The organism is Amycolatopsis albispora (assembly GCF_003312875.1).
In the GTDB taxonomy this organism is placed as follows: domain Bacteria; phylum Actinomycetota; class Actinomycetes; order Mycobacteriales; family Pseudonocardiaceae; genus Amycolatopsis; species Amycolatopsis albispora.
This window is the reverse complement of sequence record NZ_CP015163.1, coordinates 8,819,987-8,875,590: the sequence shown is the minus strand read 5'-3', so window position 1 is coordinate 8,875,590 and position 55,604 is coordinate 8,819,987. Positions and strand designations below refer to the sequence as shown.

Here is a 55,604-nt window from a genome sequence, read left to right as displayed (position 1 = left end):
TACCCAACTCTGCCGGGAGATGCTCTCCCGCATCAAGCATCGAGGCCCGGACGACACCGGGGAGATCCACCGGGGCCGCGTCTGGCTCGGCCACCAGCGTCTGTCCATTATGGACGTCGATGGCGGCGCGCAGCCGATGAGCGACCCCGGCGGCACCACCCACCTGGTGGCCAACGGCGAGATCTACAACCACCGCAACATCCGCGAGGACCTCGGGCACGAGCTGTTCGAGACCGGCTCGGACAGCGAAGCCGCGCTGCACGCGCTGATCGTGGACGGCCCGGCCGGACTGGCCAGGCTGCGCGGCATGTTCACCCTCGCCTTCATGACCGACGACGGGCAGTTCCTCGTCGCCCGTGACGCGGTGGGCGTGAAGCCGCTGTACTGGGCGCGCAAGCCGGAGGTGACGCTGTTCGCCAGCGAGCTGCGTGCCTTCGACGAGGCCGACCGCCCGCTGGTGGAGAGCTTCCCGCCGGGCTGCTGCTGGAGCCCGGAGTCCGGGCTGGTCCGCTTCGCCGACGCGGTGCCGGCGGTGCTGCGCCCGGCGCACCGCCTCCCGAGCGACACCGAGCCCGGCGTCTGGGGCGACGACCTGCTGAAATCGGTGCGCGAGACGATCGTGGCCGCGGTCGAGAACCGGATGATGAGCGACGTCGGCATCGGCGTGTTCCTCTCCGGCGGGCTCGACTCGGCCATCGTGGCCGCGGTCGCCGCCGAGTACGCGCTGCGCCACCGCCAGCCGCTGCCCACCTTCGCCATCGGCGCCCCCGGCAGCTCCGACCTGGCCGCGGCCAGGGTGGTCGCCGACCACCTCGGCACCGAGCACCACGAGATCGTGATGACCGCCGAGGACGCGATGACCGCGCTGCCGAAGGCGGTGCGCGCGATCGAGCACTTCGACCCGTCGCTGGTGCGCAGCGCGGTGCCGAACCTGCTGCTCGCCGAGTACGCCTCGAAGCGGGTGCACGCCGTGCTCACCGGGGAGGGCGCCGACGAGCTGTTCGCCGGTTACGACTACTACCACCAGGAACCGTTCACCAATCCCGACGCGCTGCAGGCCGAGCTGGTGCGCACGGTCAACGAACTGCACCACCTGAACCTGCAGCGCTGCGACCGCACCACGATGGCCTTCGGCATGGAGGCGCGGGTGCCGTTCCTGGACCGCGACGTGATCGGGCTGGCGCTGTCGATCCCGCCGGAGCACAAGATGATCGGCCCCGGGCGCGAGGCCAAGAAGCTGCTGCGCGACGCCTTCGACGGCTGGCTGCCGGAGGAGATCCTGCGCCGCGGCAAGGAACAGTTCGGCGACGGCTCGGGCGCGAAGGACGTGCTGGAGCAGGCCGTGCTCGCCGCGCCGGAGGTCGCCGAAGCCGAGGGCGTCGAGCTCCGGTCCAAAGAGGAGGCTGCCTTCTACGCCATTTGGCGCAGTGAGCTCAATGGCATTCGTCCCGGGTCCACGCTGGGTTTGTTCGCGACCACCTGAGCGATCGGTGATCTGAACCACTCCACCGGGGTTTTTCCGCGTTGCCGTGGGTGGCCGGTGCTTTCATGCACGCCATGATCGGATTCGAGACGGACCTGGACGACCTCCGGGCGTCCAGTGCCCACCTGGCGGCGGCGGCCGACGCGGCCGCGGCGGCCAGGGACAGCGAGCACCAGCAGGACGTCCCGGTAGCCCCGCCCCGGGAGAGCATCTTCGACATTTCCGGGATCATCCCGGTGGACAACGCCTTCGGGCAGTCGCTGGGCATGCAGGCGGTGGCCCGCGCCTACGAGAACCACCGCGCCAAGGTGGAGAAGATGCTCGCCGAACTGCACCAGAGCACGCTGGACTCGAGCCGCGCGCTGAACACCGTCGCCGAGCTGTACGAGAAGGCCGACGAGGACTCGCGCTCCCGGCTGCGGCGCGCGGCCGCCGAGCTGGACGAAAGCTGAGGCCGGGCATGGACGAGTACTTCGGCGCGGTCGAGACGACCTCGTACGACAACAACCGCGAGGCCCATCTCGAAGGCATCAGCGAGGACCTGCTCGACGGCGCCAACGCCGCGCTCGACGCGCTCGACATCCTGCGCTGGACCGAGTTCTGGATGCCGGAGGACGAGGTCGAGAAGTGGCGCAAGCAGACCGCGGACATCTACCGCGAGTTCTCCGCCGCCGACATCGACCGCGACTCCGACAGCGGGCTGCAGGCGCTGATCAACGAGCAGGACAAGATCTGGAAGGCGCTGATCGACAACTCCAAGTCGGAGCTGGACCAGGCAGAGAAGCGGCTGGAGCACTGGCGCGGGGACGCGGCCAACGACGTCAAGGCCTACATCAACAACCTGGCGCACATCTACGACCGCGTCGGCACGAAGATCACCGTGCTGGAGAGCGACGTGGTGGCCGCGCGCGAGGCGATCGCCTCGGCCAGGGGTGACCTGGTCAACCTCGGCGAATCGTTCAAGGCCGTCGCCGAGAAGTACCAGGAAGACAAGTCGAAGAAGAGCGAATCGGCCATGCTCAAGGTGCTCGGCGCGGCCTTCGCCGGCGCGGTGGCCGGGTTGCTCACCGTGGCCACCGCCGGTGCGGGCGCGGCCGCGGGCGCGGCGGTGCTCTCGGCCACCGCGAAGGGCGCGATCATCGCGGGCAACGTGGCGGGTTCCGCGATCAGCGCGAGCATCGCGAACGCCGCCGAGATCACCGGTGACAACATCTTCGAGCTGGTGTCGAGCTTCTTCGAGCAGACCGACAAGCTGCGCGATGCCATGGTCACCTCGATGGAGGACCTGGCCAAGCAGATCGACATCGAGGCGGAGGACCTGCCGGCGATCCCGCCGCCGCCGGACGTCAGCCCCGGCTCGTCGTTCGACCCGGACTCGTTCGAGACCGAGCGGCTGGACAAGGACCGCGAGCGGCGGGTCCGTGAATCGGGCGTCGACATCGCGCCCGACGGCCAGGTGGACAGCGCCGGGGGCGCCCCGGCTCCGCTAACCTGAGCGGGGAGGTGGTTCAGCGATGACCGGCAAGCCACCACCGCGGTCGCCGAAGAAGCCACCGGCGAAGAAGCCGCCCGCCAAGGCGGACCGGGAGGCGATCGTCAAGGCGCTGCAGGAGCTGTCGGTGAGCGCCGGTTCCCCGGACGGCACGGTCAGCCTTTCGGTCAACACCGACGGGGTGATGACCGGGCTGCGGCTGTCGCCGGGTGCCTCGAAGCTGTCGCCCAGCGAACTCGCCGACCTGGTGCTGCGGACCTACGCGCAGGCCCAGCGCGAGTCGGCCCAGCGCAGCGCGGAACTGCTCAGCCCGATGGGCAACGCCGGTTACGTCACCGACCGGCTGCGCTGGCGGCTCAAGTTCGACCCGGCCACGGCCGCACCGGACGCCGGGGCGGCCGGGTCTGGCTCTGGGCCGGGTTCTGGCGGGAAGCCGGAGACCGGCATTCTCCGTGACCGGTCCGGTTCGTGGCGTGAGCCGGAGAAGCGCGCCGAGCCCGAATCGGATGACGAGTTCTACGAGAAGGGCGTCCGGTTCGACCCGTCGTGGTGATCGGCGCGTTAGCGTGGTCGCATGAGCAAGTCACCCGCGGTGGAGATCGAGGTCGGCCCGCGCACGGTCCGGGTGTCGAACCCGGATCGGGTGTACTTCCCCGCCCGGGGTGAGACCAAGCTCGACCTGGTCAACTACTACCTTTCGGTGGGTGACGGCATCGTGCGCGCGCTGCGTGAGCGGCCGTGCATGCTGCACCGGTTCCCGTCCGGGGTGGCCGGGGAGAAGGTGCACCAGAAGCGCGTGCCCGGTGGCGCGCCGCCGTGGCTGGAGACCGTCCGGGTGCACTTCCCGCGGTACGGCAGGCACGCCGACGAACTGTGCGTGACCGAGCTGGCCAGCGTCATCTGGGCGGTGCAGATGTCCACTGTGGAGTTCCACCCGTGGAACTCGCGGCGCGCGGACACCGAGCACCCGGACGAGTGGCGGATCGACCTGGATCCGATGCCGGAGTGCGACTTCGACCGCGTGCGCCGGGTCGCGCACGTCGCGCACGAGGTGCTCGACGAGCTCGGCATCACCGGCTGGCCGAAGACCTCCGGCGGCGACGGCCTGCACGTCTACGTTCGCATCAAGCCGGACCGGGGTTTCCAGGAGGTCCGGCGCGCGGCGCTCGCCTTCGCCAAGGAGGTCGAGCGCCGCGCCCCGGACGACGTGACCACCGCGTGGTGGCGCAAGGACCGCGAGCCGGACAAGGTTTTTGTCGACTACAACCAGAACACCCGCGACCACACCATCGCCAGCGCGTACTCGGTGCGCGGGGTGCCGGAGGCGGTGGTGTCCACGCCGATCACCTGGGCCGAGGTCGACGAGGTCGAGCCGCGGGAGTGCACCATCGGAGTGGTCTCCCGCAGGTTCGCCGAACTGGGTGACCCGCACGAGAAGATCGACGACGTGGCGTACACAGTGGACACCCTGCTGGAGTGGGCCGACCGGGACGGCCTGGACAAGGGTGACTAGTGTCCTGAGTCGTTAATTTTTGGTCACCGTAGTCTGGGTTGATGCCGAGTGCGAAGTTGGTGCCGCTGACCCTGACCGACGAGGAACGTCGCATCCTGGAAGGCTGGACGCGGCGCCGGACCACCGCTCAGGGACTGGCCATGCGAGCACGGATCGTGCTCACCTGCGCCGAAGGTGGTTCCAACACCGACATCGCCGAACGACTACGGCTCAACCGGGGCACGGTGGCGACCTGGCGGGCACGGTTCGTCCGTGACAGGCTCGACGGCCTGTCCGACGAACCGCGCCCCGGCCGACCGCGCACCATCACCGACGAGCAAGTCGAACATGTCGTGGTCACCACGCTGGAAACGAAGCCGGCCAACGCCACCCACTGGTCGACCCGAGCACTGGCCGCGCAGACCGGAATGACACAGTCCGCGGTCTCGCGGATCTGACGGGCCTTCGGCCTCACACCGCACAAGATCGACACATTCACGATCAGCAAGGATCCGCTGTTCGTGGACAAGGTCCGCGACGTCGTCGGCCTCTACCTCGATCCCCCCGCCAAAGCCGTGGTGCTGTGCGTGGACGAGAAGACCCAGATCCAAGCACTGGACCGGTCCGCGCCCGTGTTGCCGATGCTGCCCGGCGTGCCCGAACGACAGAGTTTCGATTACGTCCGGCACGGCACCACCAGCCTGTTCGCCGCTCTCGAAATCGCCACCGGTCAGGTGATCAGCGCGGTGAAACGCCGCCACCGGCACCAGGAATTCCTCGCGTTCCTGCGCACCATCGACAAGACCGTGCCTGCCGAGTTGGACGTGCACCTCATCCTGGACAACCTGTCAACACACAAAACCCCGGCTGTGAAAACGTGGCTGCTCAAACATCCGCGCTTCCACCCGCACTTCACCCCGACCGGTTCGAGCTGGCTCAACCTGGTCGAACGCTTCTTCGCCGAGATCACCGTCAAACTGCTCCGCCGGGGCGTCCACCGCTCGGTCTCAGCCCTGGAAAAAGACATCCAAAACTGGATCAAACAGTGGAACACCAACCCCCAGCCCTACGTCTGGACCCGCACCGCAGACCAGATCCTCGAATCCCTCGCCGCCTACTGCCAACGAATTAACGACTCAGGACACTAGAGCACCGCGGTCACCCTGATTTCCACGCGCATGCCGGGCGCGCCGAGGGCGGCCACGCCGAGTTCGGTCCAGATGGGCCGGCGCTCCCCCATGCGCTTGCGGAACTGCGCCACCATCACCGGGTTGTGCTCGTCGCGGATCTCCTCGGCGCCGGCGACGTGGTAGGAGTCGACCGAGATCACGTCGTGCCAGGTGGCGCCCGCCGTGGCCAGGGTCCGCTCGATGTTGTCGAAGGCCCGGACGATCTCGTCCTCGAGTTTCTCCGGGAAGTTCCATTCGTTGTCCCAGCCACCCTGGCCGGAGATCTCGACGCGGTCCCCGACGCGGACGGCCTGGCTGTAGTGCAGGTTGACCAGCTGCTCGTCGCCGTATCCCGGGGTGGCGAAGAACTCGGGCCGGGTGCGCTCAATTGACTTCATGCTTGAAGTAAACCACAGAATCGCTTCAAGCGTGAAGTCATCCACCGCTCGCTAGGCTGCCCCCATGGAGGAGACGCGGTGGCTGAACGCGGCCGAGAAGGAGGCCTGGACCGGGCTGGTCTCCCTGGTCCTGCTGCTGCCGGGGCGGCTGGAGGCGCCGCTGCAGCACGAGGCCGGGCTGACCCTGTTCGAATACCTCGCGCTCAGCCAGGTCTCGGAGGCGCCGGGGCGCCGGCTGCGGATGAGCGAGCTGGCCTACCTGGCCAACGGCTCGCTTTCGCGGCTGTCGAACGTGGTCAAGCGGTTCGAGCAGCGCGGCTGGGTCGAGCGCTACCCCGACCCCGACGACGGCCGGTACACCATCGCCGCGCTCACCGACGCCGGTTACGAGGTGGTGGTCGCCGCCGCGCCGGTGCACGTCCGCTCGGTGCGCGAGTGCGTGCTCGACCCCCTCACCGACGAGGACCAGCAGGCGCTGGCGCGGATCGCCGCCAAGCTCCGCATCCGCCCGGCCGACCTTTCATGAGTATTCGTCGCGCAGGCGGAGCCACTGCATGGTCGGGGTCTGCGGCCAGCCCTCCGGCGAGTCCTCCCAGGTCTCCTGGCGGCCGAACGGGGTCAGGTCGAGCAGGTTGAAGTCCATCCGCAGCCGGTCGACGCCACGCGAGGTGGTGAAGTAGGTGCGGAAGAACTCGCCGTTGTCGTGCAGGAGCACGCTGAGCCCGAAGCCGCCGGTCAGGCCGAGGTCGTCCTCGAAGCCGCTGCCGTGGCTGGAGTACCAGGGCACGGTCCAGCCCATGCGCTTGCGAACCGGCTCGATCTCGGCCTGGGGTGCGCGGCAGAGCAGGATCAGGCGGGTGTCGCGGGCGTTGAGGTGGGTCTGGTCGGCGAGGTTGTCGGTGAACGAACAGCAGCCCTCGCACAGGTGGTCCTGCCCCGGCTGGAGCATGAAGTGGTAGATGACCAGCTGCCGCTTGCCGCCGAACAGCTGCGCCATGCCGACTTCCTCGCCGTCCGGCGCGGTGAACCGGTAGCCCGGGTCGAGCCGGACCATCGGCAGCCGGCGTCGCTCGGCGGCCAGGGCGTCCAGCGCGCGGGTGTGTTCCTTCTCTTTGACCAGCAGCGCGTCCCTAGCCACCTGCCATTCCTCCGGGGAGACCACCCGTGGCCGGTTCATGGTGCGCTCCTTCCCTGATGAGTTCCCTGACGGAACCGACTGTAGCCCAGTTAGTTCCTTGAAGGAACCCCCTCGGCTAGGCTGGTCGCATGCAGCGCACCCGCTTCGGTGAGATGGCGTGTTCGATCGCCAGGACGTTGGACGTGATCGGCGAGCCGTGGTCGCCGCTGATCCTGCGGAACGTCTACGTGGGTATCAACCGGTTCGACCAGTTGCAGGAGTCGCTGGGCATCTCGCGCAAGGTGCTCACCGAACGCCTGAAGTGGCTGACCGAGCAGGAGGTGCTCGAGCGGCGGCCGTACTCGGAGCGCCCGCCGCGGCACGAGTACGTGCTCACCGAGCGGGGCACCGAGCTGTGCGACCTGCTGCTGGTGATGGTGCGCTGGGGCGACCGGTGGCTCGCCGGCGAGGCGGGGCCGCCGGTGCTCTACCGGCACCACGCGTGCGGCCGGATCAGCCACGTCGAGCTGCGGTGCTCGGAATGCGGCGAGCCGATGCGGGCCACCGACCTGGACGTGCTGCCGGGACCAGGCGCGTGCTGACCCGCGCGAGCCCGCACGAGGGCTAGCCGGGTTCGCACCGCTGCGCCTCCTCGTCCCAGACACCACCGGAGTCGAGGCAGTTGGTGAACTCGACCTGCCCATCGACCCACCGCTTGTGCTCGGCACACACTTCGTGGCGTTCCTCGTCCCCGTCCCGGCACTGGTAACCGGCCGTCGGCGCCGGGCGGGGCGGCGGCTTGGCCTTCGTGGTGGTCCGGCCGGTTTCGGCGGTCCTCAGCTCGGCCGTGACCGGTGGCGCGACGGCCACTTCCCTCGACGGCGGCGCCGTCGTGCTGACCGGCGGCGTCGGCGTGGGCGACGGCTCGGGGGTGGCGGGCGGGGCGGCCGTGCACCCGGTGGCCACCAGCGCGATCACCGCACCGCGCAGGGCCACCCGCCGCACCCCGGTGCTTACTGTCCTTTTTGGACCTGATGCGATCATGCGAGTCCTCCGGGCGGTGGCGGTCACCATGAACTCGTTCCCGCCACCGCCGGTGTTACTCGCTCACCTGATCAGCTGAACGGGTCCAGGGTGATGCTCGCCTGGGCCGGGTTGCCGTCGTGCACCAGTGATTCGTGGTGGCCGACGTCGTCGAAGGCGAAGCCGTAGGCCTTGCCGTCGACCATGCGCTCGTGGATCAGGCGCGAATAGTGGTTGGTCACCGGGTCCTGGTAGAAGCCGCTCGAGCCGGCGTCCGGCTGGTTCGGGTTGCTCACCAGGGTCGACCGGTTGTACCCGGCGCACAGCGTGCGCGAAATCGGCCCGCGCACCAGGTCGTTCGGCGCGTCGAGCAGCTTGTAGCAGCCGAACACGCTGTCGGAGTCCGGTTTCTGGAACGAGGTGACCACCGCGCCCGCCGAGTTGGTGAAGTTCATCGTGTTCCCGGAGACCCGGCCGAAGTACTTGGTACCGGGTTGATCCGCGAACGGCGTGACGGTCAAAGTGGACGATGCGTACTTCGCCCACACGCGGTTGATGTAGTCGTCCATGATGGCGGCGTTGAGCAGCCCGGCACCCACGCCGTGGCCCGGCGAGAGCGCGCGCAGCACACTGCCGTCCGGCTTGGTCTGGACCAGATTGCCCCAGCCGCCCGGCTGCGCCTTCAACGCGGAGAAGAAACCGTGGTACCCGCCCGCCGTCAACCGGCCCGCGGTTTTCTCCGCACCACCGGACATTCGCACGCCGACCGAGTACGGCGCGGAGAACATGTCGACCTGGGTGCTGTTGATCCAGATTCCGCCGTCGTTGAGCGTGTATTCGGTCCAGTTGAACAAAATATTCCGGTTGGGATCACTCGGGTTCTGCACGGCGGGTTGCACGAGCCCGCCGGTGGTCAGTTTGAACACCAGTTTCTGGCCGTAGGAGAAATAGACGCGGCCGGAGAACTTCGGCAGCCGGATGGTGATCGAACCGCCGTTCGCCGGGCCCTGGATCGACGCGTCGGGCGCCGGGGTCGGCGGGTTGCCGCCGGCCGGCCACGGGTGGAAGGTGCCGTTCGCGTCGGCCCAGCCCTGGCGCCCGGTGCTCAGCTCGGTACCCAGGTTGTAGACGTAGATCGGTTCGGTGCGGCCGGAGTTGTTCTGGATGGTCAGCGGGATGGTGGCGGGCACCGCCGCCGAGGACACGGCCGGCACCGCGGCGAGTCCGGCCGCGGTGGCCAGTGCGGCGCCGAGCGCCAGCAGCTTTCTTTTCACGGACACGGGCATTCTCCTCCTCGAACAGGAATATCCACAGGAGCGAAACAGAATGCACCGGAAGGCGACTTCAATGGCGGGGACCGTGCGCTTCCGGATACAAGGGAGAGCCTTCCCAGGATCACACGTTCTCGGTTACCTGTCAACGCATCGGCGCGGACGCACCCGTCGGCGGCTAGGCAGCCAACAACATCTTCGTTAGCCTCCTGGACATGATTCCCACAGTTGTCTGGGGCACAGGCAACATCGGCCGCGCGGCCATCCGCGCGGTCGGCGCCCACCCGTCGCTCGAACTCACCGCCGTGCTCGTGCACAACCCGGACAAGCTCGGCCGCGACGCGGGTGAGCTGGCTGGTCTGGACCACGAGCTGGGCGTGTCCGCCACCGGCGATCCGGCCGCCGTGCTGGCCGCGAAACCCCGCGCGGTGGTGTACGCCGCTTCCGGCGACATCCGGCCCGACGAGGCGCTCAAGGACATCACCGACGCGATCCGCGCGGGCGCGGTGGTGGTCACCCCGGCGCTCTACCCGCTCTACGACCAGCTCAACGCCCCGCCGGAGCTGCGCGAACCCGTGCTGGCCGCGATCAACGAAGGCGGCGGCTCGCTGTTCGTCTCCGGCGTGGACCCCGGCTGGGGCAACGACGTGCTGCCCGCCCTGCTCAGCGGCCTCGGCACCACTGTGGACGCGGTGCGCTGCCAGGAGATCTTCGACTACTCCACCTACGAGCAGCCGGATTCGGTGCGTTACCTGGTCGGCATGGGGCAGCCGATGGACTACCAGCCGCCGATGCTCGCGCCCTCGGTGCCGTCCATGGTCTGGGGCGGTCAGGTGCGGCTGATCGCCAGGGCGCTCGGCGCCGAGGTCACCGAGATCCGCGAAACGCTGGAACGCCGTCCACTCGAGACCACCGTCGGCACCCGCACCATGGGCGAGTTCGAAGCGGGCACCCAGGGCGCGGTGCGGTTCGAGGTGCAGGGCATCGTCGGCGGTGAGCCGCGGATCGTCATCGAGCACGTCACCCGCATCCACCCGTCGTGCGCCCCGGACTGGCCGCAGCCGCCGAACCCGTCGGGCGCGCACCGCGTGATCATCGAGGGCCGCCCGCGCATCGAGGTCACCGTGGAAGCCAGCGACGAAGGGGAAAACCGCTCCGCCGGCGGCAACGCGACCGCGGTCGGCAGGCTGGTCAACGCGATCGACTGGCTCACCGAAACCGAACCAGGCCTCTACGACGCACTCGACGTCCCCCTGCGCCCGGCGGCGGGCAGGCTCGGAAGGAGCACCCGATGATCATCGACATCCCCGATGGCAAGGACCCGATCGGTTACGTGTGGGGCGAACTGGTGCCCGGCATCGGGACCGCCGCGTCGAACTACTCGCTGGCCGTGTACAGCCACACCACGCTCGGGCTGCGCGAGTTCGAGGCGGCGCGGCTGCGGATCGCGCAGATCAACGGCTGCGTGTTCTGCCTCGACTGGCGCACCGAACGCGACGGGCAGAAGGTCGAGGACACCTTCGCCGACGCGGTGACCCAGTGGCGCACCACCGACGCCTTCGACGACCGCACGCGGCTGGCCGCCGAATACGCCGAGCGGTACGCACTGGACCACCACGGCCTCGACGAGGAGTTCTGGTCGAGGATGACCACGCACTACAGCCAGGCCGAAATCGTCGAGCTGAGCATGAGCATCGGTTCCTGGCTGGCCTTCGGCAGGCTCAACCACGTGCTGGGCATCGACGCGGTGTGCGTGGTGCCCAAGTTCTAGAAATCCCCGTTCTAGAAGTCCTCGGCGATCACGCGCTCGGCGTTGCGCTCGGCGAGCGCGGTGATCGTGACGAACGGGTTCACGCTGGTGTTGCCGGGAATCAGCGAACCGTCGGCCACGTACAGGCCGGGATGGCCGTGCAGGCGGCCGTAGTTGTCGGTGGCCTTGTTCAGCACCACGCCGCCGAGCGGGTGGTAGGTCAGGTGGTCGCCCCAGATCTTGTACACGCCGAACAGGTCCGTCCGGTAGATGGTGCCCTCCTTGGCGTTGATCTTGTCGAAGATCGTTTTGGCGGCGTTGATGGACGGCTGCTTCCACGCGGTCTGCCAGTTCAGCTCGACCTTGCCGGTCGCCGGGTGGTAGGTGAACTGCCCGCGGTTCGGGTTCTTGGTGATCGACAGGTAGAACGACGCGTAGGTCTCGATGCCCGTCGGCAGCGGCGCGACCTCGGCGAACGCACCGCCCGCCGCCCAGTTGTCGATGCCCGCGGTGGGCATGGCCGACTGCAGCGAGCCGGTCGGGTCCCACATGTGGTTGGCGCGGCCGCACATCACGTTGCCGTTGTCGCCCCAGCCCTTGCCGATCTCGCCGTTGAGCCCGGGCAGCGCGCCGGTGGCCTTGAGCTTGGTCAGCAGCTTGCTGGTGCCGACGCTGCCCGCGGCGAAGAACACCCGGTCGGCGGTGACGGCCTTGGTGGCCGTGGTGACCCCGGTGGTGTTGAGCTGCTCGATGACCACGGTGTAGCGGCCGCCCGAGGCCGGGGTCACCGAGGTGACCTTGTGCAGCGGTGAGATGGCCACCCGGCCGGTGGCCCTAGCCTGCGCGAGATAGGTCTTCTGCAGCGTCTTCTTGCCGTGGTTGTTGCCGTAGAGCACCTCACCGCGCAACGCCGACCTGGGCACCGCGCCCGCCTGCTCCTGTTTCATGTAGTCCCAGTCGTAGACGTTGGGCACGAACACGAACGGGAAGCCGGAGCGTTCGGCGTGCTTGCGGCCGACTCGCGCGTACTGGTAGCAGTCCGCGCTCTCCCACCAGCCAGGGTCCACTTCGGTCACGCCGAGCCCGGCGTTGGCGCGCGGGTAGTACACGTTGTACATCTCGTCGGGATTCACCGAGGGCAGCACCCCGCCGAAGTTCTCGCGCCGTGGCGTGACCGCCATGCCGCCGTTGACCAGCGAGCCGCCGCCGACACCGCGGCCCTGGTAGACGCTGATCCCGCTGAAGTCCTCGGCGTCGAGAATGCCGGTGTGCAGCGGGACGTCCTTGTCGATCGGGAAGCCGAGGAAGTTGCTCAGCGGCTGCTTGGTCCTGGTCCGCAGCCAGTACGAACGGTAGTCCGGGCTGGTGGTGTTGGCGAAGATGGTGCCGTCCGGGCCGGGGGTGTCCCAGGCCATGCCCATCTCGATCATGTGCACGTCCACGCCCGCCTGCGCGAGCCGCAGCGCGGTGACCGAGCCGCCGTACCCGGTGCCGATCACCAGCGCGGGCACGTGCGCCCCGTCCGGGATGGGGGACGGCGGCGGGGCGGCGGACGCCCGGCCGCCGCCCAGCGCGGCCAGCCCGAGGATAGAACCGGTTCCAGCGATGAACGCACGCCGGGAGAAGTCGGTGGAGCCGGTGCCGGACAGGGAATTACCGTTCATGTGACGTTCCTCACGCTCGACTTATGAGAACACGTTATACTTTCTCTCGAGCGTACGGATCGGCCGAACGGCGGATCAGCGGCCCCGGCGTGTGATCGCGAGACCGGCGAGCACCACCGCGACCACGGCACCCAGCGCACCCGCCAGCACGAAGGTGGCACCGGGGCCGGCGGCGGCCACGATCGGCTGCGCGAGCAGCGGCGACGCGAACTGCCCCAGGAACAACACCGACGTGACCAGGCCGAGCGCCCGCGTCCGCGCGCCGGGGTCGACCGAGGAGACCACCCAGCCGTTCAGCGTCGGATTGCTCAGCCCCACCCCGAGCCCGATGACCAGCATGCCCGCGGTGGCGATCCACAGGTTCCCGGCGGTGCCGACCAGCACCAGCCCGGCGGCGTAGGCGGCGAACATCACCGCCGCCAGCACGCGGAAGTCCCACCGCGCGCGCAGTTTGCCGTAGTTCAGCCCGATCGCGGTCATCACCAGGTTCAGCGCGGCGATCATCGCGCCGGTCACCACCGGCCCGGCGCCGCCGATCTCGGCCAGCCAGAACGGGCCCTGCGTGGGAACCGCGTAGAACACGGTGATGCTGAGGAAGGTGAGCAGGTACAGGCCGAGCAGCGGCGCGGTCCACGGTGAACCGCCGGCGGAGCCCGGCGCGCGCTCGGCCACCGGTGCCTCCGGCACGTTCCGCACCACCAGGAACAGCATCGGCAGGGCGAGCAGGTAGATCGCGAACGGCCCGCGCCAGCTCAGCTCGGCCAGCAGGCCGCCGAGCAGCAGGGCCACCACCCCGCCGAAGCCCATGGCCGCGCCCTGCAGCCCGAGCACGCGGCCGTGCGCGGACGGCGGGTGGTGGTCGGCCAGCAGCGCGGTGGCGGTGGTCATGATCGCGCCGATGCCGATGCCGAGCAGCACCCGCCCGGCCAGCAGCGCGGGCAGGGAATCCAGCAGCAGCCCGGAACCGCCGCCGACGATGTACAGCACCAGCCCGGCGACGAGCACGCGCACGCGGCCGAGCCGGACACCGACGAGCCCGAACACCGGCGCGGCGAGCATGATGGCCAGCCCCGGCAGGGTGAGCACAAGGCGGACCAGCACGTCGGCGTGCGGGGTGCCGGCGAAGTGCTGTTCCATGCCCGGCAGCGACGGCGTGATGGTGGCGCTCGCCATGATGGTCATCGTGCTGACGCCGAGCAACGTCGCCAGCAACGGGCTCGGGGTGCGCCGCGTGGCGACGATCGTTTCGGTCATGGCCACGAAGCTAGGACCTCGAGCGCACTCGAGGTCAAGGCGCGGACAAGGCGCGGTCAGGCCACGTCAGTGGCCGTCACCACGAACGAGCGCACCAGCGGATGGGGCTGTTTCGACGGCCACGCGATGAGCAGCGGGCACGGCGGGAGGTCCGCCAGCGGCACCGCGGTCAGCCCGTCCGGCAGCGGTGAACCGCCCGGCATCAGCCCGATCGTCGAATTCCAGCGCACCGCCTGGAAGCATTCCTGGGCCGTGCGCACCTTCGGGCCTTCGCGGTCGCGGCCACCGCTCCAGTAGGCGGCCCAGACCGGGTCGGTGACCCCGTCGAGCCGGAACCACGGGCGGTCGTCGAGTTCACGCAGCCGCAGGGATTCGCGTGTCGCAAGTGGATCGTCGGCACGCAGCAAGACCGAGACCGGTTCCTCGCGCAGGGTGTGGGTGCTGATCCCGTTGTCGTCGAATGGACCGCGGGTCAGCGCCACGTCGACGAGTCCACTTCGGAGTCCGCAGGTGGGATCGCTGAAGTCGGCCTCGCGCACACGCACTTCCACGTCCGGGTGCCGTTCGCGGAAGGTGGCGACGAGCCCGGAACCCAGCCGCTCGGCGCTGTCCGCGAGCGTGCCGACGACCAGCGCGGGCCCGGCCGTCACCCGGTCACGCACCTGCTCGGCGTGGTCGAGCAGCTGGCGCGCCTCGGCCAGCAGCCCCGCGCCCGCCGCGGTGAGCGAAACGCCCTGCGCCGACCGGTCGAACAGGACCACACCGAGTTCGGTTTCCAGGGCGCGGATCGCGCGGCTCAGCGGCGGCTGGGTCATGTGCAGGCGCGCCGCGGCCCGGCCGAAGTGCCGTTCCTCGGCCACCGTTACGAAGTACCGCAGCGTCCGCAGGTCCATGACCGGTGACGATACTGCGCCGGTATCGCGGATACCGGACAGGTCTTGGACACCGCCGGTCCGGCGCGCCTGGAATGGTGGCATGACAACGGAAGAAGTGCTCGCCGACGAACTCGTGGTGCTGCCGAACCGGAACGCCGAGCTGGTGCCGAACATCGGGATCATCGGCGGCCGTGACGCGGTTCTGGTGGTGGACACCGGAATGGGGCCGCGCAACGCGGAACCGGTGCTCGAATTCGCCACCGGATTCGCGCGGGGCCGTGAGCTTTTCCTGACCACCACGCATTTCCACCCGGACCACGCGTTCGGCGCGCAGGTGTTCCGCGGGCACGCCACCTATCTGGTCAACCGCGCGCAGGCCGAGGACCTGGCGCACCGCGGTGCCGGGTACCTGGAGATGTTCCGCGGGCTCGGGCCGTCGATCGCGGCCCAGCTCGACGGCGTGGAGATTCCGGTGCCGGACGTGGTCTACGAGCACGGCCACACGCTCGACCTCGGCGGGCGTGAGGTCCGCCTGCGTGCCACGGGCCGCGCGCACAGCGCCGGTGACCAGGTCGTCACGGTGCCCGACGCGGGCACGATGTTCACCGGCGACCTGGTGGAGACCGGGCAGTTCGCCATCTTCCCGTGGTTCCCGCCGCATGATGTCGCGGTGTCCGGAACGCGCTGGATCGGCGTGGTGGAAGGGCTGATCGAGGAGGCACCGGCGCGGGTCGTGCCCGGCCACGGCGACGTCGGCGGCGGTGAGCTGCTCACCGAGGTCCGGGACTACCTGCACGTCCTGCGCGACGAAACCTGGCGCCGCCGGGACGCGGGCCTCCCCGACGACCAGATCGTCGCTGAGGTGCGGGAGCTGATGATCACCCGGCGTCCAGACTGGCGGGGACGCGAATGGATCGACACGGCCGTCGCCTGCTTCCTCGCCGAGCACTCCGGTTAGGCGCCGTCCGGCAAGTCACGCTCGCGCTCTTCGCGCCCAGGCGGCCCCTGGCGGCACGGGCCGATCGGCCGAGTACGCCCAGTACGAGGCCGACCCGCCCGCACCGCCAGGAACCACCTGGATCACGAAGCCCATCGACCAGACTCACCGGACAGCGCCTAAGGTCGGGCCCATGGAACTGGACCTCGGTGCGGTCCGGGCCTTCGTCGCCGTTGCCGATGACCGGCACTTCGGTGACGCCGCCGACCGGCTCGGGCTGACGCAGCAGGCGACCTCCAAGCGGATCGCCAAGCTCGAAGCGAGCCTGGGCACCACCCTGTTCCACCGCGCCCGCACCGGCACCGAGCTGACCGAGGACGGCGCCGCCTTCCTCCCGGACGCGCGTGCCCTGATCGCGCTGGCCGACCAGGCGGTGCGGTCGGTGCGCGCGCCGCGCCGGCCGCTGCGGGTGGACGTGCTCGGCACCCGGCTGTCCCCCACCGAGCTGATCCGGTCCTTCCACGAGGCCCATCCCGAGGTGGAGATCGACATCGTCACCTCGCGCGGCCTGCGCAGCGGGCAGCCCGCGCTGCTCAGCGGCGCGATCGACGTCGCGTTCGCCAGGGTGACCGGCGAGCTGGACCCGGCCATCGCGTACCAGCCCGCCTACCTGGAACCGCACCACCTGCTGGCCGGGCGCAAGCACCCGCTGGCCGGGCGGCGCCGGGTGCGGATGGCCGATCTCGCCGGAACGGTGGTCTCCATGCCCGGCAACGAACCGGGCAGCGAATGGGCCGACTACTACCACCACCTGCGGCACGAGTTCGGGTTCGGCGTCGAGACCGCGGGCCCGGATTTCGGGCTGGACCACATGCTCGACGAGATCGCCCGGTCGGCGGACCGCTGCACCTTCGGCGGGGAGCGCATGCGCGTGCCGTGGCACGCCGGGATCGTGCAGCTCCCGGTGGTCGACCCGACCCCGCTCTACCCGTGGTCGATGCTGTGGCACCGGCGCAACCGCCACCCGGCGCTGCCGGTGCTCATCGAGCACATCGCCGAGCGGGTGCGGCCGTTCGACCCGGCAACCCAATGGCTGCCACCCGGGGAACCCGTGCGCTGAGCCGTCCGGGTGGAAAAGCAACGCGCTAGCCGATCCGGGTGCCGAATTCTTCCTTCTTTCGTCGCTAACGACCGGTCTGCCCGCCTGCCTAGCATTCTTTTCTCCCCGTTGTTCCCCCTGTCGCAGAAGGACAACAAAAGATGCGCATCCGAGGTCTCATCACCGCGCTGCTGTGCGCGGCCGGGCTCACCGCCGTCGCTCCCGCCGCCGGCGCCGCCCCGATCATCGACGGTGAATACGCCAAATCCGGCCCGTGGGCGGCGATGGTCCAGCAGAACGGCCAGCAGTGGTGCTCCGGCTCCATCATCAGCGCGACCTGGGTGCTCACCGCCCAGCACTGCATCGACGAACCCGGCGCCACCTACTCGGTGAAGGTGGGCAACATCGACCACCAGTCCGGCAAGTACGCGGCGGTGGCCAGCATCCACACCCCGTCCAGCGGCGCCGACATCGCGCTGCTCAAGCTCGACCGGTCGATCAGCACCACCTACGCCACGCTCGGCACGTCGGTGGCCGTCGGTGACACCGAATACGTCTACGGCTGGGGGTACAACGAGGACGGCGTGTTGCAGCGCTACCTCAAGGTCGCCCGCATGGACGTGATCAGCGTCAGCAACGGCCTGATCCGCGCCCACCGCGACACCGGGCTCACCAACGGCGGTGACTCGGGCGGGCCCGTTTTTGTCGGCGGCCGTCAGGTCGGCGTGCACATCGCGGGCAACAAGGTGGACACCTCCACGCACACCAGCATCGCCGCGAACCGCACCTGGATCAGGAACACCTCAGGCGTGTAACCGTTCCCGTGGACCGAGTCAGGCCAGCACGCCGGCCCGGGAGAACCGCAGCTCCGAGTCGGCGACGCTGTCCACGCGCAGCCGTTTGACGTCGGCGTGGTAGCTCATCGAAGTCAGCCACGGCATGCGATCACCCTGCCGGGGCAACTGGTCCACCGCACGCTGGACGTACCCGGCGGCGAAGTCCAGCAGCGGCCGCGTCGGCATCGACGGGTCGGCGGGCTCCGGGCGGCAGCTGTCGTGGCCGTGTTCGTCCATATGGGACAGAAGACGGCAGAAGTGCTCGCAGAGCAGGCCGACCTTCAGCGTCCACGACGAGTTCGTGTACCCGATGGCGAAGGCGAAGTTCGGCACCCAAGACAGCATCATGCCCTTGTACGCCAGCGTTTCCTTCAGCACCACCGGCTTGCCGTCCACGGTCAGCTCGATCCCGCCGAAGGCCTGCACGTTCAGCCCGGTCGCGGTGACGATCAGGTCGGCTTCGAGTTCGCGGCCGGACTCCAGCCGCACCCCGCGTTCGGTGAAGGTGGCGATCCGGTCGGTCACCACCGACGCCGTGCCGCGGCGGATCGCGCGGAACAGGTCGCCGTTCGGCACCGCGCACAGCCGCTGGTCCCACGGGTCGTAGGGCGGGTTGAAGTGCTCGTCGACCGGATAACCCGGCGGCAACTGCTTGGTGTTGGCCCAGCGGATGAGCCGCCGCGCCAGTTTCGGGAAGCGCTGGCAGAACTTCCAGACACCGATCTGCTTGGCGATGTTCTTGCGGCGCGCCAGCGCGTACCCGCGCTCGTCGCCGAGCAGTTTGCGCGCCAGGTTGGCGAACTTGTCCTCTCGCGGCACCGGCATCACGTACGTCGGCGTGCGCTGCAGCATGGTCACGTGCGCGGCGGTGTCCGCCATCGCGGGCACCAGCGTGACCGCCGTGGCGCCGCTGCCGATCACCAGCACGCGCTTGCCCGCGTAGTCGAGGTCCTCCGGCCAGTGCTGCGGGTGCACGATCGTGCCCTGGAACCGTTCCCGGCCCTCGAAGTGCGGGGTGAAGCCCTCGTCGTAGCGGTAGTAACCACCGGCGGCGAACAGCCAGCTGGCGCTCAGCCACAGGCGCTCGCCGGTGTCCGTGCGCTCGACTTCGGCCACCCAGCGCGCGGTCTCGCTGGACCACTCGGCCGACACCAGCCGGTGGTGGTAGCGGATGTGCGCGGCCAGGCCGTTTTCGTCGATGGTCTCGTGCAGGTACGACAGGATGCGCGGGGCGTCGGCGATCGACTGCTCGTCCCGCCACGGCTTGAACTCGTAGCCGAAGGTGTGCAGATCCGAGTCCGAGCGGATGCCGGGGTAGCGGAACAGGTCCCAGGTGCCGCCCGAGGCCGCGCGGGCCTCCAGGATGGCGAAGCGCTTGGCCGGGTGCTCCGCTTTGAGGTACCGCCCGGCGCCGATGCCGGAGATGCCGGCCCCGACCACGAGCACGTCGAGGTGCTCGACGGGGGTCTGCGAGGTGGTCATGTCCTTACAGTGCGCTGGCGGCCGGGGCTTGCGCCAGTGCAACACGCACCATCATGCTGATCAGATGGTGCGAACTGCCACCTGGCCACCGCTGTCCGCCGAGGGCAAGCTGCTCTTCCGGCGTGGCGCGGAAATCGTGCTGGACCTGCGGCCGGACTGGCTGGAGGAACTGCACGAGGCGTCGCTGAGCGGGCAGCGGATGCGGCCGGTGGCCGAGGATCCGGTGCTCGCCGCCGCCACGCGCCGGGCCAATCTGGCGAACCTGCGGCACTGGGCGGCGGCCAACGTCTCGCACCCGGGACGGCGGGTGCCCGCGAACACCGCGCCCGACCTGCTCGAATCCGCCCGCGACCTGGTGCGGCGCGGGCTCGACGAAACCGCGCTGGAGGCCTACCGCACCGCACAGGGCGTGGCCTGGCGGCGCTGGATGGACATCTGCTTCGAGCTGACCGACGACCCGGTGCGGTTGCGTGAACTGCTCAACGTCTCCGCGTTGTCCATCTCCACCTTCATCGACGACACCGTCGCCGCGGTCACCGAGCAGATGCGGGCCGAGCGCGCCGAACTGACCCGCGGCGCGCACGCTGAGCGGCGGGCGGTGGTCACGCTGCTGCTGGAAGGCGCGCCGATCAGCCGGTCCCGCGCCGAGGTCCAGCTCGGGTACGGGCTGACCGGATGGCACACCGCCGCGGTCGTCTGGAACGATTCGGGCACCGCGTCCGAGCAACTGGAGGCCGCGGCCGAAGCCGTCATGCGCACGGCGGGCGCCACCCATCGGCTGACCGTGGTGGCCGGGGCGGCCGCGCTCTGGGTGTGGCTGCCGGTCGGCACCGCGCCGCCCGCCGGGCCGCTGGCCGCGGAACTGGCCGCCTATCCCGATGCCAGGGTGACCATCGGCCGTCCCGGTGCCGACGTCGACGGGTTCCGCCGCAGCCATCTCGACGCCGTCACCACGCAGCGGATGCTGACCAGGCTGATCTCGCCGCGGCAGGTCGCGCGTTATCCCGACGTCCAGCTCGCCGCGCTGCTCACCGCCCAGCCGGAGCAGGCCGACGAATTCCTCGCCGAAACCCTGGGCGGCCTGCTCACCGCCGACGCCGACACCCGGGAAACCGTGCTGACCTACGTGCGCGAGCTGGGCAACACCACGCGCACCGCGGAACGCCTGTACACGCATCGCAACACGGTCCTGCGGCGGCTCGCGCGTGCCGGGGAGCTGCTGCCGCAGCCGCTGGCCGACAACGCGGTAAGCGTGGCCGCCGCGCTGGAAGTGCTGCGGTGGCGGGGAAGCGCGGGATGATCAGGCGGACTTGTCGGTGAACCAGTGGCGGCCGCGGCGGGTGCGCCAGTGGCGGCCGCGCTGGGGCTCCGGCGGTCGGCGGCAGGCGGCGAACTCCGGCGCGGTGATCGCCATCATCACCTGGTAGCGGACGCCGCCGAGGTGCAGTTCGGTGTCGCGGACGCGGCGCACCTCGCGGAAGCCGAGCACACCGTGCAGCGAGAGCGAGGCGACGTTGCCGCCGTAGATGCCGACCACGCACTTGCGGTAGCCGCGCTCGAAGAACATGTGGCTCAGCAGCACGGTGATCGCGTCGGCGGCGTACCCGCAGCGGCGGTAGGAGTCGCCGATGCCGACGCCGTAGCTGAACCGGCTGCTGCGACCGCCGACGTCCGGCATCGCGGTGATCGAGCCGACCAGGATGCCGCTGTACCGGGTTTCGATGGCGAACTGGAGGTCGTCCCCGGTCCGGTGGGCGGCCCAGTGCTGGTAGCGGCCGACCGCGGCGCGGGCGGCGGACTCGCGGTCGAAGCCGGTGAGCGTGCGCCGGTCGGCGGGGGTGATGGCGCGCAGGCGCACCTTGCTGCCGGTCAGGCCCGGCACCCCAGCGAACTCCCCCACCGGCTGCGTCATCATCACCGGTGACCTTACTAGTGGTCGCCATCGGAAGTCCTTCGCGGGTATCGGCGGATCCAGTCGAGACCCCGGGGACTTCCGATGGTGACCACTGGGACGGCCCCGCCCCACCGCTGCCGGTGGGGCGGGGCCGTGGGCTCACGCCGTCACCAGTGACAATCCGTAACGCTGGAGGATTTCGTTCACCGGCTGGAACCAGGTCTCCCCGCCGGAACCGCAGTTGCCCCAGCCGCCGGAGGTCACGCCCTGTGCCTGGTCGCCGGTGATGAACGAGCCACCGGAGTCACCGGGTTCGGCGCACACGCTGGTTTTGGTCATCTGGTGCACCGCGCCCTGCGCGTAGTTCACCGTCTCGTTGTGCGCGAGCACGGTGCCGCAGTGCCAGTGCGTGGTCGAGCCGGACCGGCAGACCGAGGTGCCCACCGGCGCCACCCACGAACCGCGGACCAGCGCGTCGCTGACCGTGCCCCAGCCGAGCACCACCGGCACCGTCCACCAGCCGTGGCCGATGCCGACGTAGGCCAGGTCGTCACCGGGGAACGACGAGCCGTGGAAGGTGCCCATGGCCGAGCCGTCCCAGCCGGTCACCGAGCTGCCGACGCCACCGCAGTGCCCGGCGGTGACAAAGCCGCCGTGCACCGAGAACCCGATCGAGCAGCGGACGTTCCCGTTGATGTAGAAGGGATCGCCGCCGACCGTGCCCGCCGCGTAGCTCACCGGCTTCGGCCCGGTTTCCACGGTGACCGGCCCCGCGGCTCTCGCTTTGTCGAGGAAGGCGGCCAGTTCCGGACTGTTCGATCCACTTTGGACGGAGATCACCACGCTGCCGCGGCGTGGATCGGCGCGCCAGCCGCTGACCTCGGCCGGCGCCGGTTCGGCGTCGATCGCGGCCTTGGCGGCGTCCAGCCGGGCGGCGCTGACCGGCACGGGCGTGGCGACGGCCCCGGCGTTCTCCACCGCGGCCGCGGCAGCCTGGTCGGTCACGCCGACCACCAGCTTGCCGCGGCCCGGGTCGAACCAGGCACCACCGAACGCGGCCCCGGCGGCCGCCTGCGCGACCGGCAGCACGCGGCTCGCGACGGCTTCGTCGGCCAGCCGGGTGCGGGCCTGATCGGCGGTCAGCCCGAGGTCGCGTTGCATCGCGGAGACCAGTCCGGGTGACACCTCCGGTGCGGCGGCCGCGGTTCCGGCGGTGACCGCGGAGAGCACCAGGCAGGCGGTGGCGGTCAGGGAGAGCAGATTTTTTCGACGCATCAGAACTCCTCGAGGTGGGGACAGGGAGGGGTACGTGCGAATCCGAGTGTGTGCGGCCAGGTAGCGGAGGTCCAGGTCTAGACCAGTTCCTGTCCGAAAATGGCCATCAGCGCGGTTGTCCCGTCAGCAGGGCACCCAACCCGGCTGGCACCGCGAAATCCCTTACACCACACCGGATCACCTCGGCCGCGCCGACCCCGCCACCGACTCCGCCCCGGTCAGGGTCGCGGGAAGTGGAGGTAGACCGGTCGCACGGTGTCGGCACGCGAGACGGTTTCCGAGGTCGTGCGCTTCTCGCCGGAGATCCGCTGGGTGCTCAGCTCGACCTGGTACGAGTCGGTCGGCGCCACCTCGATCCGCGGCATCCGCCACACGCATTCGTAGAGCGGCTCGACCTGGCGGACGACCCCGTCACCGCGCTCGAGCTTGCCGGTGGCCATGACCGCACCCGCACCGTCGCGAATGGTCCATTCGGTCTGCCGCCACAGGCACTTCGCGTTGTCGAAATTGGCGCCCAGCGAACTGTCGTGGGTCGAGACCTCGATCATGAACACCACGCGCTCGGGCGCCGGAGAGGAAACCGGCGGCGGAGGTGGCGGCGGTGACGCGACCGGCGCCGCTTCCGTGGCGCCACTGCACGCCGACGCCAAAAGAACAACCGTCACACCAGCCCAACGGGCACTACGCATCATTTTCCCCTCTACTGTTCGCTGATCGATCGGCACCCATTGGCACGGCGTTACCGCGCCCCGGGCCGCTGTGATGCCCACCACAGCTACCTTTGGCGTTTCGGCGTCGCCATTTCGGAAAGCGCAAATCCGGGGAAAAGAAAAGCGCCATTCGGCCCAATCGGGGAGGGCCTGCTACCTTGTGGCCCATGTCGGAGCCGAACGCCGCCGAGCAGCCGCCGTACGTCCCGCCGCCCCGCCGGACCAGCGGGCGCATCACCGGCGGCATCGTCCTGGTCCTGGCCGCGATAGCCCTGGAGGTCGTCGGGATCCAGGCACTGGCCGACCCCGGATGCGGTCGTGTCCAGTTCCTCGAACAGCGCGCGCAGCCCGGACACCGACGGCGAGGCGCAGTTCGGCGGCTTGATCCTGTGCTTCTTCGGGCTCAGCGTGCTGGGCTTCGGCATCAGCCTGTTCGGCAAGAAGAAGTTCAAGCCGAGGCCCGCCGCGCCTGCGCCGCCCGGCAACAACGCCGCCTGATCCACCAAGGCGTGCCGGGGGTCGTCCCCCGGGCAATACCGCGGGCACTGGGAGTGCGGCCGGAGGCCGCACGAACAGGGGCATCCGCCTCGTGGGCCGGGCGGGGCTCGAACCCGCGGCCAAGGGATTATGAGTCCCCTGCTCTGACCAACTGAGCTACCGGCCCTCGCGACCGTGCGGGCGCGACGAAAGCCCCCGCGAGTCGCTGGTCGAACTTACCTCATGGGCGGTGGGGGCCGCCGGTAGGGTGAGCGCATGGCCGAGCCGACGGACAGCCCCACCAAGTGGGTCGCCCAGCACGTTCAGCGCTACCTGGAAACCGGCGGTGAGCAGGGCGGAGTCTTCCACGGGGTGCCCGCGCTGCTGCTCACCACGCGCGGGCGCAAGAGCGGCCAGCTGCGGCGCACGGCCCTCTACTACGGCGAGGACAACGGCCGGTACGTCGTGGTCGCCTCCAACGGCGGCGCGGCCCGGCACCCCGCCTGGTACCTGAACCTGACCGCCGACCCGGCGGTCACCGTGCAGGTCGGCTCCGACGTTTTCGAGGCCGACGCCCGGCCCGCCGAAGGCGCCGAACGGGACCGGCTGTGGGAAATGATGGTGGAACTCTTTCCCACCTACCGTTCCTATCGCGCCAAAACCGACCGGGAAATCCCGTTGGTGGTGCTCAGCCGACGCTGAACAAATCAGCGGAAAGCGGCGACCGCCGTGTGCTGCGGAGTGACAACCGGGAGCGTGTAGAGGATTTCGGCGGTGAGCGCCCCCGCCGGTACCGGCAGCACATAGGGCCGCGCCGGGTCCACGAACTGTTCACCGTGAGAAGCCAGTTCCGCGGCCCCGGACTCCGGCGTGGCACCGAAGAACTTCACGTGGTGCACGGTGAACGAAACGAACCCCAGGCTGATCACCAGGTCGGCGGCCACGGACGGGCACACCAGGGTCTTGGACACGAAGGTGCCCGCGGTCAGTTCCACGCTCTGCTCCTCGAAGTGGTCGGAAACCGGGACGCCGAGGTCCCACGGGGTGACGTCGTCGCAGGACGGGTCCGGCAGCACCGAAAGATGCAGGTGGCCGGTGTGCGGATTGGGCCCGTGGTACGGCCGCCACACCCACGGGCTGATCCGCGAGTCCACGATCCGCCGGTCCCAGATGACGTACTTGATCCGCCGGTCGCGCACCTCGACCAGCCGCGCGGCGAGCCAGCGGCAGTCGAGCCCGCCGCCGGGGTCGTGCGTGAAGTCCCGCGCCGTCACGATTCCGGGCCCGTACCACGGGTTGTGGTCGCTGCTGCGGTTCTGGTGCGAGGTGTCCCCGATCGAGCCGTCGCTGACCCGGCTGCGGTTCGGGGCCAGCGCGTCCAGCTGCGCCAGCAGTGCCTCCAGTGCGTTCGCCACTCGCCACGCCATACCCGTTCCTACGTGCCCGGAACGCCGGCGGATCACCCCGCGATCGGCAACTTCGCTCCGTCACGCAGGAACAACGGGATGCGGTCGAGCGGCGCCGCCACCAGGCCGCCCGAGGCGACCTCGCCGGTCCACGCGTCGGTCCAGGTCGCGCCACTGGGCAGGTAGACCGAGCGCGACCGGGCCCCGGCGTGCAGCACCGGCGCGACCAGCAGGTCCGGGCCCAGCAGGAACTGGTCGTCCACCTCCCAGGCCGCCGCGTCGTCCGGGAACTCGGTGAACAGCGGCCGCATCGGCGGCGTGCCGTGCTCGTGCGCGGCCCGCATCTGCGTCATCAGGTACGGCCGGATCCGCTCGCGCAACCACAACGACGCCGCGATCAGCTCACCCGCCTCCTCGCCGTAGCTCCACACCTCGTTCGGCCCGCCGGTCATCTCCGGCCCGAACGGCACCCGCGGATCCCGCACCCCGTGCAGCCGGAACAGCGGGCAGAACACGCCGTACTGGAACCACCGCACCATCAGCTCCCGGTACTCCGGCGAATCCGGGTCACCGCCGTGGAAACCGCCGATGTCGGTGGTCCACCACGGGATCCCGGACAACGCCACGTTCAGCCCGGCACGCACCTGCGCCCGCAGCGAAGCCCAGGTCGCCGGGATGTCACCCGACCACAACGCGGCGCCGTAGCGCTGGCTGCCCGCCCACGCCGACCGGCACAGCAGCACCACGTCCTCCGCGCCGTCCCCGCGCGCGCCTTCGTGGAAGGTCTGCGCGCTCGCCAGCGGATAGAGGTTCGCCACCTCGCTGCCCGGTCCACTGTGGAAGCTCAGGTTGTGCGGGTGGCCCGGTTGCAGCTCGGGTTCACAGGCGTCCAGCCAGAACGCGCGCACCCCGCGGTCGTAGTAGTTCGCCTTCACCGTGCGCCAGACGAACTCCCGCGCCGCCGGATTGGTCGGGTCGTAGAAGCTCACCGGCATTTCGACGTCGAAACCCTTGTCGTGCCAGGGAGCGTGTGCCGGGATGCCGTGGTCGGTCCCGACCAGCAGCCCGCGGTCCCGCATCTCGGCGTAGTTCGCGCTCAGCGGGCTCACCGACGGCCAGATCGACACCATCAGCCGGATGCCCAGCGAATCCAGCTCGGCGAGCATCGCGTCCGGATCCGGCCACTCGGCGGGATCGAACTGCCAGTCCCCCAGGTGCGTCCAGTGGAAGAAGTCGGCCACCAGCACCGACATCGGCAGGCCACGGCGCTTGTGCTCCCTGGCCACCGCGAGCAGTTCCTCCTGGCTGCGGTACCGCAGCTTCGACTGCCAGAAGCCGCTCGCCCACTCCGGCAGCATCGGGGCGTGCCCGGTCGCGTCGGCGTAGCGGGACAGGATCTGCAGCGGCGTACCGGCGGTCACCCAGTAGTCGATCTGCCGCGCCGAATCGGCGACCCAGCGCGTGCCGTTCTCCGCCAGCTCGACCCGGCCGACCGCCGGGGAATTCCACAGTAGACCGTAACCGCGGCTGGACAGGACGAACGGGACGGACACCTCCCCGTTGCGCTGCACCAGATCCACCACCATGCCCTTCTGGTCCAGCCGCCCGTGCGTGTGCTGCCCGAGGCCGTAGAACCGCTCGCCGGGATAGGCGTGGAACCGCTGCTCCAGCCGCGCGTACCCGCCGCCGCGTTCCTCCCGCAGCCGCGGCCCCGGCCACCAGAAGTGCGCGCGCTGCTCGGTGAACAGTTCCGCGCCGGTGTCCGTGCGCGTGAACGAAAGCACCGGCACCACACCGGTGTCGGTGTCAACCAGCTCCACCGTCGCGGTCAGGGCACCGTTGACGATCCGGTGTTCCGACTCCTCCACTTCGGACGGTTTGGGTGCGACGAGCGCGCCCGGCAGGTCCTCGGTGATCCGGTGCCGGCCCACGCGCACGCGCAGGCTGTCCGGGCCCCACGGCTCGATCCGGATCACCTCGTGGCGGACCCGAACTTCGATCATCCCAACTCCCTAGTCCTTGAGGGCGCCGCCGGTGACCCCGGCGACCACGTACCGCTGCGCGATCACCAGCAGCACCGCCGCCGGGATCGAGGCCAGCACCGCGGTGGCCAGCACCGCGTTCCAGTCGGCGCTCTGGTTGCCGATGAACCGGTAGATGCCGACCGTGATGGGCTCGATCGCGCGTCCCGTGGTGAGCGTGACGGCGAACAGGAAATCGGCCCAGGCGAACAGGAACGAGAACAACCCGGCGGTGACCATCGCGTTCCGGCTGACCGGCACGATGATCGAGCTGAACACCCGCCAGTACCCGGCACCGTCCACTCTGGCCGCTTCGGACAGCTCACGCGGGATGGACAGCATGAACGCGCGCAGCACCAGCACGGCGAACGGAATGGTCGCGGTCGAATCGGCCAGCACCAGCCCGAGGTAGCTGTCGATCAGGGAGAACTCGCTGAACAGCGTGTACAGCGAGTTCGCCATCACCGGCCCGGGCACCATCTGCACGATCAGCAGCGCGAACACGAACGCCTGCACACCGCGGACCCGCAGCTGCGCCAGCGCGTACGCGGCGGGCATGGCGATCGCCAGCGACACCACCACGGTGCCCGCCGCCACCGCCAGGCTGGCCAGCAGGTGACCGCCCTGTGTGGACAGTGCGCTGCGGTAGCCGTCGAGCGTGCCGTTCACCGGCACCCAGTCCGGTGCCGGCTTGAGCAGCGAGCCCGCCGGCTGGAAGGAGGCGTTGACCATCCAGTACAGCGGGAACAGCAGCACGATCACCACCGCGATCCCGGCCGCGGTGCGCAGGTACCGGGTCACCGCTGCTCCTCCCGCAGTTGCGCCCGCGCCGAGCGCAGGTAGAGCAGGCCGAACACGGTGGCGATGAGCACCAGCAGGTTGCCCACCGCCGCGCCCTGCCCGAAGGCGAAGTCGCCGTCGAACGACAGCTGGTAGGCCCAGGTGGTCAGCGTCTGCGTGGCGTTGGCCGGGCCACCGCCGGTGACCACCATGATCACGTCGAACACCTTGATCGTGTAGACCAGCCCGAGCATCAGCACCACCGCGGTGACCGGGCGCAGCAGCGGCCAGGTGACGTGCCGGAACCGCTGCCACGCGCTCGCGCCGTCCAGTTCCGCCGCCTCGTACAGCGAAGCCGGGATGGCCCGCAGCCCGCCGTGCAGGATGACCAGGTTGAACGGGATGCCGATCCAGATGTTCACGATGATCACCGCGGGCAGCGCCCAGCCGGGCTCGGTCAGCCACGGGGTCGGGCCGTCGGCGAGGCCGAGCGCCCGCAGCGCCGCGTTGATCACGCCGTGGTCCTGGTCCAGCATCCACCGCCACACCGCGCCGCTGACCACCAGCGGCAGCAGCCACGGCAACAGCAGCAGCGAGCGCAGCAGCCCGCTCAACGGGAACCGGGCGCTGAAGAACACCGCCAGCGCCAGCCCGATGGCGAACTGGAAGAAGATCGACGCGACGGTGAACACCGCGGTGTTCAGCACGGCCGTGCCGAACAGCGGGTCGCCGAGCACCGCCGCGTAGTTGTCCAGCCCGGTGAACGGCGCTTCCCCGGTGTAGAACGAGCGGACCGAGTACTCCCGCAAGCTCATCGAGACGTTGTTGACCAGCGGGTACCCGAAGAAGAGCACCACGTAGGCCACCGCGGGCAGCAGGAAGGCCCACGCGGCCCACCTGGCGGAGCCCAGCGTCACGGCCGGCCGGCCCGTTCCTGCGCCGCCCGCAGCGCGTCCTCCGGGGACTGCTGCCCGGCCAGCACCGACTGCAGGGCCGCGCCGAGCGCCTGGGAGACCGTCGAATACCGCTCGCCGAGTTCGGCGGTGCGGGAGCGCGCCGTCTCCACCTCGGTGACGAACGGCTGCATGGCCGGATTCTCCTGGCCGAACTTCTTCGCTACCTCCACTTTGGACGGAACGTAGGCGTGCGCCTTGTCCCAGGCGACCATGTTCGGCTCGCTGAGGATGCAGCTGAGCACCTTCGCGGCGGCCTGCTGGCGGTCGGCGCCGGTGGCCGGGATCGCGCCGACCTCACCGCCGAGCGCCACCGCCGGGGCCACGCCGGGACGCGGCGTCGGGATCGGCACCACGCCGTAGTTCAGCCCGGCGGTCTCGTCCAGCCGCGCCAGGTTCCACGAGCCGTTGATCATCATCGCCGCGTTGCCGGTGACGAACTGGTCGGCCACGTCGTTCTGGTTCCAGTTGAGCACCGACTTCGACGCCGAGCCCGAGGTGACCAGGTCGCTGACGAAGCGCATCGCCTCGACCGCCTGCGGGGAGTCCAGCTGGGCCAGGTCCGCGCCGTTGCTCCAGAAGAACGGCAGGAACTGCCACGTGCCTTCTTCGGTGGCCAGCGCGGAAAAGGCGAGCCCGTACTTGCCGTCCTTGGTCAGCGCGGCGGCCGCGGCCTTGAGCTGCTCCCAGGTCTGCGGCGGCTCGATCCCGTTCTGCTGCACCAGGTCCTTGTTGTAGATCAGCGCCAGCCCGTTCACCCCGGGGGCCAGCCCGTACACCTTGTCCTGGTAGGTCCCTGCCTTCACGATGCCCGGGTAGTAGCCGTCGGTGGAGATGCCGTAGTCGGTCAGCGGGGTGAGCGCGCCGGTGGCGGCGATCTGCTGGAGTGACGGGTTGTCCGCGAACAGCAGGTCCGGCAGCGTGCGCGAGCTGGCGTCCTTGAGGATCTTGGGCAGCATCTGGTCGGTCGGCACGGTCTGCCGGTTGATCTTGATCCCGGTTTCCGCGGCGCAGGTGTCGAGCACCTGCTGCCAGGCCTTGCTGCCCTGCTGGTCGGCGTAGTAGTCGAGCGCGGTGATCTCCCCCGCGGCCTGGCCTCCGGACTCGCCAGGGCCGCAGCCGGCGAGCACCAGCGCGCTCGCGGTGAGCCCGGTGAGCACCAGGTTCCGGGTTGTTCGAGCGGCACTGCTCATCTGGTCCTCCGTCTCTTGGCACTCTCTCTTGCTCTTGGGCACTGTCGAAGCGCTTCGAAATCGGCGTGCGGAACCGATCCAGAGCCGGTGCCTCAGCGCCGGCGCGCGGTACTGCCTCCCGGGGTGAGTTTCGGCGACAGCAGCCGGACTTCGGCCGATCCGGCCCCTTCGAGCTGCCGCATCGCCATCTCCACCGCGATCCGCCCCACGTCGTCGGACGGGATCGCCACCGTGGTCAGCGGAATGGCGTACTGCGCGGCCATGTCCTCCGGGCAGACCGCCACCACGGAAACGTCGTGCGGCACCTGCTTGCCGTGCCGCTGCAGCTCGGCCAGCACGCCGCCGAGCACCGCCTCGTTGTGCACCACCAGCCCGGTCAGCTCCGGCTGGTCCGCCAGTATCTTCGCCACGCACTCGCGCACCGCCGCGTACGAGGGCGCGCAGGCGTGGTTCGTGGCCCGCAGGCCGCGTTCCTGCACGCTGGCGGCGAAACCGCGCAGGAACCGGCCCGCGAAGCTGGTGCCCCGTTCGTAGACGTTCGGCGACGGCCCGACCAGCGCGATGTCGGTGTGCCCCAGTTCGGCCAGGTGCTGCACTGACCTGGCCGCCGCGGCGGTGAAGTCGAGGTCCACACAGGACAGATCGGCCGGGTCGTCCGGCACGCCGATCAGCACCACCGGCCGCAGCAGCGACTGGAGCACCGGCACGCGCGGCTCGTCGGCCTCCACGTCCATCACCAGGATGGCGTCGGCGCTGGCCGAACCGGCCACCCGGCGCAGCCCGTCGGGGCCCTCGTCGGCGGTCAGCAGGAGCACGTCGTGGTCGTACTTGCGCGCGGAGGTGACCACCGAGGTGACGAACCGCATCACCACCGGCACGTGGATGTCGGTGCGCAGCGGCACCACCAGCGCGAGCACCTGGGTGCGGCTGCTGGCCAGCGCGCGGGCGCCGGCGTGCGGGTGAAAGCCGAGCTTGCGGACGCTGGCCTCGACCCGGCGCCGCGTCTCGGGTGAGATCGAGCGCTTGCCGGACAGCACGTAGGAGACCGTGCTCGGCGCGACCCCGGCGTCACGGGCCACGTCGGCGATGGTGATCATCTCGCCTCCCGTGAGTCGAAGCGCATCGACGAGCTCTTCCGGATGGCAGAGGTTAGGCCAGTCAGCCGGAGAACACAAGACCCGTTGACCCCGGCGCGGGAACGGTGCGATAGTCCCGGCACCGCGCACCACTGCAGTCCGACAGATCATCGATGACTGTCGAATCGCTTCGACAGCGTTGTCCGGAGGTGGCTGTGTTTTCGACGTCCCCGATCTCCCGCCGCGGCGTGCTCACCATCGCCGCCGCGGCCCCACTGCTGGCGGCCGTGCTCCCCCGCATGGCGCTGGCGCAGGAGTTCCCGTTCCGCGACCCGTCGCTGGGCCTCGAAGCCCGCGTGGCGGACCTGCTCGGCAGGCTCACGCTGGACGAGAAGGTCGCGCTGCTGCACCAGTACCAGGCCCCCGTGCCGCGGCTGGGCGTGGCGGCGTTCAAAACCGGCACCGAGGCACTGCACGGCATCGCGTGGTCCACCGACAAGTCCGCCGGTGGCGCCGTGGTGACCGCGACCGCGACGGTGTTCCCTCAGGCCATCGGCCTGGCGAGCACCTGGGACCCGGAACTGGTCGAGCAGGTCGGCACGGCCGTGGGCACCGAGGCACGCGGCTTCCACGCGGAGAACCCCGGCGTGTGGGGGCTGCAGTTGTGGGCGCCGGTGGTCAACCTGCTGCGCGACCCGCGCTGGGGCCGCAACGAGGAGGGCTACTCCGAGGACCCGTACCTGACCGGCGCGATCTCCACCGCCTACGGCCGCGGCATCCAGGGCGAGGACCCCGACCGGCTGCGGGCCGCGCCGGTGCTCAAGCACTACCTGGCGAACAACAACGAGGTCCGGCGCGACACCAGCTCGTCGGTGCTGCGGCCCCGGGTCAAGCGCGAGTACTACGAGGCGGCGTTCCGGCCCGCGCTGACCGCCGACGCCGCCACCGGCGTGATGTCGGCGTACAACCTGGTCAACGGCAGGCCGATGACCGCGCACTTCGACCACAACGACGTGGTGCGCACCTGGACGCGGCGGCCCCTGTTCAACGTCACCGACGCCGGCGGGCCGAACAACCTGACCGGCAGCCAGGCCTACTACGCCACGCAGCCCGAGGCCGACGCCGCGGTGCTCCGGGCCGGGCTGGACAGCTTCACCGTCGACGACACCAACTCGGCGAAGACCATCGAAGCGGTGCACGCGGCGCTCGCGCAGGGCCTGCTCGAAGAGTCCGATGTGGACAACGCGGTCCGGCACATCCTCAGCCTCCGCGTCCGGCTCGGCGAGTTCGACCCGGGCGGCGGGCCGTACGGGCACATCGGCAAGGAGGTCGTCGACACGCCGGAACACCGTGCGCTGGCACGGAAAACCGCGGCTCGGGCGATCGTGCTGCTGAAGAACGACGGGCTGCTGCCGTTGCCGCGCGGGCGCACGGTCGCGGTGATCGGCCAGCTGGCCGACACCCTCTACACCGACTGGTACTCCGGTGCGCTGCCCTACCGGATCACGCCGCTCGACGGGATCACCGAGGCGGCGGGCGCGGCGGTGACCACCACCGAAGGCGTGGACCGGATCGCGTTGCGCACGGCAGCCGGGTACGTCACCGCGACCAGTGGCGGTACCCCGCTGGCCGTCACCGCCTCCACCGGCGACGACACGAGGTTCGACGTCTACGACTGGGGCGAGGGCATCGTCACGCTGCGTGCGCTGGCCAACGGGCGGTTCCTGTCCTTCGGCCCGGACCGGACCGTGGTCAACAACGCCGAGCAGCCGAACGGCTGGTTCGTGCAGCAGCAGTTCAAGCTCGTCGCGCACGGCGGCGGGCACGTGCTGGAGTACGCGGGCAACGAGACCGACGACTCGTGGTTCGGCGACCAGAAGTACGTGGCCGTCGGCGCCGACGGGCGGCTGACCGTCACCGCGAAGTCCCCCGCCGAGGCCACCGTGTTCACCAGGGAGGTGGTGCGCAGCGGCGTCGAGAGCGCGGTCGAGGCGGCGAAGGCCGCCGACCTCGCGGTGGTGGTCGCGGGCAGCATGCCGTTCATCAGCGGCCGCGAGGACGACGACCGGGCCGACCTGAACCTCGCCGGCGGGCAGCAGACCGTGCTGGAGGCGGTGCGGCAGGCGAACCCGGACACCGTGCTGGTGCTGGAGAACAGCTATCCGACCACGATCGGCTGGGCGCAGGAGAACGTGCGATCGGTGGTCTGGATGACGCACTCCGGCGCGGAAACCGGGCACGCGCTGGCCGACGTGCTCTACGGCGACGTCAATCCGGCGGGCAGGCTCACCCAGACCTGGTACCGCTCGGCCGCGGACCTGCCGGACCTGCTCGACTACGACATCATCAAGTCGGGCCGGACCTACCAGTACTTCACCGGGGATCCGTTGTACCCCTTCGGGTACGGCCTGTCCTACACCACCTTCGACTACCGGAACCTGCGGCTGAGCGCGCCGACGATGTCCGCGCAGGGTGAGGTCGGCGTGAACGTGGTCGTGACGAACACCGGGACCCGCGCGGGTGACGAGGTCGTGCAGCTCTACACGCACCAGCGCACTTCGCGCGATCCGCAGCCGAACCTGCGCCTGCGGGCGTTCGCGCGGGTGCACCTCGCGCCGGGTGAGGCGAAGACGGTGACGCTTTCCCTGCGGGCCGCGGACCTCGCGCACTGGGACGTCACGCGGGACCGCTGGGTGGTCGAGACGGCCACGCACGACGTGCTGGTCGGTGCGTCCAGCGCGGACATCCGGGTGCGGACGGCACTGCGTGTGCGAGGTGAGGCCATTCCGCCGCGTGACCTGCACCGCGAGACCGAAGCGGAGAACTTCGACGACTACCAGGGCATCACGCTGACCGACCGGTCGAAGGAACGCGGCACGTCGGTCACCTCGGACGGTGGCTGGATCGCCTTCCGGGACGCCAACCTGCACGGCTCGCAGATCACCGCGCTGGTTTCGGCGCCCGGGCCCGCGACCATCACCGTGCGCAGCGGCGGGCCGGGTGGCCCGGTGCTCGGCACGCTGGCCGTGCCGAAGACCGGCGGGAAGTACGACTACACCACGGTTTCGGCGCCGCTGACCGGGATGAAGGGCCGCGGGGACCTGTACCTGGTGTTCGGCGGACCGGTGTCACTGGGCACCTTCCGGCTCGCTTGAGCACGCCGGCGTCGGTGGCCTAGCGCACCAGGCCACCGACGTCGTTGGCTTCCCGGTACCGCTTGGCGAAGCTGTCCGAGCGCTCGGTCATGTTGCCGTAGTTCGGATAGTTCGTGTCATCGCGCAGCCACGCCCGGATGAGCTTGTCGTCCGCGGCGTAGGCCGTGTACGCCTGCTCGTCCGAAATGCCGTACGTGCTCTTGAGGTGGTGCAGGTTGGCCGCGGCGAGATCGATCGCCAGCCGGTCGTCGTGGGCCAGCCTGTCCCGGATGTCGTCCTGGCTGACCTTCTCGCCGTGGTACTTCGCCATCAGCTCGGCCGCGGTGCCCGCCTGCATCTGGCCGAGCCCGACGGAATTGCCCACCAGGCCCTTCGACTCCGCGTGCCGGAACAGGTCGAACGGGATCTTGGTGCCGAGCGAACGGCCCTCGCCCTCCTGGATCAGCAGCGCGGCGAGCACCTTCGGATTGATGCCGTACTTGTTCGCCGCCGCCACGATGTCCTTGCCGTGCGGGTCGAGGAAGCTGCCGTTGCCGGTGACCGAGTTCTTCCAGGCACCGGCGTTCCACGCCCCGGCGAGACTGGTGTGCTGCGGCTGGTTGAAGTCGTGCTTCTCCCCGCCCAGGTTGGCGCGCAACGCCCACGCCGCGGTCTCGTCGGCCTCCGACGCGTCACGCAGCACCTGGTTGATCCGCGTTTTGATGGCCTCGATCGCGTGCCTGCCCTCTTCGATGGCGTCGCGGATGTCGTCCTTGCCGCGCCAGGTGGACCGGTCCTGCGGATCGACCGGCGGATTCGCCGTCACCTCACCCTTCTGGTCCACCTTCAGCCCCTTCGCGGGCGCCTCGTGGTCGGTGATGCGGTAGAGCGCGTCCTGGTTGCGCTTGATCCGGCCGTGCGCCTCCTCCAGCAGGTCGCGGATGCCGCGTGCCTGCTTGGCCGCGTCACCGAACTCCTTGCTGGTCTCGCCGAGGAACGACATCGCGGTCTGCGCGGCAGGCCCCTTCCAGCCGGACGCCTTGAGCGGCTGCGTCACCGTGTCCGCCAGCTCCGAGCCGAGCGCCTCCACCTTGCCGATCACCCGGCTCCAGTCGTCGACGGCCTGCTCGAGGGCGTGCACCGGGGCGTGGTACAGGTTCTCGTAGTTCAGCATGCCCCGCCTACTCGAAGAACTGGGCGATTTCCGCCATGGACATTTCGGTTTTGTCCTCGTTCAGCTGGTATCCGCCCGCACCGGCGGCCAGGCTCTGCTCGATCTTGTGGCACGCCTGGTGCAGCGTGGTGATCTGCGAGTACCAGAGTTCACCCGTGCTCTTCAGCGCTGGACCGAGCTGGAAGTTTTCCGCGCTGAGCGTGCGGGCGGCCGTTTGTGTTGTCTCGTCGGGAATCCGGCCGTCCTTGCCGAGCTGCTCCCGCACGCCGGCCGCGGCGCCGGAGCCCTGCTTGAGCGCGGCCGGGTTCACCTCGTACCCCGTGTTCCCCATGGCGCTCAGGCCGTTCGCAGATCGCCGAGCACGGCGCCGAGCCGTTCCCGTGCTTGCTTGTCCATATTGGACACCTGCTCCGCGCTCTGGTCCAGTTTCCACGCGGTGTGGGCGGTCTGCTCGACCAGCGTGGTCAGCTCCTTCCACCAGGTGTGGCCGCATTCCTTGAGCGCGGCACCCGATTTCCAGTCCGCGTGCGCGCCGGCGGCCTGGTTTCCGCTGTGGAACAGCGTGCCGATGGTGTGCTTGGCCGTGTCGGCACCGGCCCGCAGGTCGCTGGCGACCTGGCGGACCCCGTCCGGGTTCATCCGGATGTTCGGCGGAGCCACGGTTTCTCCTTTCAGTCCCAGTTCGGGTGGGGGCGGACGATCAGCGGCTCGTCCCCGGCGCCGGTGCGGGTTTCGTTGTGCGACAGGCGGTGGTTGAGCCCGATGTTGGTGTGGTTCGAATTGTGCTGCGTGTAGAGGATTTCCCCGTCCGGGGTGACCGCGGTGACCACCGACGCGTGGTGGATCACGCCCTTTTCGTTGCGCATGTACAGCAGGTCGCCGGGCCGCGCGTCGGGCACCTTGACGCTTTCGCCACCGTTCTTGAGCATGTAGTCGTGGTGGTTCTGCGCGGCCGCCCACGCGTCACCCTGCCGGTACTGGTCCGGCGAGCCGACGAACGGCAGTTTCGGCAGGCCCTGGTGGTCCTGGTTCCAGCCCTTGTCCCCGGTTTTGTCGTGCGGCACCATGCCGCCTTCGTTCATCGCGTAGGAAACGAAGTTGGTGCAGTTCTCCATGCCCGGCACGTCGGAATAGCCGCTCTCGCCGTGCTTTTCGGCCCAGCGGATCATTTCGATCCGGTTCAGCCCGTCGTTGCCGACGAGCTCGGTCTTGATGTCGTCGGGAATGCCCGGCATGTCGTACAGCTGCACCGGCGCGCCACGCAGGTACTGCTTGCGCTGGTCCTCGCTGAGGGACTTCCACCACTCCGCCTGCGTCTGCGCGTCGGCGTTGAGCGGCATCGTCTGGCGGAGCATGGCCAGCCCGGTGTGCCCGGCCTTCTTCACCTCGTCGTTGAGGATGTCCTTGGCCAGTTCGTCCTGGGTCATCAGCTTGGTGATGCCCGCGGGCTGGATCAGCCGCTTCAGGCTGGCGGCGGCGTCCTCGTCGATCTTGGTGGCGTCGTTGACCGCGTCCCAGATGAGCCAGCCGGCGCGCTTGGCGCGTTCCTCGGCCTTCGGGTCGTCGGCGCCGGCGGGCACGGTCACCTTGCCGGTGTCGTCGACCTCCAGCCCGGCACCGGTGGCGAACTGCACGGCGGTGTCGAGGTTCCGCTTGGCCGCGGCCAGCGCGGTGGCGAGGCCGTCGAGCGTGGTCACCACCCCGCGGATCGCCATGCCCGCGGCCTGGAAGTCCTGCGCGATCTTGCGGCAGTGCCCGCCCGCCTTCTCGCCGAGCGTGTCCGACCACTGCTCACCGAGCGCGTTGCCGCCGCGCTCGTAGAGGTTTTCGGCCGCGGTCTCGGCCTCCTTGGCGAGCTTGAGCCAGTCGTCGGCCGCGGTGGCGAAGGTGTCCGGCTTGGCCGCCCGGAGCTGTTGGTAGCTGACCATGGCGTCCACCTTCGCCCGGTGGCACGCGGGGGTGTGCCGGTCGATCACCCCACATTCGGGCGGGCGGTGCTCAGCCGGGCGAGGTGAGCGGGCGGGCGGCCCAGGCCAGTGCTTCGTCGACGGTGGGGCGCACCGCCAGCAGTTCACGCAGGTTCAGCAGTTCCATCGGGCGGAGCACGGCGTGCTGGCGGGTGACCACGGCGAACGGGATGCCCGCGGTGCGGGCGTCACCGCAGGCACCGATCAGCACGCCGAGCGCCGCCGACGAGCAGAACCGGACCCCGCTCAAGTCCACCACGAGGGCGCGGGGGGCGAGCTGGATTTCGATGGCGAGCTGGTCGCGCAGGCGCGGGGTGAGCAGCGCGTCGACCTCACCGCCGATGGCGACGACGGTGGCTTCGGCGGTGGTCGAGACGACCATGCCGGCGCGGGCGTTGGGGTAGGGCATGCGGCCTCCTCACGAACCGAGAACGCCGCGGGAGCGCCGCCCCCGGAAAGCGGTTGATCCAACCGGAGTGGGTGACGGCTGCTGTCTGAACCGAGACACTCCGACCGTACAAGCAATCGCCCCGGCGCGCAGGGTTGCGTACCGCGGCCGCCGCCGGATTGAACCAACGGGTTCAATTTTGTGGTCCAGCTGGTACGGTCGGCGGCATGGCGAAGACAGTGGTGATCACCGGTGGCACGGACGGGATCGGGGCCGCGCTCGCGCGGGCGCTGGCGGCACGCGGTGACCGGGCGGTGGTGCTCGGGCGCCACCGTGAACGCGGGGAACGGCTGGTCCGCGACGGTGGTGGCGCGATCAGCTTTCTCGAAGCCGACCTGAGCCTGATGTCGGGCACGCGGGCGGTCGCGGCCGGACTACGGGACGCCCATCCGGTGATCGACGGGCTCGTGCTCTGCGCGCGTTATTTCCAGACCAGCCGCGTGGTCACCGAAGAGGGGTTCGAGCACAACTTCGCGTTGTTCTACCTGAGCCGGGCCGTGCTCGGCGAGGAGCTGGCCGGCGCACTCGGGCGGGCCGCCCGGCCGGTGGTGGTGAACGTGGCGGGACCGGGGCACGACACCCCGATCGACTGGGACGACCTGCAAAGCACCCGCGGTTACGACGGCGTGCGCGCGATGTTCCAGGCCGGGCGGCTCAACGACCTGCTCGGCGTCGACTTCGCGCGGCGGCACCCCGGCATCGCCTACGCGTTGTTCCACCCCGGCACCACGGCGACCGGGTTCGCCGGTGACTACGACCCCGCCACGGCCGCGTTCATCGAGCAGCAGAAGGCGCTGGCGAAACCGGCCACCGAGGTGGTGCCGCCACTGCTGGCCCTGCTCGACGAGCCGCCGTCGGCCTCGCTCAGCGCGTTCCACCTGCACACCGAATTGGACGTGCGGAACGGGCTGTTCGACCCCGCCGACGCGGCTCGTCTCGCCGGGCTCGGCCTTACTTCTTCCAGATGACCGGCTTGTCCTTGTATTCCTCGCTGTCCGAGAAGGTCGCGCCGCCGATCTCGCCGCCTTCGCGGACCGCCTGCAGCTCGCAGGTTTCGTACTTCGCGCCGGCCTTGGTGAAGTCCTTGTCCGCGGACTCCGACTCGCACTGCGGGGTGTCGCCGGTGATGATCACGCCGGTGCCGCGCCCGTCCGGGCCGACCGCGCGCAACCGCACCGAGCTGTAGGCGAGGTCGGTGCCGCCGACGTTCTCCACGGTCGACCGGATGTACACCGGGATCATGCCCTTGGCCTTGTCGCCGAAGGAGGCCAGATCCGCGTTCGAGCCCAGTTCGATCGCGTTCACGGTGACCGCGATGGTGCCGGTCTTGTCGGTGCCGTACTTGTACGACAGCACCGCGCGCTCACCGACCTTCAGCTCGGTGCCGGGCGCGACGGCCTCGGCCGAACCGGCAGGCGTGCCGGACTCGGCGGGGGGTGCGCTGGACTCGGCGGCGGGCGCGGCCGACTCCGCGGGCGCGGGTGCGGGCGCCGCGGGCGGCGCCTGCTCACCGCCGCCACAGGCGGACAGCAGCGTCAAAGCGGCAAAACCGGCGGCCAACACCGCGGTACGGTCGTACTTCATCAATCTCCTCGGGCTCCCCGGCCGAATCGGCTCCGGCGCTCGGCACGCACAGTATCTCCGAACGGACCAACCGGTATGGTCCGTTCGCACCACCCTAGATCACAGATCGCTCACGCCGATCAGCCCGTCCTGAATGGCACGGGCCACCAGTGCCGCCTTGGTCGGTGCTTCCCGCCCGATCTGCGCGTACTTGATCCGGATGCGTTCGAGATGCGAGTTCACCGTGTTGGGTGAGATGCCGAGCCGGTGCGCGACAAATTCCTTCGACTCTGACTGGAACCACTCGATGAGCACCTCGGTCTCGCGTGCCGAGAGCGCCGGACGGCGTTCGGAGCGGTCACCCGCCAGTGCGCCGGCCAGCGACGGCGGCGTGTACGCGCGGTCACCACCGGCCGCGCGGACCGCCTCGACCAGGTGCTCGTCGCCTTCGGCCTTGGTGAGGTAGCAGAGCGCGCCGAGTTCGAGGCACTGCAACGCGATGTCGTCGTCGGCGCGCATCGAGTAGACCACCACGCGCCTGCCCGCCTCGGTGAGCCGGCGCAGGTCGCCCATGGCCGGGGTGGTGCTGTTCAGGTGCAGGTCGAGGATGACCACGTCGGCCCGCGCGCCGTCGCCGATCCACGCGACGCGCACGTCCTCGCCCTCGGCGAGCACCTTGATCGGCGGGCTGCCCGAAGACAGCCAGTGCACCACGCCCGCGCGCACGGCCGGGTGATCGTCGATGACCACCGCGGTCAACTCGGTTCCGAACGCCATTTCGCCTCCATCCACAGCCGCGCTCCCAGTGTGTGGCACTCGACGCCGACCCGTGGGGAACTTGCCGGAGCTTCACCCGGCTCACCGTCGGTGATCACCGCCACCCGTACCTCTTCACCCGTGCGCAGGACGCTCACCCGCGCCTGGGTACGGGCCGCGACCAGCGCGGTCACCAGCGGCGCGGTCAGCTCGCGGCGGACTTCCGTCGGCACGGGCGTCGGCTCGCCGCTGACCGCCAGCGCCACGGTGAGCCCGCGGCGCTCGGCGAGGTCCACGCAGGCGGAGACCTCGTGCACCAGCGGGTCGGGCACGTCGTCGTTCTCGGCGAACAACCGCCGCAACTGGGTGGCCGCCAGCACGCAGCGCTGCCGGGTGGTGTCGTCGCGCGGGTCCAGCGTGCGGTCGGCCATCGCGGCCAGCAGCGGCAGCGTCGCGCCGAGCTGACCGGCGAACCGGATGCGCTGGTCGGCCTCCTGCTGCTCGGCGAGCGCCTTGCGCTGGGCCTGCCGGTCGCGCTCGGCGGCGGCTTCGGCCGCCTGCCGCGCGCGCCGGTGCACCAGGCGGGTCAGCGCCAGCGTGGCCAGCTGGAAGCTGATCACGCTGAGCACCACGATCGCCACCCGGCCGATCTCGCCGCGATCGGTGGGCGCGGTGGTGGCCACCCGCGCCAGCGTGAGCACCACCAGCGCGCCGAGCGCGGTCGCCGCCAGCGCGGCGCGGTCCACCAGCAGCACCAGCAGGTGCCAGCCGGCCAGGCCGAAGGACCAGTGGCGGCCGCCGAACAACTCGTCCGGCGGCACCTCCCAGGTCGCCACGGTCGACGCCGCGAGCACCACCACGGCGAGCGGCACGGCCACCGGCAGCGGCACCGGCCGCCCGCGGACCACCCAGCAGGCGGCCGTCACCGTCACGCCCGCGAGCGCGCCGAAGGCCGCCCAGCCCGCGGTGCTGTCCACCACGGGCAGGCTGAGCGCGGGCTGGATCGCGGCGACCACCACCAGCAGGGCCAGCCGCACGATGCCGAGCACACGATCGGTGCCGTCGAGCCTCGCGAGGTCAGTCATCGGACCACTCCGCCCGTGCCGCGGACACGAATGTGGCTTTCGGGGCGTTTTCCGCTCCGAAAGCCACATTTGTGTCCGGGCGGCGCCGGGTCCCGGGCTCAGTCATCGGGCCAGCTCAGCTCGACCGTGGTGCCCTCGCCCGGCGCGGAGGTCACCGTCGCCCGGCCGCCCGCCGCGGCCATGCGCTCCACCAGCGAGCCCCGGATGCCACGCCGGTGCGCGGGCACCGCCGCCGGGTCGAACCCGCGGCCCTCGTCGCGGACGGTCACGCGTACCCCGGCCTCCACGGTGAGCACGGCCTCGGTCACCCCGGCGTGCCGCTCGACGTTCAGCAGCGCCTCCCGCACCGCGCGCACCAGCGCCAGCGCGGCCGACGCGGGCAGCAGCGGCACCGGCGACCACCGCGCGTCCACCCGGACCGGGCTCTGCGCCAGCACTCCGCGCAGCGACGCCTCCAACTCGACCATGCTGTCCCGGCCGGTGGCACCGGTGAGAATGGACAGATCACGGCGGGCGTACTCGGCGACCTCGGCCGGGTCGGCGCTCGCCCCGCGCTGGGCCACCATCAGGAAGGTGGCCGACGCGGTGTCGTGCAGCACGGCCAGGTACTCGCGTTCCTGCCGCCTTCGTTGCTGGGCAAGGGATTCCTCGCGCTCGAGCCGGGCACGCCGCGCGCGCAGCCGGTCGATGCGCCGCGTCGAGCGCACCAGCAGCTGGAACGCCAGCCGCGCCAGCACGCCTTCGATCAGCACGCGCAGCACCGTGCTCACGCTGTCCTCCGGCGCGAGCGGGGCGAGCTGCACCACCAGCAGGCAGGCCACCGCGGGCACGGTCACCCTGGGCGGCCACTCCCACTGCAGCGTGATCACGGTGATGGTGAGCACGTTCAGCGCCCACTGGTTCAGCTCACCCGGTTCCGGCGCGGTTTCCAGCTGGGCCGCGCAGATCGCCGCGGCCCTGGCCAGCGCCAGCGCGAAGGCCACCCGGCGGCCGCGGCCCGTCCGTCCCGTGTGGACCTCGGCGAGCGCGGCGACCACCGCCAGCGCGAGCAGGCCGAAGCCCAGCGGCAGCGCGTCCGACGGCGTGGCGAGCACGCCGAACACGCTGATCACCACCAGGCCGGCACCCCTGGCCACCCCGGCGAAGCGCCCGACCACGGCACGCGACTCGGCTTCGACGGAGTTGTCGGGGTGCACGCCCGGCAGTCAAGCAGATGCTTCAACCAGCCGGGGTAGCCAGTGCGACGAATTCGGGGGTGTCGTCCACGCGGACCCGCAGGATCGGGACCGCCTTGTTCACCGGGTCGCCGCGGTCGTCGAACGAGATCCGCCCGCTGGCCCCCGGAATGGCCAGCTCGCCGTGCAACCGGTTGCGAACCTGCAGCACATCGCGCGCGGTCACCTGCCCGGCCGGGTTCGCCACCGAATGCCGGACGGCCCACACCGCGGTCAGCACCGCGTCGTGCGCGAGGATCGCGACGCCGTCGTCGAGCCGTTCGCCGGGGAACATCGCCTCGAAGCAGTCCTCGCAGCCCGGCTGGCGGAAGCCCTCCACCGAGACGCGGCTGAACTCCTCCGGCGTGGTGCTCCACGCCTGCGGGTGCGCCAGCCCCGGCGCGAGCACGGTCACGTTCGCCTCCAGCCCGCGCCGCATCGCCGCGTCGGGCGCCTCGACGAGCGCGAGGTCGCCGGTCAGCACGGTGATCGGCTGGTCGAGGCACCGGCGGTTGGCCAGTTCCGCGATGAACGCGGTCAGGTGGTGCTCGCGGCCGGCGAAGTAGACCACGTCCGGATCGTTGCCGCACAGGTTCGGCATCATCTGCAGGAAGGTGTTCTCCACGCCGGGCAGGGTCGAGTCGAACAGCTCGGTGCGCCCGACGATCCGGTGCTCGTTGTCGGCGAACCGCGCGGTGAACGCGTCGGCCAGGGTTTTCGGGTAGAGGTCACCGGGATTGCTGTCCCGCACCAGCATCGCCGTGCGCGCGGTCGGCTTGATGTGGTTCGCCGCCGACTGGGCGTACGTCGAGCTGGTCGGCGAAACCCGCAGGAACCCGGGGATCTGCGAGAGTTCGTCGGCGGCCAGGTGCGAGCCGATGATCGGGATCTTCAGTTCGGACAGCCGGGTCATCGCGCGGCGTGCGTCGTCCAGGCTCAGCCCGATGCCGGTCACCGCGACCAGGCGGTCCGGTTCGATGCGGCGTTCCAGCTCGGCGACCACCGGCTCCCACTGGGCCAGCCTGCTACCGGGATTCGCCAGCAGCAGCCGGATCCGGGGTGTGCTGCCGCCCCACGCCCCGGCGTTCGCCCGCAGCTGTGCCAGGTAGGCGCCCTGCAACTGGTGCCGCACCCATTCCGGCGACAGGATGTCCGGCTTCGCCAGCGTCATCGGCAGGAACACCGCGACGCTGACGTAGGGCTCACCGGAGGCGAGCACCGCGTCGTTCTCGGCGCGGATGCGGCCCTGCACGCCGGCCAGGTCCGGGGAGAACACGTACCGGCCGTCGGTGACGCCGGTGCACTCCGACAGCTCGCCGCGCTGCTCCACGCCCTCGTCGCAGGTGCGCGCCGCCTGGTTGATCGCGGGCACCACCACGGTCACCGCGACCACCACGGCAACCACCAGCACCACCGCGCCACCCACCCACAGCCACTTCCACCATGCGGGCTTCGGCGGGGTGATCCGGTCGGTTCCCGTGCTCATCGATACCTCTCCGCGCGTTCGTGCAGCAGCATCGAGCCGCGGCCCCTGCCCTGCGCCAGGTGGTGGAAACTGCTTTCGATGGTGCTGTCCAGCGTGCCGCCGGGATCACCGAGCGGATCACGCGCGATCCACAGCGAAACCAGCAGCCAGGCGAGCGTGCTGTCCAGTTCGTCGGCCCACTGCCCGGCGTGCGCCTGCACCTGGTCGTACGGCTCGGCGGTTTTGTCCAGCCGGTTGGGCGCGGCGGTGATCTGGTCGAGGTCGGCCAGCCACGCCTGCGCCTGCCGCACGTCGAGCTCCCCGTCGAACGGCTTCCGCAGGTGCGCCACCGCGTCCGCGACGTTGCCCAGCGCGAGGTCGTGGTACCGCGCGGAAACCGCGCGCCCGCCGCGTTCGTAGAAGTCGCGGCACAGCGTGTGCACCCGGTCCCAGTTCAGCTCGTGGTCCTCACCGCGTTCGGCGAGTTCACCGAGCAGCACGCGGCGCAGCAATGGATGCAGGGCGTACCGCGGCAGGTCGCCGGGTTCCGCGCAGAGCCACAGCGTGTCGCTCAGCGTCTTGAACAGCGCGCCTTCGCCCACCGGCTGGTGCAGCGACAGGATTTCGCGGTGGAACAGGATTTCCACGTCCTGCGCGGCGCTCGCGGTGATCAGGTCCTCGCGGCTGGCGGCCGGGAAGTCCTGCAGCAGGTATTCGCGCAGCCGCGGGAACTCGGCGTGGCAGAGCGAGCGCAGCTCGGTCGGGTTCGACCGGTCGTAGCCGCTGGCGATGGTTTCCAGCACGGCGGTGGTGGCACCGGGGTGGCCGTCGGTCAGCCGGTGCACGAACCCGGGCAGCCGCGAGGTCGGGTGGATGTCGTGCGCCATCGCGAGGTCGACGGTGTCGTCGTCGGACAGCGTGCCGAGTTCGACCAGGTACCACGGCCACCAGCGGCCGTGCGCCTGCTCCACCGGCACCGCCCAGTCATCGTCCACTTCGGACGGTGTGCGCGGGCGCGGCCAGGACACGCCGCCGGTGCGCTCGGCCGACGGGCGGCGCCGCTCCGGTTCGTCCACTCCGGACGCGGTGGGCGGGTGCCAGCTGCTGTTCCAGTCCGGGTTCCAGCCGCGGCTGGTGGCGAACACGGCGAGCGGATCGGGCTCGGGACCGGCGCGGCGGCGTGCTTCGGCGAGCACGTGCAGGAACGCCTGCCCGCCAGGGGTGTGCGTGTTGTCCAGCAGCACGGCGGCGTTGAGCGTGCGGCGGGCGCGGTTGACCCCGGAGTAGGCGCGGCGCAGGTCGGCGAGGAAGGCGTCGCAGAAGGTGGCGTCGGCGGCGGCGCGGTCGTCCTCGTCGCCCTGCGCCCAGCGCGCGATCTCGATCAGGAAGTCCTCGCGGCTGCCGGAACTGGCGGGCAGGCTCTTGATCTTGCCGAGCAGCCGCCTGCGGTCGTACCAGCTCAGCCCGCGCAGCAGCAGGTCGGTGGCCTCCGGCCAGCCCGGCGTGCTCTGCCCGCCGATGCCGCCGGCCAGCCGCACCACGTCGACCACGGCGTCGCGGTTCTGCTCCAGCGGCTGGTTCTGCGCCAGCACCTCGCGCAATTTCCGCAGCGCGAGGCGGCGGTCGCCGATTTCCACCGGGGAGCCCACCACGAGCATGCACAGCCACAACCGCGGAAATGCGATCCGGCCGAACTGCCGCCAATGCCTGCTCAGGTCGAAGGCGAGGTGACCGAGCAGTTCTCGCGGCTCGATGTTCGACCAGTCCTCTTTCTCGAAATCGACCAGCGCGTGCGGCAGCTCGGCGCAGCGCTCGGCCAATTCCCGCAGCAGCGCGGTCTTCCCGGTGCCGCGCGCACCGAGCGCGACGACCAGCGGCGCACCCCAGCTCTGCCCACCTGGCCGCGCCAGGCACTTTTCGATGAGCCCGACGGTGATCGGCCGCATTCCGGCCAGCCGGGTCGGCTCACCAGTCATCTTCGCCCTTTGTTCGACAAGTAGGAGCAATCAATATAGAGAGCATTTGTCACGATCGGAAAACGGGTGTTCGTTTACCATTTCCGGGCGTGCTTCATACCGCCGAACGGGGGCGATCGCTGCCGCTATCCGGTGATCCACCCAGCGGAAGGCGGCCCGGCCGGACCACCGGGGCGCACTGGTCCGGGTTAGCCCGATCGGCCCTGTCGCCCGGCCGCGCCGCGCAATATGTTGCGACGAACAACAAATTCCTGCTGCCAACGACGCCTGTGGGAAGGACACCGTCATGAAGTCTCCGAAGCGGCGCGTTTCCGCCGCTCTGCTCACGCTCGCCTTGGTCGCCTTGCCCGCGCCGGCCGCCGCCGCGCCCGCTGAAGCCCCCGGCGCGCCGGGCACCGGCTCGGCCTGGACCACCGGCGGCAAGGAGGGGTTCGGCACCTCCGCCGGGACCGCCTCCAAGGTCTGGTTCACCCTCGGCCAGGGCATCAACCACGAGGTCTACTACCCCACCGTGGACGTGGCCAACGTGCAGGACCTGCAGTACGTGGTCTCCGACGGCGCCGGGTTCACCCAGCTCGAACGCGACCACACCACCAAGCAGGTGACGCTGATCGATCCGCGGTCGCTGAGCTACCGGCAGACCAACACCGCCACCAACGGCCGCTACCGGATCACCAAAACGCACACCACCGACCCGGCACGCGCGACCGTGTTGATCCAGACCAGGTTCGAGGTGCTCAGCGGCGGGCCACTCCAGTTGTACGCGCTGTACAACCCGTCGCTGAACAACAGCGGCATGGGCGACACCGGCGCGACCGCGAACGGCCAGCTGGTCGCCTCCGACGGCCCGGTGTCCAGCGCGCTGGCCGCGTCCACCGGATTCAGCAAGCTGACCAGCGGGTACAGCGGCAGTGCGAGCGACGGGTACGTGGACCTCAGCGGCAACCACGTGCTGGACGCGCAGTACGACTCCGCGCCGGCGTCCGGGAACCTGGTGCAGCTGGGCCAGATCCCGGTGGGCACGGACACCACGTTCACCCTCGCCCTGGGCTTCGGCGGCAACCGCGCGGCCGCGTCGGCGACCGCATCGGCCTCGCTCACCGGCGGTTTCACGGCCGCCGACACCGCCTACCGCTCCGGCTGGCACAACTACCTGTCCTCGCTGAACGCCGTGCCCGGCTCGATCACCGGCGCCGGGCTGACCACGCAGTACAACGTCGCGCTGATGACGCTCAAAGCCCACGAGGACAAGACCTATCTCGGCGCGAACGTCGCCTCGCTGACCAATCCGTGGGGTGAGGCGAAGGACGCGAACGGCACCGGCGACTGCGGTTACCACGCCGTCTGGTCCCGCGACCTCTACCAGGTCTCGACCGCGCAGATCGCCGCGGGCGACACCGCGGCGGCGAACCGTTCGGCCGACTACCTGTTCACCGTGCAGCAGCGCCCGGACGGCTCGTTCCCGCAGAACACGCGCCTCGACGGCACCAACTGCTGGACCAGCCTGCAGTTGGACGAGGTCGCGTTCCCGATCGTGCTGGTGTGGCAGCTGCAGCGGTTCGACGCGGCGATGTGGGCGAAGGTGAAGAAGTCGGCGGACTTCCTGGTCTCGCGTGGTCCGTCGACACCGCAGGAACGCTGGGAGGAGAACGGCGGGTACTCGCCGTCCACCATCGCCGCGGAGATCGCCGGGTTGATCTGCGCCGCCGACATCGCCGAGCGCAACGGCGACACGGCCAGCGCGAACACCTACCGCACCACCGCCGACCAGTGGCAGGCGCAGGTGACCGGCTGGACCTTCACCACCACCGGCCCGCTCGGCGACGGCCGGTACTTCGAGCGCATCGACGGCAACGGGAATCCCAACGACGGCCAGCACATCTTCCTCCAGAACGGTGGTGGCAACCACGACGAGCGCGCCATCATCGACGCCGGGTTCCTGGAGCTGGTACGGCTCGGTGTGAAGCCCGCGGCCGATCCGGACGTCGCGGCCGCACTGCCCGAAGTGGACTCGACGCTCAAGGTGAACACCCCGAACGGCCCGATGTGGTACCGCTACAACCACGACGGTTACGGCGAAACCGCCTCCGGTGGCCCGTACACCGGCGCGGGGATCGGCCGGTTGTGGCCGCTGCTCACCGGCGAGCGCGGGGAGTACGAGCTGGCGAACGGCCGGTCGGCATCGGCGCACCTGGCCACCATGGCGGCCGCGGCCAACCCGGGTTACCTGATCCCGGAACAGGTCTGGGACCGGGCGAGCACCGGGGGCTTCACCTTCGGCGAGGGCACCGGCTCGGCGACGCCGCTGGCGTGGTCGATGGCGCAGTTCGTCCGGCTCGCCCACTCGATCGACGCGGGTGCGCCGGTGGAAACGCCCTCAGTGGTCAAGCAGCGGTACGCGAACGGTTGCGCGAGCGTGTCGGCCCAGTTCTCGGTCAACGCGACCACCACGTGGGGCCAGAACATCTTCGTGGTCGGCGACCGGCCCGAACTCGGCTCGTGGAACCCGGCGAACGCCGTCCCGCTGTCCTCAGTGAACTATCCACAGTGGACCGGCACGGTCGGCCTGCCGAAGGACACCACCTTCCAGTACAAGTACCTGCGCAAGGAAGGCGATGCGGTCACCTGGGAGTCGGGAGCGAACCGCGTGGCCACGGCCACCGGCTGCACGCTGGCGCTGACCGACACCTGGCGGCCCTAGAGCAGGCTCGCCACCGCCTCGGCGAAGGCCTCGGGTGCTTCCTGTGGAACGTTGTGCCCGATGCCCGGTAACAGCTGGTGGCGGTAGTCGCCGGTGAAGTACTCGCGGTCGTCCGCCGCACTGGGCCCGCCGATCCCGTCCGCACCGCTTTCGAGCACCACGGTGCGCACGGCGATCGGCGGCTCCGCGGCGACGCGGTCCTCGATCTCCTGGTACCGCGGGTCACCGTCGACCAGGCCGAAGCGGTGGCGGTACGAATGGATCGCCACGTCGACGAAGTCCGGATTGTGCAGGCTCGGCGCACTGGCGGGAAAGGCGGCCGCGGCCTCCGCCCACTCCGGCGACCAGGTGCGCCAGAGCAGCGAACACAACTCCTCGCGATTGCGCTCGAGCCCACGCCGCCCCCGCTCGGACTGGAAGTAGTACTGATACCAGTACGTCCGCTCCCACTCGGGCGGCGCGGGTTCGCCCGCGTACGCGAGGTTCTGCACGTTGTAGCCGTCCACTGTGACCAGTCCCGCGATGCGCTCGGGCCACAACGCCGCCGCTATGCACGCCGCGCGCCCACCCCAGTCATACCCACCGACGACGGCCTGCTCGATGCCGAGCCCGTCGAGGAGGTCGCGGAGGTCCTGCGCCAGCGCGCCCTGCTGCCCGGACCGGAGGGCCCCCTCGTCACGGAAGCGCGTCGGCCCGAACCCGCGCAGGTACGGCGCGATGACCCAGACCCCCTGCAGCTTCTCGGCGACGCCGTCGAAGGCACGCACGTCGTAAGGGAAGCCGTGGAGCAGCACCACCGGCTGGCCACCGGGGTCGCCCGCCTGCTCGTACGCGATGTCCAGCACCGGGGTCTGAATCCGCCCGGCCGATGAAAGGCTCATAACCCCCGATCCTGCCCCAACGGCTCCGGACGGCTGCGGTAGGTCTGCTTGGCCGGGGTGGTGATGGTCAAGGTGCCATCGGATGCGACCTCGTGGCGCCACCCAGGCAGGTCACGCAACTTGTGGTCAGCTCGACATAACCCGACCAGTGTGGTCGTGCCCGTGGGACATCCGTCTTTCCAACCTCGGCCGCGTTTGTCGCAGTGATCAAGGTCGCCGAACTGCGCCGGACGGGTACACCCAGGACGACGACATTCGCGATCGCGAACCCGCACCAGCTCATCCAGCCCAGCCCGAGGCCGATACTTCCGGCGGCCGAGTTCCACAACTTGTCCGGTGGTGGGATCAGTGATAATGCGCTGGAAGACCGTGCCGGGCCGGGCGGCGATGTCACGGGCAAGCGACGCCGGGATCGGTCCGTGCCCGGCCAACTCAGCGGGCTCATTACGAAGCCCGGCGTAGGTGAGAGCATCCAGATACAGATACACGTGGGCCTTCACCTCACCGCCGAACTGCTTGCCCACCAGCATGTCCAGTGCCACGTCGGCACGCAGCTGGTCGAGAGTGCGGGTCTCGTCCGCAGTCTTCAGCAAACGAGCTTGGCGATCGACGCACACATACGCCGCCACCGCCTTCTCGACAGGAGCGTTTTCGAGGGAGAGGCCAGCCACGCCAGCAGTCCCGTGGTGCAGATGGAGACCACGATCCTCACGAGGCCTACGAGCACGCTCCTCAAAACCTTCCGGATCAGCGCGAGCCGCCGCCGAAGTCGCCGATCGGCGAGCCGCCGTCGGATTCTTCCCCTCAAGGCGACCAGCCATCACCTCATCCACCACCGCCGCCTTATCGTCAGCCAACCAGGCCGCCGCGTCATTCACCGCCACCGCCGAAGCCATCGGCACAGCACCAGCCTCCACCAACCCCAGCACAGCCGGGAACCGATCAACCAACCCCTCCGCATGGCCGATCAGCGCGTGGGCCTTGTACTTGGTCATACACAACGCCATGGACAATTCCTCCGCCACCCCGCGCCGAACCGACGCCGCACGGGCAAAGGAAACCACCTGCCGAACCAACCGGGCCTCAAGCCGGGCAATCTCCGCAGCCGTGGATTTCAAATCAAGGAGGATCTCCCCCTCAGAAGATTCCATACCCACATAATATCACACATACGTTCGAAACGAAACGGTGAACACAAAAACCGACCGCGAAGCCCGCCCACACCACCCCCGCCCCCGATCCACAGCCCAAAACACGGCGAAGAAGCTCTTGTCAAGGTACTCTTTCCAGCCTTGACAAGAGCTTCTTCGCCGTAGTCACAATCAAAAATCGGGGCGGCACCCCCTACAAATACTCAACCAACGAAACAACGAAACAACGGAACTACGAAACTCATCCAGCCAATGCCTCAAGCGACTCCCTCAACTTCCCACCAACCTCCACCGGCCGCCTCGACTCCCTATCCACGAACACATGCACAAAATGCCCCTCAGCGATCAACTCCCCTTCACCCGAGAACATCCCGATCTCATACCGAACACTCGACCGTCCCAAGTGCCCGACGCGCAACCCCACCTCCAGCGACCCAGGAAAAGACACCGACCCCCGATAATTGCAATGCGACTCCACGCACAACCCGATGACCTCACCCCGCTCGATGTCGAGCCCGCCCTCCTCGATCAGCCAGGTATTGATCACCGTGTCCATCAGCGAATAGTGCACCACGTTGTTCACATGCCCGTAGACGTCGTTGTCCTTCCACCGCAGCGGAACCGTGCGCACGTGCGGGTACTCGCTCACCACAGCTCCACCGACTCACGCAGGATCCCGGCCAGGTCCTCTTCGGACGGTTCACGAGGCGCCGTCGCCAGCAACCGCTGCTGCTTCACCGTTCCCGACACCAGGGAATCCACATCGGACAGTCCGAACCCGACGGCACCGATCCCGTTCGGAATGCCGATCCGCCGCATCAGGTCGCGCAACACCGCGGGCAGGTGCTCTGCCGCGTCACCGGACCATTCGAACTCCGGCGCCAGCAACCGCGCCACCCGCAGATGCCGCTCCGGCGCCGCCTCGAAGGTGAACCGGAAGGCCGCCGGCGCGGTCAGGGAAACCGCCATGCCGTGCGGCACCATCGGCTCGTCACCCGGATACCCCTCCGGGTGGAACTCACGCACCTGCCCGGCCACCGGATACGCGTTCGCGTGGGGAATGTGCACCCCCGCGTTCCCGAAGCCGAGCCCGGCGAAGGTCGCCGCCAGCGCCATGTCCTCCCGCGCCCGCAGGTCCGAACCGTCGGTCACCGCCGCCACCAGCGACCGCGACAGCAACCGCAGCGACTCCTCGGCGAACATGTCGGCCAGCGGATTCGCCCCGCAGTACGGCACCCGCTCCTCCGGCCGCTTGCGCGCGAACGACGTGTACGGCTTCGCGGTGTAGCTCTCGGCGGCGTGGCACAGGATGTCCATCCCGCTCGCCGCGGTCACCGCGGCGGGCTGGCTGACCGTCAGCCGCGGATCGACCACCGCCAGCGTCGGCCGCAGCCGCAGGTGGCTGATCCCGCTCTTCACCCGGAGCGACAGCACGTCCAGCACGCAGACCGTGGTGCTCTCCGCGCCGGTCCCGGTGGTCGTCGGCACCGCCACCAGCGGTTTCAGCGGCGCGCTCGGCGCCCGGCCGCCGCCGACCGGCGCGTTGACGTAGTCCATCAGCTCGCCGTCGTTGCTGGTCAGCAGGTTGACCGCCTTCGCGGTGTCGATGCTCGACCCGCCGCCGACCGCGACGAACGCGTCCCACGGGCCGTGCCCGCGCGCGTAGTCCACCGCCTTGCCCATGCTCACGTCCGTCGGTTCGACGTGCACGCCGTCGAAAACCACGGCCTCCACGCCGTACCGGGCGATGCCGTCGGCGATGCGGCGTGGCCAGCCGGTGGCGGCCACACCCGGGTCGGTGAGCACGAGCACGCGGCGCGCGCCGTACTGCGTCAGGTCGTATCCGATCTCGTCGCTCGAGCCGCTCCCGTACTTCAGCGCCGGGGCGCCGTAGGTGAAGATCGACTCGTGTTCGGCTGAAGCCACGCCGTCGTGCTCCCTCGCTCGTCGGTCCGCAGAACCCGGATTGACCGTACCCCGGACGGGCCCTATCGTCAGAAGGCCGGGACATCCGATGACTTCGGCGCACCACCCAGCTTTTCTGCACAAATGACCGGTAGTTGCCGCAGATGCATCCGATCTTTGTCGAGGAGCCCGATGACCAGGACCAGGGCACGCGGCCTCGCCGCCTTCGCCGCCGGAGTACTGCTCGCCGCGATCCCGCCGCTGGGCGCGGCCGGTACGAGCGACGCCGCCGGGCCGCCGCGCCAGGAGAACGGCATGACGCTCTGGTACGACGAACCGGCCACGGACTGGGAGTCCCAGTCGCTGCCGATCGGCAGTGGCGCGCTGGGGGCCAGCGTGTTCGGCGGCATCCAGGCCGAACAGCTGCAGTTCAACGAGAAAACGCTGTGGACGGGCGGTCCCGGCTCCCCCGGCTACAACTTCGGCAACTGGACCGAACCACGGCCGGGGGCGCTGGAAACCGTGCAGCAGCGGATCAACGCCGACGGCCAGGCCGATCCGGAATGGGTTGCCGACCAGCTCGGCCAGCCGAAGCGCGGATTCGGCGCGTACCAGACCTTCGGTGACCTCCGGCTGACCCAGCCGCAGGCACCGCCCGGCGTCACCGGCTACCGCCGTCACCTGGACATTTCGACCGCCACCGCGGGCGTGCGCTACTCGTCCGGCGGCGCCGAGTTCAGCCGCGAATACTTCGCCTCCGCGGCGGACCAGGTGATCGTCGCGCGGCTGTCCGCCGACCAGCCGAGCCGCATCGGTTTCACCGCCGCGATCACCGCGCCGGACAACCGGTCGAAGACAACCTCGGCCAGAGACGGCCGTCTCACGTTTTCCGGTGCCCTGCACGACAACGGCATGCGCTTCGCGGCCCAGGTCCAAGTGCTCAACGAGGGCGGCAGCCGCACCGACAACGCGGACGGCTCGGTCACCGTCCAGGGCGCGGACGCGGTGACCCTGGTGCTCGCCGCGGGCACCGACTACGCCCCCGCCTACCCGGCCTACCGGACCGGGGAGGACCCGGTTTCCGCGGTCTCGCAGCGGGTCGATCACGCCGCGGCCAAGGGCGTGACCGCGTTGCGCGCCGCGCACGTGGCCGATCACCAGGCGTTGTTCCACCGGGTGGACCTCCAGCTCGGCCAGCAGCCGCCCGCGATGCCGACCGACGACCTGCTGCGGGCCTACCAGCACGGCACGGCTTCGCCCGCCGCCCGCAAAGCGCTGGAGGTGCTGTACTTCCAGTACGGCCGCTACCTGCTGATCGCGTCTTCGCGGCCGGGCTCGCTGCCCGCGAACCTGCAGGGCGTGTGGAACAACTCGACGTCGCCGCCGTGGAGCGCCGACTACCACGTGAACATCAATCTGCAGATGAACTACTGGCCCGCCGAGACCACGAACCTCACCGAAACCACGGCGCCGCTGTTCGACTACGTGGACTCGATGGTGCCCGCGGGCGAGGTGACCGCGCGGGAGATGTTCGGCAACCGCGGCTGGGTGGTGCACAACGAGACGAACCCGTTCGGGTTCACCGGGGTCCACGACTGGGCGACCGCGTTCTGGTTCCCCGAATCGGGTGCCTGGCTGGCTCAGCACTACTACGAGCACTACCTTTTCACACGCGACGAGGCTTTCCTGCGCGATCGGGCGTATCCGATGATGAAGTCGCTGGCGCGGTTCTGGATCGACGAGCTGGTCGCCGATCCGCGTGATGGCAAGCTGGTGGTCACGCCGAGTTACTCGCCGGAGCAGGGGCCGTTCACCGCGGGCGCTTCGATGTCACAGCAGATCGTCGGCGACCTGCTGACCAGTACCGTCGAGGCCGCGAAAGCACTGGGCGACAACGGGTTCGCCGGTGAAGCCGCCGACGTGTTGTCGCGTTTGGACACCGGACTGCGCGTCGGCTCGTGGGGTCAGCTGCAGGAGTGGAAGGCCGACCAGGACGACCCCGCGAATCAGCACCGGCACGTCTCGCATCTGTTCGCGCTGCACCCCGGCAGCCGGATCACCCCGGCCGAGACGCCCGAATTCGCCGAGGCGGCCAAGGTTTCGCTGACCGCGCGCGGGGACGGCGGCACCGGGTGGAGCAAGGCGTGGAAGATCAACTTCTGGGCGCGGCTGCTGGACGGGGACCACGCGCACACCATGCTTTCGGAGCTGCTGAAGACCAGCACGCTGGCGAACCTGTGGGACACGCACCCGCCGTTCCAGATCGACGGCAACTTCGGGGCCACCGCCGGGGTCGCGGAAATGCTGCTGCAGAGCCACGCCGGCGCGGTGGATGTGCTGCCCGCGCTGCCGGGTTCGTGGGACGCTGGTTCGGTGCGCGGCCTGCGGGCGCGGGGTGACCTGACCGTGGACGTCGACTGGAGCGGCGGCACACCGACGCGGATCGCCATGGCCGCGGGCCGGACCGGCGCCGTGGATGTCCGAAGTGGACTGTTCACCGGGCCGTTCGAGGTGCGGGACACCACCACCGGCCGGACCGTGCCGGTCTCCGCCGACGGCGACCGGATCACGCTCGACGCCGAACAGGGGCACCGGTACGAGGTGACCGCGCTGGCTTCGGCGGCCATCACCGCCCCGGACACCGTCGAGGCAGGCGCGCCGTTCACCGCGGAGGTCACCGTCTCGGCCACCGGCGAAACCCTGCCCCGCGGTGACGTCCGGCTCATCCTGCCCGAAGGCTGGACCTCGGTGCCCGCCGGGCAGCCGTCCGCACCACTGCGGGCGGGCACCACCCGGACGCACCGGTTCGAGGTCACGCCCACCGGCGGCGCCGCGACCCTGCGCGCCGAGGTCACCGGCGACAGGTGGCGGCTGGGGGCGCGGAAACAGGTCGGCTAGGTCCACTCGTCTGGCGGGTGCGGGCTGACGACCGTTCCACACCGTTGTCGAAGCCGGAGTGCAGGGTGCCACGCTCCCGGCCGCGTCGCGGAAGCTGATCGAACGCGGTGCGCCAGACCTCGCAGCCGATCAGTGCGGTCAGGGCGCGGCCGACGGGAG

Annotated in this window: 52 protein-coding genes, 1 tRNA gene and 1 pseudogene (1 of these 54 cut by a window edge); 20 read left to right on the top strand and 34 right to left on the bottom strand. The window is 70.0% G+C overall.

What is annotated here, in order from left to right:
- Window positions 1-19 precede the first annotated feature (19 nt).
- From asnB to A4R43_RS41270, 6 genes and pseudogenes are all read left to right on the top strand, one after another.
- Window positions 20-1,483, top strand: a complete 1,464-nt coding sequence (asnB, locus tag A4R43_RS41295; RefSeq protein WP_236808608.1) for an asparagine synthase (glutamine-hydrolyzing) — start codon at window positions 20-22, stop codon at window positions 1,481-1,483.
- Between the two features lie 74 nt (window positions 1,484-1,557).
- Window positions 1,558-1,935, top strand: a complete 378-nt coding sequence (locus A4R43_RS41290; protein ID WP_113698226.1) for a hypothetical protein — start codon at window positions 1,558-1,560, stop codon at window positions 1,933-1,935.
- Between the two features lie 8 nt (window positions 1,936-1,943).
- Window positions 1,944-2,978 (top strand): hypothetical protein, encoded by a 1,035-nt coding sequence (locus A4R43_RS41285; RefSeq protein WP_113697052.1) that lies wholly within the window; start codon window positions 1,944-1,946, stop codon window positions 2,976-2,978.
- Between the two features lie 19 nt (window positions 2,979-2,997).
- Window positions 2,998-3,528 carry a YbaB/EbfC family nucleoid-associated protein gene (locus A4R43_RS41280; RefSeq protein ID WP_113697051.1) on the top strand — a complete coding sequence of 177 codons (531 nt, stop codon included), beginning with the start codon at window positions 2,998-3,000 and terminating at the stop codon, window positions 3,526-3,528.
- 21 nt (window positions 3,529-3,549) lie between these two features.
- Window positions 3,550-4,488 (top strand): non-homologous end-joining DNA ligase, encoded by a 939-nt coding sequence (ligD, locus tag A4R43_RS41275; protein ID WP_113697050.1) that lies wholly within the window; start codon window positions 3,550-3,552, stop codon window positions 4,486-4,488.
- 41 nt (window positions 4,489-4,529) lie between these two features.
- Window positions 4,530-5,615 (top strand): annotated as a pseudogene (locus A4R43_RS41270) (IS630 family transposase).
- On the opposite strand, the gene A4R43_RS41265 reads toward A4R43_RS41270, so the two are convergent.
- On the bottom strand, window positions 5,612-6,034 hold the full coding sequence (locus A4R43_RS41265) for a RidA family protein (protein ID WP_113697049.1): 423 nt from the start codon (window positions 6,032-6,034) through the stop codon (window positions 5,612-5,614). The pseudogene A4R43_RS41270 and the gene A4R43_RS41265 overlap by 4 nt on opposite strands.
- A 64-nt stretch (window positions 6,035-6,098) precedes the next feature.
- Here A4R43_RS41265 and A4R43_RS41260 point away from each other — a divergent pair, with 64 nt between their 5' ends.
- Window positions 6,099-6,560 (top strand): MarR family winged helix-turn-helix transcriptional regulator, encoded by a 462-nt coding sequence (locus A4R43_RS41260; RefSeq protein ID WP_113697048.1) that lies wholly within the window; start codon window positions 6,099-6,101, stop codon window positions 6,558-6,560.
- On the opposite strand, the gene A4R43_RS41255 is transcribed toward A4R43_RS41260, so the two are convergent.
- Window positions 6,555-7,211 (bottom strand): DUF899 domain-containing protein, encoded by a 657-nt coding sequence (locus A4R43_RS41255; RefSeq protein WP_113697047.1) that lies wholly within the window; start codon window positions 7,209-7,211, stop codon window positions 6,555-6,557. The genes A4R43_RS41260 and A4R43_RS41255 overlap by 6 nt on opposite strands.
- An 89-nt stretch (window positions 7,212-7,300) precedes the next feature.
- Between A4R43_RS41255 and A4R43_RS41250 the strand changes: the two genes are divergently transcribed.
- On the top strand, window positions 7,301-7,753 hold the full coding sequence (locus A4R43_RS41250) for a winged helix-turn-helix transcriptional regulator (protein WP_113697046.1): 453 nt from the start codon (window positions 7,301-7,303) through the stop codon (window positions 7,751-7,753).
- A 22-nt stretch (window positions 7,754-7,775) separates the two neighbouring features.
- Here the strand turns inward: A4R43_RS41250 and A4R43_RS41245 are convergent, their stop codons facing one another.
- Together A4R43_RS41245 and A4R43_RS41240 are read right to left on the bottom strand one after the other, a co-directional pair.
- Window positions 7,776-8,147 carry a hypothetical protein gene (locus A4R43_RS41245; protein WP_162788786.1) on the bottom strand — a complete coding sequence of 124 codons (372 nt, stop codon included), beginning with the start codon at window positions 8,145-8,147 and terminating at the stop codon, window positions 7,776-7,778.
- A 119-nt stretch (window positions 8,148-8,266) separates the two neighbouring features.
- The gene (locus A4R43_RS41240; protein WP_205215178.1) at window positions 8,267-9,460 is read right to left on the bottom strand and encodes a glycoside hydrolase family 64 protein; all 1,194 of its coding nucleotides are present in this window, start codon (window positions 9,458-9,460) and stop codon (window positions 8,267-8,269) included.
- Window positions 9,461-9,660: 200 nt separating this feature from the next.
- Between A4R43_RS41240 and A4R43_RS41235 the strand changes: the two genes are divergently transcribed.
- Both A4R43_RS41235 and A4R43_RS41230 read left to right on the top strand, forming a co-directional pair.
- Window positions 9,661-10,740 (top strand): NAD(P)H-dependent amine dehydrogenase family protein, encoded by a 1,080-nt coding sequence (locus A4R43_RS41235; protein WP_113697043.1) that lies wholly within the window; start codon window positions 9,661-9,663, stop codon window positions 10,738-10,740.
- Window positions 10,737-11,216, top strand: a complete 480-nt coding sequence (locus A4R43_RS41230) for a carboxymuconolactone decarboxylase family protein (RefSeq protein WP_113697042.1) — start codon at window positions 10,737-10,739, stop codon at window positions 11,214-11,216. Before A4R43_RS41235 ends, A4R43_RS41230 begins: the two co-directional genes overlap by 4 nt.
- An 11-nt stretch (window positions 11,217-11,227) precedes the next feature.
- Here A4R43_RS41230 and A4R43_RS41225 read toward each other — a convergent pair whose 3' ends face one another.
- The 3 genes from A4R43_RS41225 to A4R43_RS41215 form a co-directional block, all read right to left on the bottom strand.
- Window positions 11,228-12,859 (bottom strand): GMC oxidoreductase, encoded by a 1,632-nt coding sequence (locus tag A4R43_RS41225; RefSeq protein ID WP_113697041.1) that lies wholly within the window; start codon window positions 12,857-12,859, stop codon window positions 11,228-11,230.
- Between the two features lie 75 nt (window positions 12,860-12,934).
- Complete coding sequence (locus A4R43_RS41220; protein ID WP_113697040.1) at window positions 12,935-14,113, bottom strand: MFS transporter; 1,179 nt, start codon at window positions 14,111-14,113, stop codon at window positions 12,935-12,937.
- Between the two features lie 56 nt (window positions 14,114-14,169).
- Window positions 14,170-15,006, bottom strand: coding sequence for a LysR family transcriptional regulator (locus tag A4R43_RS41215; RefSeq protein ID WP_113697039.1), 837 nt, complete (start codon window positions 15,004-15,006; stop codon window positions 14,170-14,172).
- Between the two features lie 82 nt (window positions 15,007-15,088).
- Between A4R43_RS41215 and A4R43_RS41210 the strand changes: the two genes are divergently transcribed.
- From A4R43_RS41210 to A4R43_RS41200, 3 genes are all read left to right on the top strand, one after another.
- A complete protein-coding gene (locus A4R43_RS41210; RefSeq protein WP_113697038.1) occupies window positions 15,089-15,946 on the top strand; it encodes an MBL fold metallo-hydrolase in 858 nt (285 codons plus the stop codon).
- A 172-nt stretch (window positions 15,947-16,118) separates the two neighbouring features.
- Window positions 16,119-17,045 carry a LysR family transcriptional regulator gene (locus tag A4R43_RS41205; RefSeq protein ID WP_113697037.1) on the top strand — a complete coding sequence of 309 codons (927 nt, stop codon included), beginning with the start codon at window positions 16,119-16,121 and terminating at the stop codon, window positions 17,043-17,045.
- 140 nt (window positions 17,046-17,185) lie between these two features.
- Complete coding sequence (locus A4R43_RS41200) at window positions 17,186-17,839, top strand: S1 family peptidase (RefSeq protein WP_113697036.1); 654 nt, start codon at window positions 17,186-17,188, stop codon at window positions 17,837-17,839.
- Between the two features lie 18 nt (window positions 17,840-17,857).
- Here the strand turns inward: A4R43_RS41200 and A4R43_RS41195 are convergent, their stop codons facing one another.
- Entirely contained in the window at window positions 17,858-19,342 is a 1,485-nt protein-coding gene (locus A4R43_RS41195) for a flavin-containing monooxygenase (RefSeq protein WP_113697035.1), read from the bottom strand.
- Between the two features lie 64 nt (window positions 19,343-19,406).
- On the opposite strand from A4R43_RS41195, the gene A4R43_RS41190 reads away from it, so the two are divergent.
- Window positions 19,407-20,642, top strand: coding sequence for a PucR family transcriptional regulator (locus A4R43_RS41190; RefSeq protein ID WP_113697034.1), 1,236 nt, complete (start codon window positions 19,407-19,409; stop codon window positions 20,640-20,642).
- Here A4R43_RS41190 and A4R43_RS41185 read toward each other — a convergent pair whose 3' ends face one another.
- The 3 genes from A4R43_RS41185 to A4R43_RS41175 form a co-directional block, all read right to left on the bottom strand.
- The gene (locus A4R43_RS41185) at window positions 20,643-21,257 is read right to left on the bottom strand and encodes a GNAT family N-acetyltransferase (RefSeq protein ID WP_162788785.1); all 615 of its coding nucleotides are present in this window, start codon (window positions 21,255-21,257) and stop codon (window positions 20,643-20,645) included.
- A gap of 138 nt (window positions 21,258-21,395) precedes the next feature.
- Complete coding sequence (locus A4R43_RS41180; RefSeq protein ID WP_113697033.1) at window positions 21,396-22,511, bottom strand: S1 family peptidase; 1,116 nt, start codon at window positions 22,509-22,511, stop codon at window positions 21,396-21,398.
- Between the two features lie 218 nt (window positions 22,512-22,729).
- The gene (locus A4R43_RS41175; RefSeq protein WP_162788784.1) at window positions 22,730-23,059 is read right to left on the bottom strand and encodes a hypothetical protein; all 330 of its coding nucleotides are present in this window, start codon (window positions 23,057-23,059) and stop codon (window positions 22,730-22,732) included.
- A 480-nt stretch (window positions 23,060-23,539) separates the two neighbouring features.
- Here A4R43_RS41175 and A4R43_RS41170 point away from each other — a divergent pair, with 480 nt between their 5' ends.
- Window positions 23,540-23,719 (top strand): hypothetical protein, encoded by a 180-nt coding sequence (locus A4R43_RS41170; RefSeq protein ID WP_113697031.1) that lies wholly within the window; start codon window positions 23,540-23,542, stop codon window positions 23,717-23,719.
- 92 nt (window positions 23,720-23,811) lie between these two features.
- On the opposite strand, the gene A4R43_RS41165 is transcribed toward A4R43_RS41170, so the two are convergent.
- Window positions 23,812-23,885 (bottom strand) — tRNA-Ile (locus A4R43_RS41165).
- Between the two features lie 89 nt (window positions 23,886-23,974).
- Here A4R43_RS41165 and A4R43_RS41160 point away from each other — a divergent pair.
- Window positions 23,975-24,400, top strand: coding sequence for a nitroreductase family deazaflavin-dependent oxidoreductase (locus A4R43_RS41160; protein ID WP_113697030.1), 426 nt, complete (start codon window positions 23,975-23,977; stop codon window positions 24,398-24,400).
- Window positions 24,401-24,405: 5 nt separating this feature from the next.
- Here A4R43_RS41160 and A4R43_RS41155 read toward each other — a convergent pair whose 3' ends face one another.
- The 6 genes from A4R43_RS41155 to A4R43_RS41130 form a co-directional block, all read right to left on the bottom strand.
- The gene (locus A4R43_RS41155; protein ID WP_113697029.1) at window positions 24,406-25,125 is read right to left on the bottom strand and encodes a hypothetical protein; all 720 of its coding nucleotides are present in this window, start codon (window positions 25,123-25,125) and stop codon (window positions 24,406-24,408) included.
- Between the two features lie 32 nt (window positions 25,126-25,157).
- On the bottom strand, window positions 25,158-27,107 hold the full coding sequence (locus tag A4R43_RS41150) for a glycoside hydrolase family 31 protein (RefSeq protein WP_113697028.1): 1,950 nt from the start codon (window positions 27,105-27,107) through the stop codon (window positions 25,158-25,160).
- Window positions 27,108-27,116: 9 nt separating this feature from the next.
- Window positions 27,117-27,926, bottom strand: a complete 810-nt coding sequence (locus A4R43_RS41145; protein WP_236808607.1) for a carbohydrate ABC transporter permease — start codon at window positions 27,924-27,926, stop codon at window positions 27,117-27,119.
- Complete coding sequence (locus tag A4R43_RS41140; RefSeq protein WP_113697027.1) at window positions 27,923-28,822, bottom strand: carbohydrate ABC transporter permease; 900 nt, start codon at window positions 28,820-28,822, stop codon at window positions 27,923-27,925. The genes A4R43_RS41145 and A4R43_RS41140 overlap by 4 nt, the downstream gene beginning before the upstream one ends.
- Window positions 28,819-30,051 (bottom strand): sugar ABC transporter substrate-binding protein, encoded by a 1,233-nt coding sequence (locus A4R43_RS41135; protein WP_113697026.1) that lies wholly within the window; start codon window positions 30,049-30,051, stop codon window positions 28,819-28,821. The genes A4R43_RS41140 and A4R43_RS41135 overlap by 4 nt, the downstream gene beginning before the upstream one ends.
- A gap of 92 nt (window positions 30,052-30,143) precedes the next feature.
- Window positions 30,144-31,148 (bottom strand): LacI family DNA-binding transcriptional regulator, encoded by a 1,005-nt coding sequence (locus tag A4R43_RS41130; protein ID WP_113697025.1) that lies wholly within the window; start codon window positions 31,146-31,148, stop codon window positions 30,144-30,146.
- A 194-nt stretch (window positions 31,149-31,342) separates the two neighbouring features.
- Here A4R43_RS41130 and A4R43_RS41125 point away from each other — a divergent pair, with 194 nt between their 5' ends.
- Entirely contained in the window at window positions 31,343-34,282 is a 2,940-nt protein-coding gene (locus tag A4R43_RS41125; RefSeq protein WP_236808604.1) for a glycoside hydrolase family 3 protein, read from the top strand.
- Between the two features lie 19 nt (window positions 34,283-34,301).
- Here the strand turns inward: A4R43_RS41125 and A4R43_RS41120 are convergent, their stop codons facing one another.
- The 5 genes from A4R43_RS41120 to A4R43_RS41100 all read right to left on the bottom strand — a co-directional run bounded on the left by A4R43_RS41120 (window position 34,302) and on the right by A4R43_RS41100 (window position 37,811).
- Window positions 34,302-35,435: a transglycosylase SLT domain-containing protein gene (locus A4R43_RS41120; RefSeq protein WP_113697023.1), complete on the bottom strand. Its 1,134-nt coding sequence runs from the start codon at window positions 35,433-35,435 to the stop codon at window positions 34,302-34,304.
- Between the two features lie 7 nt (window positions 35,436-35,442).
- A complete protein-coding gene (locus tag A4R43_RS41115) occupies window positions 35,443-35,766 on the bottom strand; it encodes a hypothetical protein (protein ID WP_113697022.1) in 324 nt (107 codons plus the stop codon).
- 5 nt (window positions 35,767-35,771) lie between these two features.
- Window positions 35,772-36,095 carry a hypothetical protein gene (locus A4R43_RS41110; protein ID WP_162788783.1) on the bottom strand — a complete coding sequence of 108 codons (324 nt, stop codon included), beginning with the start codon at window positions 36,093-36,095 and terminating at the stop codon, window positions 35,772-35,774.
- Window positions 36,096-36,106: 11 nt separating this feature from the next.
- Entirely contained in the window at window positions 36,107-37,363 is a 1,257-nt protein-coding gene (locus A4R43_RS41105) for an amidase domain-containing protein (RefSeq protein WP_162788782.1), read from the bottom strand.
- A 70-nt stretch (window positions 37,364-37,433) separates the two neighbouring features.
- The gene (locus A4R43_RS41100; RefSeq protein WP_113697019.1) at window positions 37,434-37,811 is read right to left on the bottom strand and encodes an STAS domain-containing protein; all 378 of its coding nucleotides are present in this window, start codon (window positions 37,809-37,811) and stop codon (window positions 37,434-37,436) included.
- A 206-nt stretch (window positions 37,812-38,017) separates the two neighbouring features.
- Here A4R43_RS41100 and A4R43_RS41095 point away from each other — a divergent pair, with 206 nt between their 5' ends.
- Window positions 38,018-38,818, top strand: a complete 801-nt coding sequence (locus A4R43_RS41095) for an SDR family NAD(P)-dependent oxidoreductase (RefSeq protein ID WP_205215177.1) — start codon at window positions 38,018-38,020, stop codon at window positions 38,816-38,818.
- On the opposite strand, the gene A4R43_RS41090 is transcribed toward A4R43_RS41095, so the two are convergent.
- From A4R43_RS41090 to A4R43_RS41065, 6 genes are all read right to left on the bottom strand, one after another.
- Entirely contained in the window at window positions 38,802-39,434 is a 633-nt protein-coding gene (locus A4R43_RS41090; RefSeq protein WP_113697018.1) for a hypothetical protein, read from the bottom strand. The two genes, A4R43_RS41095 and A4R43_RS41090, sit on opposite strands and share 17 nt — an antisense overlap.
- 99 nt (window positions 39,435-39,533) lie before the next feature.
- On the bottom strand, window positions 39,534-40,190 hold the full coding sequence (locus tag A4R43_RS41085; RefSeq protein ID WP_113697017.1) for a response regulator transcription factor: 657 nt from the start codon (window positions 40,188-40,190) through the stop codon (window positions 39,534-39,536).
- Window positions 40,169-41,254 (bottom strand): histidine kinase, encoded by a 1,086-nt coding sequence (locus A4R43_RS41080; protein WP_113697016.1) that lies wholly within the window; start codon window positions 41,252-41,254, stop codon window positions 40,169-40,171. Before A4R43_RS41080 ends, A4R43_RS41085 begins: the two co-directional genes overlap by 22 nt.
- A gap of 98 nt (window positions 41,255-41,352) precedes the next feature.
- A complete protein-coding gene (locus A4R43_RS41075; protein WP_113697015.1) occupies window positions 41,353-42,450 on the bottom strand; it encodes a sensor histidine kinase in 1,098 nt (365 codons plus the stop codon).
- 22 nt (window positions 42,451-42,472) lie between these two features.
- On the bottom strand, window positions 42,473-43,954 hold the full coding sequence (locus A4R43_RS41070) for an ABC transporter substrate-binding protein (protein WP_113697014.1): 1,482 nt from the start codon (window positions 43,952-43,954) through the stop codon (window positions 42,473-42,475).
- Window positions 43,951-45,909, bottom strand: a complete 1,959-nt coding sequence (locus tag A4R43_RS41065) for a hypothetical protein (protein WP_162788781.1) — start codon at window positions 45,907-45,909, stop codon at window positions 43,951-43,953. The genes A4R43_RS41070 and A4R43_RS41065 overlap by 4 nt, the downstream gene beginning before the upstream one ends.
- A gap of 286 nt (window positions 45,910-46,195) precedes the next feature.
- Here A4R43_RS41065 and A4R43_RS41060 point away from each other — a divergent pair, with 286 nt between their 5' ends.
- On the top strand, window positions 46,196-48,610 hold the full coding sequence (locus A4R43_RS41060; protein ID WP_113697012.1) for a glucan 1,4-alpha-glucosidase: 2,415 nt from the start codon (window positions 46,196-46,198) through the stop codon (window positions 48,608-48,610).
- On the opposite strand, the gene A4R43_RS41055 is transcribed toward A4R43_RS41060, so the two are convergent.
- From A4R43_RS41055 to A4R43_RS41040, 4 genes are all read right to left on the bottom strand, one after another.
- Window positions 48,607-49,491, bottom strand: coding sequence for an alpha/beta fold hydrolase (locus A4R43_RS41055; protein ID WP_113697011.1), 885 nt, complete (start codon window positions 49,489-49,491; stop codon window positions 48,607-48,609). The genes A4R43_RS41060 and A4R43_RS41055 overlap by 4 nt on opposite strands.
- Entirely contained in the window at window positions 49,488-50,642 is a 1,155-nt protein-coding gene (locus A4R43_RS41050; RefSeq protein WP_113697010.1) for a DUF222 domain-containing protein, read from the bottom strand. Before A4R43_RS41050 ends, A4R43_RS41055 begins: the two co-directional genes overlap by 4 nt.
- Before the next feature lie 241 nt (window positions 50,643-50,883).
- On the bottom strand, window positions 50,884-51,294 hold the full coding sequence (locus tag A4R43_RS41045; protein WP_113697009.1) for an acyl-CoA thioesterase: 411 nt from the start codon (window positions 51,292-51,294) through the stop codon (window positions 50,884-50,886).
- Window positions 51,288-52,568, bottom strand: a complete 1,281-nt coding sequence (locus A4R43_RS41040) for a hydroxyacid-oxoacid transhydrogenase (protein WP_113697008.1) — start codon at window positions 52,566-52,568, stop codon at window positions 51,288-51,290. Before A4R43_RS41040 ends, A4R43_RS41045 begins: the two co-directional genes overlap by 7 nt.
- A gap of 171 nt (window positions 52,569-52,739) precedes the next feature.
- Between A4R43_RS41040 and A4R43_RS41035 the strand changes: the two genes are divergently transcribed.
- Window positions 52,740-55,445: a glycosyl hydrolase family 95 catalytic domain-containing protein gene (locus A4R43_RS41035; RefSeq protein ID WP_205215176.1), complete on the top strand. Its 2,706-nt coding sequence runs from the start codon at window positions 52,740-52,742 to the stop codon at window positions 55,443-55,445.
- A 138-nt stretch (window positions 55,446-55,583) separates the two neighbouring features.
- On the opposite strand, the gene A4R43_RS41030 is transcribed toward A4R43_RS41035, so the two are convergent.
- Window positions 55,584-55,604: the 3' portion of a nuclear transport factor 2 family protein gene (locus A4R43_RS41030; RefSeq protein WP_113697007.1), read on the bottom strand. The gene runs 381 nt beyond the window's last position; the window shows 21 of its 402 coding nt (coding positions 382-402); the start codon falls outside the window, past its right edge; the stop codon is at window positions 55,584-55,586.

Excerpts from the sequence above, each read along its gene's own strand:
- asnB (WP_236808608.1), top strand. The coding sequence starts at position 20 with ATGCTCTCCCGCATCAAGCATCGAGGCCCGGACGACACCGGGGAGATC.
- A4R43_RS41290 (WP_113698226.1), top strand. The coding sequence starts at position 1,558 with ATGATCGGATTCGAGACGGACCTGGACGACCTCCGGGCGTCCAGTGCC.
- A4R43_RS41285 (WP_113697052.1), top strand. The coding sequence starts at position 1,944 with ATGGACGAGTACTTCGGCGCGGTCGAGACGACCTCGTACGACAACAAC.
- A4R43_RS41280 (WP_113697051.1), top strand. The coding sequence starts at position 2,998 with ATGACCGGCAAGCCACCACCGCGGTCGCCGAAGAAGCCACCGGCGAAG.
- ligD (WP_113697050.1), top strand. The coding sequence starts at position 3,550 with ATGAGCAAGTCACCCGCGGTGGAGATCGAGGTCGGCCCGCGCACGGTC.
- A4R43_RS41265 (WP_113697049.1), bottom strand. The coding sequence starts at position 6,034 with ATGAAGTCAATTGAGCGCACCCGGCCCGAGTTCTTCGCCACCCCGGGA.
- A4R43_RS41260 (WP_113697048.1), top strand. The coding sequence starts at position 6,099 with ATGGAGGAGACGCGGTGGCTGAACGCGGCCGAGAAGGAGGCCTGGACC.
- A4R43_RS41255 (WP_113697047.1), bottom strand. The coding sequence starts at position 7,211 with ATGAACCGGCCACGGGTGGTCTCCCCGGAGGAATGGCAGGTGGCTAGG.
- A4R43_RS41250 (WP_113697046.1), top strand. The coding sequence starts at position 7,301 with ATGCAGCGCACCCGCTTCGGTGAGATGGCGTGTTCGATCGCCAGGACG.
- A4R43_RS41240 (WP_205215178.1), bottom strand. The coding sequence starts at position 9,460 with ATGCCCGTGTCCGTGAAAAGAAAGCTGCTGGCGCTCGGCGCCGCACTG.
- A4R43_RS41235 (WP_113697043.1), top strand. The coding sequence starts at position 9,661 with ATGATTCCCACAGTTGTCTGGGGCACAGGCAACATCGGCCGCGCGGCC.
- A4R43_RS41230 (WP_113697042.1), top strand. The coding sequence starts at position 10,737 with ATGATCATCGACATCCCCGATGGCAAGGACCCGATCGGTTACGTGTGG.
- A4R43_RS41225 (WP_113697041.1), bottom strand. The coding sequence starts at position 12,859 with ATGAACGGTAATTCCCTGTCCGGCACCGGCTCCACCGACTTCTCCCGG.
- A4R43_RS41220 (WP_113697040.1), bottom strand. The coding sequence starts at position 14,113 with ATGACCGAAACGATCGTCGCCACGCGGCGCACCCCGAGCCCGTTGCTG.
- A4R43_RS41215 (WP_113697039.1), bottom strand. The coding sequence starts at position 15,006 with ATGGACCTGCGGACGCTGCGGTACTTCGTAACGGTGGCCGAGGAACGG.
- A4R43_RS41210 (WP_113697038.1), top strand. The coding sequence starts at position 15,089 with ATGACAACGGAAGAAGTGCTCGCCGACGAACTCGTGGTGCTGCCGAAC.
- A4R43_RS41205 (WP_113697037.1), top strand. The coding sequence starts at position 16,119 with ATGGAACTGGACCTCGGTGCGGTCCGGGCCTTCGTCGCCGTTGCCGAT.
- A4R43_RS41200 (WP_113697036.1), top strand. The coding sequence starts at position 17,186 with ATGCGCATCCGAGGTCTCATCACCGCGCTGCTGTGCGCGGCCGGGCTC.
- A4R43_RS41195 (WP_113697035.1), bottom strand. The coding sequence starts at position 19,342 with ATGACCACCTCGCAGACCCCCGTCGAGCACCTCGACGTGCTCGTGGTC.
- A4R43_RS41190 (WP_113697034.1), top strand. The coding sequence starts at position 19,407 with ATGGTGCGAACTGCCACCTGGCCACCGCTGTCCGCCGAGGGCAAGCTG.
- A4R43_RS41185 (WP_162788785.1), bottom strand. The coding sequence starts at position 21,257 with ATGATGACGCAGCCGGTGGGGGAGTTCGCTGGGGTGCCGGGCCTGACC.
- A4R43_RS41180 (WP_113697033.1), bottom strand. The coding sequence starts at position 22,511 with ATGCGTCGAAAAAATCTGCTCTCCCTGACCGCCACCGCCTGCCTGGTG.
- A4R43_RS41175 (WP_162788784.1), bottom strand. The coding sequence starts at position 23,059 with ATGATCGAGGTCTCGACCCACGACAGTTCGCTGGGCGCCAATTTCGAC.
- A4R43_RS41160 (WP_113697030.1), top strand. The coding sequence starts at position 23,975 with ATGGCCGAGCCGACGGACAGCCCCACCAAGTGGGTCGCCCAGCACGTT.
- A4R43_RS41155 (WP_113697029.1), bottom strand. The coding sequence starts at position 25,125 with ATGGCGTGGCGAGTGGCGAACGCACTGGAGGCACTGCTGGCGCAGCTG.
- A4R43_RS41150 (WP_113697028.1), bottom strand. The coding sequence starts at position 27,107 with ATGATCGAAGTTCGGGTCCGCCACGAGGTGATCCGGATCGAGCCGTGG.
- A4R43_RS41135 (WP_113697026.1), bottom strand. The coding sequence starts at position 30,051 with ATGAGCAGTGCCGCTCGAACAACCCGGAACCTGGTGCTCACCGGGCTC.
- A4R43_RS41130 (WP_113697025.1), bottom strand. The coding sequence starts at position 31,148 with ATGATCACCATCGCCGACGTGGCCCGTGACGCCGGGGTCGCGCCGAGC.
- A4R43_RS41120 (WP_113697023.1), bottom strand. The coding sequence starts at position 35,435 with ATGCTGAACTACGAGAACCTGTACCACGCCCCGGTGCACGCCCTCGAG.
- A4R43_RS41115 (WP_113697022.1), bottom strand. The coding sequence starts at position 35,766 with ATGGGGAACACGGGGTACGAGGTGAACCCGGCCGCGCTCAAGCAGGGC.
- A4R43_RS41105 (WP_162788782.1), bottom strand. The coding sequence starts at position 37,363 with ATGGTCAGCTACCAACAGCTCCGGGCGGCCAAGCCGGACACCTTCGCC.
- A4R43_RS41100 (WP_113697019.1), bottom strand. The coding sequence starts at position 37,811 with ATGCCCTACCCCAACGCCCGCGCCGGCATGGTCGTCTCGACCACCGCC.
- A4R43_RS41095 (WP_205215177.1), top strand. The coding sequence starts at position 38,018 with ATGGCGAAGACAGTGGTGATCACCGGTGGCACGGACGGGATCGGGGCC.
- A4R43_RS41090 (WP_113697018.1), bottom strand. The coding sequence starts at position 39,434 with ATGAAGTACGACCGTACCGCGGTGTTGGCCGCCGGTTTTGCCGCTTTG.
- A4R43_RS41085 (WP_113697017.1), bottom strand. The coding sequence starts at position 40,190 with ATGGCGTTCGGAACCGAGTTGACCGCGGTGGTCATCGACGATCACCCG.
- A4R43_RS41080 (WP_113697016.1), bottom strand. The coding sequence starts at position 41,254 with ATGACTGACCTCGCGAGGCTCGACGGCACCGATCGTGTGCTCGGCATC.
- A4R43_RS41070 (WP_113697014.1), bottom strand. The coding sequence starts at position 43,954 with ATGAGCACGGGAACCGACCGGATCACCCCGCCGAAGCCCGCATGGTGG.
- A4R43_RS41065 (WP_162788781.1), bottom strand. The coding sequence starts at position 45,909 with ATGACTGGTGAGCCGACCCGGCTGGCCGGAATGCGGCCGATCACCGTC.
- A4R43_RS41060 (WP_113697012.1), top strand. The coding sequence starts at position 46,196 with ATGAAGTCTCCGAAGCGGCGCGTTTCCGCCGCTCTGCTCACGCTCGCC.
- A4R43_RS41055 (WP_113697011.1), bottom strand. The coding sequence starts at position 49,491 with ATGAGCCTTTCATCGGCCGGGCGGATTCAGACCCCGGTGCTGGACATC.
- A4R43_RS41050 (WP_113697010.1), bottom strand. The coding sequence starts at position 50,642 with ATGGAATCTTCTGAGGGGGAGATCCTCCTTGATTTGAAATCCACGGCT.
- A4R43_RS41035 (WP_205215176.1), top strand. The coding sequence starts at position 52,740 with ATGACCAGGACCAGGGCACGCGGCCTCGCCGCCTTCGCCGCCGGAGTA.